Here is a 56725-nt window from a genome sequence, read left to right as displayed (position 1 = left end):
GACCTGCCGATCAAGGCCCGCAACCTGATCGCCGGCACCCGGCTGCCCGTCGCGGCGACCCTGACTGCGGCATTGGAAATACCCGCTGGCACGGTGCTGGCGGCCGCAGTACGGGATCCCTCGGGTAATGTGTTGTTTGCTGCCGGCACCTTGCTGAGCCAGAGTGTGACCCTGCCGACCAACAGCACCCTGGACGCCGGCAACCTGCTGGGCAGTCTCACGCGTGTGAAGGCCATGGTCTGGCCCAAGGGCGTGCCATTGCCCGGCAACCTGGGCACCACGGCCACCGTGATCCTCAACGGCATCAAGGTGCTGCCCCGTGGCGCACTGCTGCCGGCGGGCACCAACGTCAAGTTGCAGGGCGGTGCGACGTCGGTGAAGTTGCGCGTCGAGAACGCGGGCCGCCAGGGGCAGCTCTGGGCCGTGGCGCCCATGCTGGCAGAAGGCGCGCAGTCCTGGGCCATGCGCCTGGTGGCTGGCGCCGATACCGGAGCGGCCGACAGCCGCCTGCTGCAGCCTGATCCGCAGTCCGGTGACTTGCGTCTGGCCGACAGTCACTCCGCAGTGTCCGGCCCCAAAAAGGTGGTGGGTGGCAGCACGCGCTTCAGCGTGATCCGCACCGGTGCGGCCGACCTCGACCTTCTGGCCGCAGGCAATCTGGGCATGGACTCGCTGTTCGGCGTCTATACCGCCGGCAGTTCCTCCACCGGCACCTCTTCCGGCGATCGGTACAACCTTCCGCAAGCATTGCAAGCTTCAGGCAGCCTTGCCCGTGCCTGGTACCCGGACCAGGGCGGCAATCTGCTGCTGAAGGCCGGCGGCGACTTGACCGGCAACATTGTCAATGTGTCGCGAGGCTCGGCGGGACGCCCCGTCAGCAACGACCGTGGCCACGATTCGGCCAACGTCGGCAACTGGTTGTGGCGTCAGGGCAACGGACTGGGCGGCAGTGATGCGCAAGCCACCGCCTGGTGGATCAACTTCGGTTCCTATGCCGCAGCCCTGTCGGGTGGCGCCGACCAACTGGTCGGCTTCACCGGCTTCGGCACGCTGGGCGGGGGCAACCTGGATGTGGACGTCGGCGGCGACGCTGGCATCATCCGGCCTCTGGCGGAGAGCCACGCGGCCTCGGCGACCAATGCGCGCAGCCAGGCGCTGGTGCTGGCGGTTGGCGGCAGCGGGCGGGTGGCCGCCGATGGCAGCCTGCAACTGGGCGGTGGCGGAGATCTGAACCTGCGGGTTGGCGGCGCCGTGAACCCCGGCAGCGAGATCGGCCGCTTCCAGATCAACGGTGTGCTGGCCAATGTACGCGGGCATGTGCAGTTGACCGGCGGCGCCGTGGGTAGCCTGAGCTTGCGCTACGGCACCCGCAGCACAGAGATGAATCCAGGCGAAGTCCGCCCCGTCGATCCATTCACTGCCGCGACGGCGCGGGCGAACGGAGGGCTGAGCTTGCTTGCCGGGGACGCCACCTTCAGCCTGGTCACCCGCGGGGATCTGGTGGTGCAGGAGGTGGCCGATCCCGGACGCGCAGAGCAGAAGAATGGCTCGCCCTATGTGAGCGATGCTGGCGTCAGCGGTGTGGGACAAAGCTGGTTCAGCCTCTGGACCGGACGCACCGCGGTGGACCTGTTGTCACTGGGGGGCAACCTCACGCCGCTGAACGATGAGGCTGCGGCAACCGACATGGCGATGGTCTATCCCGCGACACTGCGCGCGGTCGCGGCCAGCGGCAACCTGTACTACGGCCGCGCTGCGGCCGTAGACCCCAGCACCTTGCCCATGCACGGCGCGCTGGTGCTGGCGCCGTCGGCCACCGGTCAACTGGAATTGCTGGCCGGGGGCTCGATCTACGGCGGCGAGCTGGCAGTCAGCCGTTCCAGTGCGGCGCCGGAGTCGCTGGCGAGCATTTTGAATCCTGCCTTCCAGGCTTTTGCCAGCGGTACTCTGATCGCGGGCAGCGGCAATGTTACCAGCGATGGCAGCACGGCCGGCCTGGAGGGCACGCCGCTGTTCGCCTTCGGACCCAATACCGCGAGCCTGTCGTGGGGCGATGTGCTGGAGCCCGCGCGCTTCTATGCGTTGGGCGGTGATCTGATGGGGGTCAACAGTGGACGCTCGATTACCTTCAACAGCATTTATGACCCGCGTTATGGAAAGACCTTCCATGAAGGCGCAGGGCCGGTCTGGATGCTGGCCGGGCGCGACATCGTCAGCAGCGGCACGCTGCTGAGCGGTGCCAGCGGCGGCAGCGGAGACGGGACGTACAACGTTGCCGGCAACCTGTTCGTGCACAACAATCCCACCGACATCTCTGTTGTCAGCGCGGGTCGCGATATCATCTACAGCAGCTTCAATGTCGCAGGACCCGGCACCCTGGAACTGACGGCGGGCCGCGACATCCGCATGGACGACAAGGCCGGCGTCACCAGCCTCGGTGCCGTGGCTTCCGGGGACAAGCGCCCGGGCGCCAGCATCGTGATGCAGGCGGGCGCAGGTGCCAACGGCACGGACTACTGGCGCTTCGTCGAGGGCTATCTCGACCCGGCCAAGCTGGTGCAGGCGGGCGAACCGCTGTCGATCCAGGGCGGCAAGGTCGCCAGAACCTATGAAAACGAACTGCTCACCTGGCTGGCCGAACGCTTCGGCTTCGTCGGCAACAGCGAACAAGCGCGGACCTACTACGCGGCGCTGCCGGCAGAGCAGCAGCGAGTATTCGCTCGTGACGTGTACTTCGCCGAACTCAAGGCCGCCGGCCGCGAGTACAACCAGGACGGCGGCGTGCGCCAGGGCAGTTACGTGCGTGGCCGCGCGGCCATCGCCGCGCTGTTCCCGGACAAGAACGTGGCAGGCAACCCCCTCGCTTACAAGGGCGACATCACCATGTTCGGTGGCGCCGGCGTGCATACCGATTTCGGTGGCGACATCCAGATGCTCTCACCGGGCGGCGGCCAGACCTACGGCATCGAAGGCAAGGCGCCACCGTCCACGGCCGGCGTGATCACCCAGGGTGCAGGCGACATCGCGATCTACTCGCGCGGCAGCATCCTGCTGGGTCAGAGCCGCATCATGACGACCTTCGGCGGCGGCATCATGGGCTGGTCGGCCGAGGGCGACATCAATGCGGGCCGCGGCTCCAAGACCACCGTGGTCTACACGCCGCCCAAGCGTGTCTACGACATGTGGGGCAACGTCACGCTGTCGTCCGACGTGCCAAGCACGGGTGCGGGCATTGCCACGCTGGCACCGATTCCGGAAGTGCCGGCCGGCGACATCGACCTGATCGCGCCACTCGGCACGATAGACGCGGGGGAGGCGGGTATCCGCGTGTCGGGCAATGTCAACCTGGCGGCCTTGCAAGTGGTGAACGCGGCCAATATCGCCGTCAAGGGTGAGGCTATGGGCATGCCGAGCATTGCGGCGGTGAATGTCGGCGCATTGAGCAATGCCAGTGCAGCGGCGTCGCAGGCGACGGCCGCCGCGCAGGATATCCTGCAACGCGAGCGCAATGCAGCGCGTCAGAACCTGCCGTCGATTTTCACGGTGCGCTTGATCGGGTTTGGCAATGAGCCGATGGAGAAAGAGACTGAAGCCCCGCCGCCACCTCGGGCCGGGCTGCAGTCATCTCACGGCGTTCCCTACGACGCTGCCAGTCCGGTGCAGTTCGTTGGCGTCGGCCGCGACTTTGACGCCAAGCAGCTGGCACGCTTGAGCCCCGAACAACGGCGTGCGTTGCAGCAGGAGCGCTAGGCGCGTGGCAGGCAACAGGATGGGAAGTTCCATGCATTCGCTGTGCATAGGTCGCCGTTCCCCCATTTTTTCTGCTGACGTTGCGCTGCCCCGAAGCTTGCGCGTCTGGCAGGCGAACACCGAGGTATAACCGTCATGAACCCGAGTACCTTGGATGGCTTGAAGGCGTCCAATGTTGCCGATGAGGTCGTCGGAGACTCATTTGGCGAGACCGGCCACGGCATCGCGCTGGGCGATTTTCTGGCGGCGAACTACGCTCGCCTGCACCGTCGATTGTTGCGCAATCTCGGTTGTCCCGAGCTGGCCAGCGACTGCCTGCACGATGCCTGGCTACGACTGGCGGGCATGAGCGTCCCTGTGTTCGTGCAAAACCCGAACGCCTATGTCTACCGGGTGGCATGCAACGTCGCGATGGACCAGCTGCGCGGCACGCGCTCTTCGCAGCACGACGATGAGGCTGCAATCGAGCATCTGACTGACCCGGCCCCCGGTCCGGACCTGATTGCCTTGGCCCGCTCCGATTTGGCCGCAGTCGAGCGCGCGATGCAGCGCATGCCACATCGGCACCGTTCTGTTCTGCTTGCCCTGAGGATCGAAGAAAAGACGCGCCAGGAGGTCGCGGACGAGTATCAGGTTTCCCTGACCAGCATCGATACGATGCTGCGCCAGGCCCTGGACCACTGTGCCCAGGAAACCGGGCAGAATGCGATCGGGGGCATCAGCCAGTCCCGGCGCGGTTTCTCGCGCCGCTGGCAGGCCAAGGTGCTCGCCGCAGAGTCCACTGCGATGGCGCGCGAACGAAGCTGTATCCGGCACTGACAAGCACGGCACGGCATGAATGGCGCCGAGGGCATATTCTGTGCGTCTGCCGTAGGGAAAACGGCGACACGTGCCTGCTTGGGCTTGACCTGCGTACAGGCACGAGCGAGGCCGGTGGCGTTAGCTAGTCGCGCCCGCGTCAGTGACTTGACGGACCTGCCAGCCCCCGTTTTCGCCATTCTATCCCCCGATTTGCGTCCCCTGTCGCTGTAATCAACCTGGCAATACCGCTTTGGCTTATGATTTGCTGGCACATGCACGTGTGATGTTTCCCTTCATTCATTAACCATGAGGTGTCCATGATTCGCTATGTCCTGCCTGTCCTGTTGTTCGCCAGCGCGCTGCCGGCGCACGCGCAAGCCCCTGTCAATGACACGCCGCTGATCGAGCGGGCCAAACTGTTCGGCAATCCCAGCAAGTCCGGTGGCAAGCTCAGTCCCGATGGACGGTGGCTGTCGTGGATCGCGCCGCGCGATGGCGTGCTCAATGTGTGGGTGGCGCCGGCCAGCGACCTGGCGCAGGCGCGCCCGCTGACGCAAGAGAAGGTGCGGCCCATCCGCAGCAGCTTCTGGTCGTCCGATTCCAAAACCCTGCTGTTCATCCAGGACAAGGGTGGCGACGAGAATTTCCTGCTGTATGGCGTGAACGTGGCAACGGGCAAGCAGATCAATTACACGCCGTTCGAGAAGACCCGCGTGCGGATCGTCCAGATCAGCAGCAAGGTCAAGGACCGCATCCTGGTGGGCATCAATAACCGCGATGCGCGCTGGCATGACGTGTACAGCCTGGACCTGGCCAGCGGCAAGCTGACCCTGGTGCAGCAGAATGATGGCTATGGCGGCTACCTGGCCGACGAGCAGCTCAAGCTGCGTATCGCCAGCAAGGCGCGCGCCGATGGTGGCATGCAGTATTTCCGCATGACCGATGGCAAGGTCGAGAGCGCACCACTGGCCGAGGTGGGCCTGGAAGACTCGCAGACCACGGCGCCGCTGGCGTTTACGGTCGATGGCAAGACCTTGTACTGGACCGACTCGCGCGGCCGCAATACCTCGGCGCTGCTGGCGCAGGATGTCGCCAGCGGCAAGGCCACGCTGGTGGCGCAAGACCCGCGTGCCGACATTTCTGACGCCCTGTACGATACGCGCACGGGCAAGGTGCAGGCCTATTCCGTCGACTATCTGCAGCAGGAATACCTGCCGCTGACGGACGACCTGAAGGCCGACCTGGCCTTCCTGAAGAAGCATGCCAAGGGCCAGTTCAACGTGACATCGCGCACGGAAGCCGACGACAAGTGGCTGGTGGGCGTCGATGCCGTCACGGCGCCGGCATCGACCTGGCTGTATGAGCGCAAGACCAAAAAGCTCACGCGGCTGTACGTCACGCGTCCGGAACTGGAAGGCGCGCCGCTGGTGCCCATGTATCCGCAGCAAATCAAGGCGCGCGACGGTCTGACTCTGGTGTCTTACCTCACTTTGCCGCAGGCGTCGAAGGCGAACGCCGGCGGTGTGCCATCGCAGGCGGTGCCGATGGTGCTGCTGGTGCACGGCGGGCCATGGGCGCGCGATACGTATGGCTACAACGGCTACCACCAGTGGCTGGCCAATCGGGGCTACGCGGTGCTGTCGGTGAATTACCGGGGATCGACGGGCTTCGGCAAGCAATTCATCTCGGCCGGTGACCTGCAGTGGGGCCGCAAGATGCATGACGACTTGCTCGACGCCGTGCAATGGGCCGTGAAGAGCGGCGTGACCAGCGCCGACAAGGTGGCCATCATGGGCGGCTCGTACGGCGGCTATGCCACTCTGGCCGGCATGGCGTTCACCCCGACCACGTTTGCCTGCGGCGTCGACATCGTCGGCCCGTCGAACCTGTTCACCCTGCTGCAAACCATTCCACCGTATTGGGAAGTGGGCAAGCAGCAGTTCTATAAACGCATGGGCGACCCGACCACGGAAGAAGGCAGGGCGCTGCTGAAGGAGCGTTCGCCGCTGAATTTTGCGCAGAACATCCAGCGGCCCCTGCTGATTGGCCAGGGGGCGAACGACCCGCGCGTCAACGTGGCTGAGTCGGACCAGATCGTGGCGGCCATGTCAGCGAAGAATATCCCCGTCACGTATGTGCTGTTTCCCGACGAAGGCCATGGCTTTGCCCGGCCCGTGAACAACATCGCCTTCAATGCGGTGACGGAAAACTTCCTGGGGCAATGCCTGGCTGGCCGCGCGGAACCGATCGGCGCCACGCTGAAGGCGTCCACCGCGCAGGTCAAGCACGGCGCCGAGTTTGCGCCGGGTTTGCTGGAAGCGATGCGCTAAGTCGGCGTCAGGTGCGCGGATGTCTCCAGCGCCGCCACTACCTGCAGCAAGGTATCGCCGAAGCCGCCCCGTGCCCTGGCATGGCGGCGGGCGCTGGTGGTGACACGCGGCGCGGCGCTCCAGGCGATGTGCGCACCGCACGCTTGCAGGGCGGCCACCATCGCCACGTCTTCGCTGCAGGCCAATGGCGCAAAGCCGCCGGCGCGCAGGTAGGCGCTGGCGTGTACGCCGAAGTTGGCGCCATGGATGTGGCGGTGGCCGTCGGCATCATTGTAGGTGCGGGCGTAGTGTTCGCGCAGCGCATCGGCGTTGTGTCCGTGCGGCGACCAGTCATCCACCGCCACCGTGCCACAGACGGCATCGGCGTCCAGGCCCAGCTGGGTGCTCAGCCAGGAGGGCGACACGCGCGTATCCGCATCCGTAAAGGCCAGCCAGCGTGCGCCCCGCTGCAGCAGCAGCTGCGCGCCGGCGGCGCGCGCGCTGCCCACGTTCTGCGCATTGATGGCGATGCAGTCGAGACGCCAGCGCAGGTCAGCCTGTATGGCATGCGCCAGCACGATGCGCTGCGACTGGTCGCTGCAGGCATCGAGCACGATGACGATGCACACCGCCTCGCCATGCAGCAAGGGACAGGTGGCGGCAAGGCGCAACGCTTCCAGGCAGGCGCCCAGGCACGCTTCCTCGTTATGCACGGGCACCACCACGCCGATCATGCGAAGCCCTCGCGCTGCGCCACCGAGCGCGCATCGTTCGACCAGATCCCCAGCAGGAAGTCGGTTTCTTCGTGCCGCAGCACGCGGTGCAGGCCGGGCGCGTCCTGGAAGGCTGCATGTACGCGCACGGTCGAGACGATGCGCTGCGCGAACGGCGCGCGCCAGTGGCACAGGACGATGCTGCCGCCCGGCGCCAGGCTGGCGATGCTGTGTTTGACCACGCGCGCCAGCTCTTCCGTCGCCAGGTAATAGGCGATCTCGCTCAGGACGATCAGGCCGAACTTTTCGGCGCCCGGCAGGATGCGCGGCCAGTCCTGCGGCAGTCGGTGCTGCGCCAGGCTGACGTTGCCGCTGCACCCCGCGTCCAGCAGGCGCTGCTGCGCCAGCCCCAGCGCTTCGGCCGAGAGGTCGGCCGCCAGTACGCGCTCGCAGCGTCGTGCCAGTTCCACCGTCAGCTCGCCGTTGCCGCAGCCCGGTTCATATGCGTGGCGGTAGTGCTGCTGTGGCAGGCTTGCCAGCAGCAGGGCGCGCTTGCGCTCCTCGTACCAGCGCTGGCGCACCAGCCACGGGTCGGCATCCTGGCGATACAGCTGTTCGAAATAGCTGCCGCGCTGGTCGTCTGGCTTGAAAGATGCGTTCATAGAAAATACACCTCCCACGCGTGCAGCAGTCGCTGCAAGGCGTCGCCGGCCACGATGGCGGGGCGGCCCGTCGAAGGATCGGCTTCCATCTGGCTGGCGAAGCAGCGCAGGGCTGCGCGCTTGCGCTGCAAGATGGGGGCCGGCAATGGCAGGCGATGCGCGCGGTGCCAGGGTAGGCGCGCATCGCCGGGCGTGGCCCAGTGCCAGCCCCAGACGGGCATTTCCACCAGAGTGGCGCCGCTGGCCGAGCATGCTGCAGCGCAGGCCCAGCCGCAAGCCTCATGGTCCGGGTGGCCATCCAGGCGCCAGGTGGTGAAGACCCTGTCGCCGGGACGCAGCTGCGCTGCCAATGTGGTGCTCAGGCGCGGTGTCATGCTGGCCACGCCGCCATCGGGCAGGTGCAGGCGCAGCCATGCGGGATGCGCCAGTCTCAGTGCCTGCAGCGCCTGCGCCGATTCCTGCGGGCGCACGCGGCGCAGGCGTTCCTGCGGCCAGAGTGGCGAGCCCGGATGGCTGGCGTCGCCATCGGTGACGGCGATGAGCAGCAGTTCGCTGCCTTGCGCCGCCAGCAGTTGCAGCAAGCCGCCGCAGGCGAGGATTTCATCGTCGGGATGAGGCGCGACGATGACGGCGCGCGCCCCCGGCGGCACCAGTGCGTGGGCGCCAATGGTGGGCAGGTCATTTAGCCCCGGCCAGGATAGCCAAACCTGGTCAGGCGTGCCACCGCCTTCGATGCGGCGCGCATGCTTGTCGGGATGGGCGAGCATGTCAGAGCGCCCACGGATGTTCTTCGGCGCCGGCGATGATACCGCCCAGCACGGCCTGATCGCGTTCGGCATGGCTTTGGCGCAGGAAGACGGGCAGGTCGGCCGCCAGGCGCGCGAAGCGGGCATCGCGGCACAGGGGGCCGGCGCCCAGCGCACGGGTGGCCAGGTGCATGACCAGGGTGGCGGCGTCTTCCACCGTCAGGCGCAGGCGCAGCGCCAGGCCCATGGCGTCGCGCTGCGGCTGTGCGTCGATTTCGGCGGCGCCTTCGCGCAGCAGCGCGCCGGCGGCGCGCAGTGCGCAGTCGATTTGCCCCAGTTGCGCCAGGCGGACGGGATCGGGGGCGGCGTGCTGCGCGCGCGCATGCAGGTGGCTGGCGACGGCGCAGGCCGCGCCATACCACGCGGCCGCGATGCCGGCGCCGCCATGCCAGAAACCGGGGCGCTCCAGGTAGGCGCCCGGAGCGCCCACGGGAAAGGCCCGTGCGCCGGAAAAAGTCACGTCGACGCTGGCGCAGGCGAGCATGCCGACGGCTTGCCAACCTTCGTCCGTGACGTGCACACCGGGCTGCGACAGGGCCACGCAGGCCAGGCATGCCTGGCCGTCCTCGTTCCAGCAGCTGATCAAGGCATGGCTGAGGCCATTCGCCCCGGAGCACCAGGCCTTGCGGCCATCGAGCACATGGCGGCCATCGGTCGCCTGTTGCAACTGCACGCGCGCGCCCGGCATTTCCGCGCACCAGACGCCCCAGCTGCTGCCGGCCGGCACGCCGGGACCGTCGATTTCCGCCAGGATGGCCAGCGCATCGGTATGGCCCTCATACAGCTTGAGCAGGGAGAGGTCGATGGCGGCAATGGCAGCCAGCATTTGCCAGCGCTGCAGGGTGGCGCCGTGCCCGGGCAGGGGTAATTGATCCAGCCCCGCGTCGCGCAAACGCCGCAAGCCTTCGATGGGGTGGAAAGCGCGGTCCTGCGGCTGCAACAGGGCGTCCAGTGCAGTGTGGGAGGGCAGGGGGAAGGTATGCTGCGACATGGCAAGCTCCTGTTTTTTCAACAGGATAGCTTTCTATTTTCGCAATGTCTGTTCGATTCTGCACATACTCCCGCGAACGGCCACGCGACCATGCAGCGACGGGCGAGAAGATGCGGCCGCGACAACTGCAAGGCCGGGCGGCCCCGCAGCAGAACATGCGCTTACTTTTTCACGTAGTGCATGTCCAGGACATACACGCCCTTGTCCAGCATCACCGTGTACAGGTCGTTGCCGCGCAAGGACAGGCCGCCGGGGACGCTTTGTGCAGCTTGCATGCCTTCGTCCCACATGCACGATTCACCATTGTCCACCTCGACGCACCACTGCTGCTGGTTTGCTCGCAGCACATATTTCACGGTGGCGCCGCTGCGCTGGAATGCATAGGCCGGGGCCGACGAGGTGACCTTATCGACGCGCAAGCTCGTTGCCGCGGCATTTTCCGCCAGCTTGATCAGCATGTCGGCTGTACCGTCCGGCTTGCCGGTGATCTTCGCGCTCATGCTGTCCGTCGCTACCACGGGGCCGGAGCAATCGGCCTTGAAGTAGGTTTCGCCGGTCGGCGTCATTTCCAGCGAACCGCTGCCGTCGCTCTTGAATGCGATGACGAGCGATTGACGGTCGTGATCGTCGCAGGCCGACTGCCAGGTGCCGATATACGCGGCCAGCGGCGAGGCACTGCCGGAATCGCCGGCAAGCTGCTGCGTCGTACCGCCGCCACCGCTACCTCCACCGCAGCCGGTCAAGAGTGCCGCGGCCGAGCCGGCCAATACTGCCAGTAGTTTTTTCATTCAGAGTCCTTTTATCCGGCAACGGTGCGTGCCGTCAACGCGGCCTGATTATAGGAGTATTGACAGGGGACAATTCTCACCGAATCTATCGGCGACTTGATTTGGATCAATATCTGGAATCAGGTGGACAGTTATGCCAGATGCGCCGCGCCGGCTGCATCTGGCGCAGTTCGCTTACTTGCGGGTCAATACAAAGTTTGTTTTGTAGACAGCCGCATCTGGCAAGAGCAGATACAGCTTGTCGCCTTGCAGGTACAAGCCACCCGTTTGCGTCATGGCGGGGACCGGTCCCGCGTCAGCGGCGCAGGAACGCGGCTTGTCCGGGTGAGTGATGCACCAGGCCGGCTCCCCCAGTTCGACGGAATAGATCAGGTCCTTGCCGGTGAAGACGCTCGTATAGGCGGGACTGCTGAGCGTGATTTTGTCAATGCGGGTGGCGTTCGTGGCGCCAGCGGGGTTGAGCTGGACCTGCACCTCGGCCGTGCTGCCATAGCTAACGGTGGATGTGACAGTGGGGCTTTGGGTGGCAAATGGCGTGCCGGAGCAGTTTGCGGTCTCGAAGTGCTCGATCTTGTCGGCGATCTCCAGGCTGCCATCGGCTTTGCTGGTGATGGTCATCGTCTCGAGCGCCTTGTCCTGGCAGGGAGTCTGCCAGCTGCCCGCATACACGGCCAGGGGAGCTGCGGCTTGTTCGGCAGGAGTGGAAGAACCACCGCCGCAAGCGGCCAGCAGTGTGGAAGAGGTAAGTACTGCGAGGGTTTTTTTCATGTATTTCCAATAATCGGCAAAGTGGCGTGCCGCAGGCGCGCCAGATTATACGAAATATTTCTCTATGGAAACTCACGAAAACTCACCATGGTGCTGCGCCGCCCGCAAAGAGGGAAACTTTGCGGGTTAGCGTCGCCTCACTCCGCTTAAAACTCTTCCCAGTCATCGCCGGCCGTTGCCTTGGCGGGCGCGCGCTGTGCCGCTTGCGGCTTGGCGATGCTCAGGCGCTTGGCTGGCACCGGTGTTTTTGGCGGCACGGCGCGCGGCGTTGCCACGCTTGCTGCTGGTGTCGTCTGGCGCACCTGCTCGCCCAGCTTGAACACGCTGACGACCTGGGCCAGGTGGCTGGCCTGGTCTTGCAGGCTTTCGGCGGCGGCCGCCGCTTCCTCGACCAGGGCCGCGTTCTGCTGCGTCACGCCATCCATTTGCGCCAGCGCCTGGTTGACCTGGGCGATGCCGTCGCTTTGCTCGGTGGTGGCGACGCTGATGTCGGCCATGATGGCGGTGACCTTGCGCACGCTGTCGACCACCTGCTCCATGGTGGCGCCCGCTTCATCGACTAGCTTGCTGCCGGCGGCCACCTTGCCCACGGAATCGTCGATCAGCAGCTTGATTTCCTTGGCCGCCGCAGCCGAGCGCTGTGCCAGGTTGCGCACTTCCGTGGCGACGACGGCGAAACCGCGGCCCTGTTCGCCCGCGCGCGCCGCTTCCACGGCCGCGTTCAGGGCCAGGATGTTGGTCTGGAAGGCGATGCCGTCAATCACGCTGATGATGTCGACGATCTTGTTCGACGAGTCATTGATCGACGTCATGGTTGCTATCACCTTGCCGACCACTTCACCGCTCTTTTGCGCCACGCTGGACGCAGAGGCCGCCAATTGATTCGCCTGGCGCGCATGGTCGGCGTTTTCCTTGACCGTGCCCGTCAGCTCTTCCACCGAAGCGGCCGTCTCTTCCAGCGAACTGGCTTGCTGTTCCGTGCGGGCCGACAGGTCGTTATTGCCTTGCGCAATTTCCGCGCTGGCGCGCGCCACATTGTCGGCGCTGGCCTGCACTTGCAGCAGCACGGCGTGGATCTTTTCCACGAAGGCGTTGAAACCCTTGCCGATGACGGCCAGCTCGTCGGTGCCCTTGACTTCCAGCTTGACGCGCAGGTCGGCGTCGCCGCTGGACAGGTCCGTCATGGTGCGGCCCAGGGTGCGCAGCGGGCGCGTCAGCTGGTTGACGACGAGGATCAGGATGCCGGCCGTGGCCGCCGCGCACAGCAGGGCGACGATCAGGGTGTAGATCATCAGCTCGCGCGCCGAGGCGATGGCCACGCTTTTCGGGAAGTTCAGTTCCACGCTCCATGGCGCGATATCGGGGTGGATCTGCAGCGGCTGCAGCAAGTGGATATAGCCCTGGCCATCCTCGTATTCGTACGGCTGGCCCTGGCGTACCTTTTCCAGGCCGGCAGCAGGCACGTCGTCGGCCTTCTTGCCCAGCCGTTCAGGCACGGGATGGCTGGCGTACAGGCCGCCGTTCGAGATCAGGGCCAGCTTGCCGCCCTCGATCACTTTCAGATCGGCCAGGATTTTCGCCAGGCGCGTGAGCATGAAGTCGGCGCTGGCCGTGCCCTTGAAGCTGCCATCGATCATGATGGGCGCGACCAGCGAGGCCATCAGTACATCCTTGCCGTTGACGGGGTAGATATACGGTTCCGTAAAGAAGGTTTTTCCCGTGCGCTTGGGTACGTCATACCAGTCGTTGGCGCCCGGTTTCGGGTCGAAGACGATGGGTTCGACTTGCAGCTTGCCGCCGGCGCCCCGCGTCCAGTAGGGCATGAAGCGGCCGCTGGCGTCGTAGTTCGGCTTCTGGTCGGCGAATTCCGCATCCTTGCCGTCGAGCGCGTTCGGCTCCCACGTCACGGCCGCGCCCAGCAAGTCTTCCGAACTGCTCAGCGTCGCCTTGGTCAGCTCATTGATCTGTTCACGCTGCAGGGGCAGGCTGGCGCTTTTGGTGCCGCGCATGGCGCCGGCCAGGCTGCTGACGCTGGCCAGGTTGCTGGCGATGCGTGCCTGCAAGGCGCCAGCCACTTCACGTGCCGACGTGCGCGCCAGTGCCAAAGCGGCCGCTTCGGCGCTGGCACTGCTCTTGTAGCCGATCACCGCCGCCGTGACGCCCAGGCTGAGGATGGCGAGCGCGGTGGCGGCGACGCAGATTTTGCTGTTCAGTGAGAGTTGCATGAGGCTGTTCCTTGATGGGGAGGATATCGGTGTCATGGGCGGCGCGCGTGGCGCACCTAGAACGTCTTGCTGATGGCCACGACCAGCGTGGCCGCGGCGGGGTTCGAGGTGTCGAACTGGCCGGCTGCATTCGGGATGCCCAGCGTGTAATGGTCGTAGGCGTCGGTGGCGCCCCAGGCACGCGTCACGGCAGCGCTGGCGCTCCAGCCGCCGTCGAAGGTCCTGGTGACGCCGACCTTGGCGTCGCGCCAGTTCCAGATGGCATTGCCTGCGCCCGCCACCCGGCCATTGCCGGCGTGCAGATTCAAGGTCCAGGCATTGCCCAGGTCGACATTCGCGCCCACGTCCAGGTAGCCCGTTCCGCGCGCATTGGTGATGCCGAAAAAGTCTCGCGTGACGGTATGGTTGTACTTGGCGTACAGCATCTTGTAGCTCAGGCCCAGCGACAGTTCGCCATAGTCGTACTTGACGCCTGTGGCGCGGTAGATGGCACCCGGATACTTGTAATAATACGCCAGCACGCTATAGCCCAGCTCGCCCGCCGTGCCGCTGTAGCCGCCATACAGGTCCCATTCGATGCTGGCGTCTTCGATATAGCGGTCGCTGACGGTGGAAGCCCACGTCCCCAGCGACCAGCCGCTGGGGTGCGCGTAGTCGGCACCGGCCTGCAGGGCCGGCTTGCCCCAGGTCTGGCGAAAGCCGCGCGAAATGTATTGCGAGGTGAGGCTGGCATTGGCGCTGAAGGTGGCGGCCGTGCTGTCCGAGGTCTGTGCCTGTACGGGCAGGGCGGCCAGCAGGAAGACGCAGCCCAGCAAGGATGTTGCAGGAAAATGGTGGTGCGATGGCATGGCAGTCAGCTCCGTATTTGCCGGCAGCGGCCGTCCAGGCACGTTGCCCTCATGGTTGCAATAAAAATGCGGAATGGACTTTGCGCAAGCAAGGCGACACCGTCTGCATGCTCACAGGAACATGCACACATTCTCACCAAACGTAACTGAAAGGATAGGGGCTAGGGCTAGTGGAAGTCAACAAAGTTGCGCTGCGGAAATCGTAAGTTGTTGTTTCCTGGCACTTTTTCATGCGCCTGTCATATTGCTGGTGCGCCGCGGCTGGCTGCCTCTTGCAAGCAGGCCAGCAAGCCGGGCAGGGCCGCATGCAAGGCAGGCAGGTCGCCATCCAGTAGCTCGGTCTGCATTTCCACCAGGCCCGATGGCTGGCCCCAGACAACCTTGGCGCTCAGCCGGGCGCTGGCGTCGAGGCGCGTGACGCTGACCAGCAGGGCGACTTCTTCCGGGGCATCCTCGGGGACCTCTCCGAGCAGGCAGGAAATGCCGAAGTGATAATCCTGGAAGGCGCTGACCGTACCGCTGGAAAAGGCGAAGACGGAGGCGAGTACCTGAGGCGCAGCGGCCGCAAGTGGCGGCAGGGCGGCGCGGAACCGGGGCAGCAAGTCGTTTTCCAGCTGGCGCACCAGCGGATGAGTGTGGCTAAGGACGGTCATGCGAGGATGCAGTAAGTGGCGGCGCGCGATAGTAGCAGTTTTTGCCGCCGCCGGGGCCGTCGTCAGGCGGCGTAGCGGCTGGCCATGCTGGCGATGGTGCTTTTCATCTGGTCGCGCAGCGCGGCGGGTGCCAGCACTTCCACGCCATCGCCCAGGCCCAGCAACCACCATTGCAGTTCGCGCGTGCTGGGCACGGTGGCGGTCAGGTGCAGCGAGCCATCCTCGCGTTCCTGCAATTGCTGGTCCGTGCTCAGCGGCGTCTCGTACAGGTGTTCGCCGCTGCGCCGGGCAAACACGGCTTCGAGCAGCAGCGGTTCGCCATCGCGGATGCCCGTGGCGCCGGAGGCAATATACGCGTCGATGTCGAAGCCTGGCTGCGTGCGCGCAGGCAGGTAGAGCCTTTCCGCCTGCTGCACACGGTGCAGGACCAGGGTGCGCACATCGTTGTAGTCGGCGAACAGGCATACCAGATAGAGCAACTGGCCCCGCTGCACGATGGCCAGCGGATGGACGGCGTCATAGCTGACGAGATTGTCATTGTCACGTTTCTTGTAGCTCAGCTTGAGCTGGCAGTTCTGCATCAGCGCTTCATACACAGTGCGCTGGCAAGTTTCGTCGATCTCGGGCGCCAGCAGCCGCTGCATGGGAGCGATAACGCGTATTTTGCCCAGCCAGGCGGACGAGTTGGCACGCTCGCTGGCGGCGTTCAGGGTCTGGCGCGCCGCGCTGAAATACGGTTGCATGCTGTCCAGGGTGGATGGCGGCAGCGCATGGCGCAGGTGCTGCTCCATCAGCGCCAGGGTCAGTGCGGCAGGCGTCGACAGGCCAGGCATGTCCATGCGCGCCGCATTTTCCATCCAGCACCAGCCAAACGGCTTGCTGTCGATTGGATTGATCAGTGGGAAAATCTCGGCCAGGTCCAGTAAATCGCGCTGGATCGTGCGGATGCCGATGGCAAAGTCGATGGCCTTGAGCTTGTCGTGTAGTTCGGCGACGGTGATGGTGCGGGGCGCCTGCGGTATCAGGCGCAGCATTTGCCATTGGCGCATGATGGTGGAAGGGCGGGGCGCGTGTTCAGGCATGGTGGTTCCGTTCTATTCAGTGGCAGGATGTGTACTGATAAGTACACAAGTTAACGAATGGTAACATTGATTCGATGACAATTACAGGGCGTCCAGCATGGCCGCCCTGACGCAATTGCGCCCCGCGTGCTTGGCCTGGTACAGCAGGCTGTCCGCAGCAGCGACCAGGGCGGCAGGGCCGGATGTCTGGCTGCCAGGCGCACAAGCGATGCAGGCCACGCCGAAACTGGCCGTCGTTCCGATGTGCGACATCAGGCTGGCGCGCAAGCGTTCGGCCAGGCGCACGCCGCCAGCCAGGTCCGTTTCCGGCAGGATCAGCAGGAACTCCTCGCCGCCGTGGCGTACCACGCTGTCGATGCCACGGCGCGTGGCGTTGCCGAGCAGGGCGGCAAAGGTGCGCAGCACGTCGTCGCCTGCGGCATGGCCGTGGGCGTCGTTGATGCGCTTGAAGTGATCGAGATCGCACAGGATGGCCGTCAGGCACAGGCCATGGCGTTTTGAGCGCGCAAGTTCGGCGCCCAGCAAGTGCTCATCGAGGTAGCGGCGGTTGTAGCAGCCCGTCAGGTGGTCGCGCACGGCCTGCTCGGCGAGAACCGCGTGTTGCAGCAAGTGCTCGCGGTGCTGGCGCTGCTGGCTATGGCAGGCACAGATGCCGGCCAGGTTGAGCAGCAGCAAGGTGGCGGCGCTGCCAGCCTGGAACTCATCCTGCAGGCCGAGCCAGGCCAGGCTCGCCAGGATGGCCAGGCCGGCGCCGCCCAGCATGTGCCGCGTGATGCCGGCATAGGGCGCAGCGAGCAGGATGCAAAAGGCGGTCGCGTGCCAGTCGGCATCGGTTTCGCGCAGTGCGTAGCAGAGCAGGAAGACGACCAGGTCCAGCGCCAGCAATGCGCTGCCGCAGGCGCTGCGGCCAGACTGTGTTGCTGATGCGCGCAGGGCCCGCAGCAGCATGGCCAGGATGACCAGGCAGCAGGCCAGGGCCAGCGGCCAGCCGGCGGGCGGCAACAGCGCGACGGCAAAGACGGCGCTGGCGCCGGCATGCAGGGACAGCAAGGGATGCAGCTCCGGCCTGCGGATAGCCTCAGTGGCATGGTGCAAATGCATGGAAACCTGTCGGATGGCGAATCGGGACCCTATTCTTGCCCGCCCCTGCGACAAGGCACGACGCATTGCCTACCATGTTCGTCGTCTAGATTGGTCCTACCAGTGACCCTTATTCATCGCTGATAACGCGTGTGCGCACGAAATCGATGTGGCCTTGCATGGCCGTGCGCGCTTCCTCGGGCTGGCTGGCGCAGATGGCCTGGCACAGGGTGCGGTGCTGCGACAGCAGTTGCAGCGAGGTGGCGTCGTCCTGCTGGCGCAAGCCCGTGCCATTGATGGTGATATGTTCGCGCAGCATGCCGATGATGCTGGTGTGCAAGTGCAGGAACATGGTGTTGTGCGACGCTTGCGCGATGACTTCATGCAGCCGCGCATCGGCCTGCGCCTCGCCGTGCTTGTCGTCGCTGGCGCGCGCCTGTTCCAGCTCGGCCAGCAGCGCCATGATCTGTGCGCGCTCGCCGCTGCTGGCCCGCTGCGCCGCAAAGTAGGCCGTCGCCCCTTCCAGCACGCGGCGGAATTCCAGGATGTCGTCGCGCAGGGCGGGGTGGTCGGCCACCAGCTGGCTCCACGGCGAAGCCATGCCGGTGCGCAATTGATCCGTCACGAACACGCCGGCGCCGCGCCGGCTGCGCACCAGTCCCCGCGCCGCCAGCCGCTGCACCGCTTCGCGCACGGTATTGCGCGAGACCCCATATTGCAGTGCCAGCAGGCGCTCGGCCGGCAACTGTGCGCCCGCCGGCAAGCTGCCGTCCAGCAGGGCGGTCTCCAGTCTGCGCATCACCGTTTCGACCCTGCCCCGCGTTTGCATGCCTGTCGCCATCGCTGTCTTTCGGTGTTGTTTTAAAGTGGTCCGAGCAATTTGAAGTGGCTCGCGGAAGCTGGAATTATGCGTGAACCGGTCATTCTTAACAACACACAGCGGCGCCGCAGCAACACACAGAGCGCCGGGGAGACACAGTCATGCAGCCAGACCCGCGCCAGCCACGCCACTACCCGCCCGCACCGCTCCAGGTGTACCTGTTCGCCACCTGCCTGGTGGATATCTTCGTACCGCAGGCGGGACTCGACGCGGTGCGCCTGCTGGAGCGGGAAGGCTTGCTGGTGCATTATCCGCGTGGCCAGAGCTGCTGCGGCCAGCCCGCCTACAGCAGCGGCAACCCGGAACAGGCGCGTGCCGTGGCGCGCGCCCAGCTGGACTTGTTTGCGCAACCCTGGCCCGTGATCGTGCCGTCCGGCTCCTGCGCCGGCATGATGCGCCATCACTGGCCGCAGCTGTTCCAGGACGACCCCGTGGCCGGCCCCAAGGCGTTGGAGCTGGCCGAACGCGTGTATGAACTGAGTGAATTTCTCGTCTGCGTGCTGAAACTCGACCTGGCCGGCCTGGCCCTGGCCGTCGCCGGGCAGGCGGATGAAAACGTGGTGCTGCACACCTCGTGCGGCGCGCGCCGCGAAATGGGCACCCGGCTCCACGGTGTGGCGCTGGTTGACGCCTTGCCCGGCGTGACGCGCATCGAACATCAGCGCGAATCGGAATGCTGCGGCTTCGGCGGCACGTTTTCATTGAAACACCCGGACATTTCCGGCGCCATGGTCAGCGACAAGATCGCCTCGGCCTGCGCCACGGGTTGCGACCGGCTCGTTTCGGCCGACTGCGGCTGTCTGCTCAATATCGGCCACGCCGCGCAGCACCAGGGCGCGCCGTTGCCCGTCGAGCACCTGGCCAGCTTCTTGTGGCGCCGCACGGGAGGCGCGGCATGAGCGCAGCCCTGACTGCCCGTGAACGCATGCTGGGGCGTCTGCGCGCAGCTAAGCCCGCCGCGCCCGATGCGGTGGAGGCCATCGACGTGGCCATCGATCAGCATTACCTGGTGCGACTAACAGCGGCGCCGCTGTCGCCACGGGGCAGGATAGCCGCCATGCAGGCAGCCCTGCGCGCCGCGCATGCCGATGTCGATTGCGTGAGCAGCGATGCCTGGCCCGCCCTGCTGGCGCAGCGCCTGGACGCGCACGGCGCGCGCCGTTTGCTGTTCGATACCGGCAGCACCGAAGGCCAGGCCTTGCGCGCCGCCTTGCCGCCCAAGGTGGAAGCACTGTCTTTTGAGCGTCCGCTGGCGCAGTGGAAGGGTGAACTGTTCGATACCGTCGATGCCGGTTTTACCGTCGCCCGTTCGGGCATCGCCGCCACGGGCACCCTGGTCATTGCGCCCGATGCGGCCACGCCGCGCACGGTGTCGCTGGCGCCGCCCTTGCACATTTGCCTGGTGTATGCGAGCACCCTGCATGCGCACTTGCATGCGGCGGCGCGCGCCGAGCGCTGGGCGGACGGCATGCCGGCCAACCTGGTGCTGGTGTCGGGCCCCTCGAAAACGTCGGACATCCAGCAAACCCTGGCCTATGGCGCGCACGGTCCGCGCTGGCTGTGGGTGCTGATCGTCGATGACTTGTCAGCCCATGAAGGAGGCCAGGCATGAACGCCAAGCCCATGCAATTCGTCAAACCGGCCGACTTCCATGCGCGTGCGCGCGCCGCGCTGGACGACCCGAAGCTGCGCCAGAGTTTTCGCGGCGCCATGGATTTCTTGCAGGACAAGCGCAGCGCCCAGTTCCCCGACGGCGACGAACTGGAACGCCTGCGCGACATCGGCGAAGCCGTGCGCCAGCACGCGCTGGCGCGCTTGCCCGATTTGCTGGTGCAGCTGGAAGACAGGCTGACGGCGGCCGGCGTGCAGGTGCACTGGGCCGAGGATGGCGAGCAGGCCAACGCCATCATCCATGCCATCGCCGAAAGGAAGCAGGCGACGCGCTTCATCAAGGGCAAGTCGATGGCCAGCGAGGAAATCGAGCTCAATCACTACCTGGAGGCGCGCGGCATGACGTGCCTGGAGTCGGACATGGGCGAGTACATCGTCCAGCTGGCCGGCGAAAAGCCGTCGCATATCGTCATGCCGGCGATTCACAAGACGAAGGCCGATATCGCCGGCCTGTTCGCCGAGCATATTCCCGATGCGCCCTACACGGAAGACGTCGACAGCCTGATCCAGACGGGGCGGCGCGCCCTGCGCCAGGCCTTCGTCGAGGCGGACATCGGCCTGTCGGGGGTGAACTTCGCGGCGGCCGACACGGGCACCCTGTGGCTGGTGGAGAACGAAGGCAATGGCCGTCTGACGACGTCCGTGCCCGAGGTGCATATCGCCATCATGGGCATGGAAAAAGTGGTGGCCAAGCTGGAGCACATCGTGCCGCTGGCCAGTTTGCTGACGCGCTCGGCGACGGGGCAGGCCATCACCACGTATTTCAACCTGATTTCGGGGCCGCGCCGCGAAGGTGAAAAGGATGGGCCGCGCGAAGTGCACCTGGTGCTGCTCGACAACGGCCGCAGCCAGGCCTACGCGGACGAGCAGCTGCGCGCCACCCTGCAATGCATCCGCTGCGGCGCCTGCATGAACCACTGCCCCGTCTATACGCGCATCGGCGGCCACGCCTACGGCACCACGTATCCGGGGCCGATCGGCAAGATCATTTCGCCCCACTTGCTGGGGCTGGATGCGACGGCCGACCTGGCCACCGCGTCCAGCCTGTGCGGCGCCTGCGGCGAAGTGTGCCCCGTGCGCATCCCGATTCCGCAACTGCTGGTGCGCCTGCGCACGGAAGCGAACCGCAATCCGGCAGAGCAGGTTGCGCATCCGCTGCGCGGGCAGGGCGCCAAGTTCAGCCGCGGCGAAAGCCTGATCTGGCGCTTCTGGAGCGGCGCCTTTGCGCGCCCGGCCAGCTACCGCCTGTTCCGCTGGGCCGCCACGCGCCTGCGGATGCTGACGCCGCGCGCGCAACTGGGCTGGACGCAGCACCGCAAGCCTTTGCTGCCGGCGCCGCGCAGCCTGGCCGACCTGCTCAATGCACGGGGGCAGGAGGAATAGCCCGGCCCAGGAGCACCGAAGCACCGCAAAAAACACGCTACACGCACTGACATCAAAAGCTGTTTTTTCACTCAACCCGCAACCACCGGAGCAGACCCGACATACAAACCTGGACCCAACTTCATACATCGCTTGGCAGCCGGCTATGGTTTTGCTTACGGCTTGTGGCCTATCGCGTGGGTCATCGTCACGGCCGTCTTCCTGTACAAGATCGTCGTCAAGACGGGCAGATCGAGATCATCCGCGCCTCCGTGCTGTCGGTCACGGACGACCAGTGCCTGCAGGTGCTGCTGATCGGCTTTGCCTTCGGTGCCTTCCTGGAGCGGGCCGCCGCCGGCGGTGCGTTATCGGGTCTGGTCATCAAGATCCACGGGCCCTACCTGGACCAGCCGGGCGTCTCCCTGACGGGGGCCGACACGTCTTCGAACGCCTTGTTCCGCTCCCTGCAAAACACCACGGCGCACCAGATCGGCGACCCCGACACCTTGCTGGTGGCGGCCAATACGACGGGCGGCGTGACGGCGAAGATGATCTCGCCCCAATCGATCGCCGTCGCCTGCGCCGCAGCTGGCCTGGCGGGCAAGGAATCGGACCTGTTCCGCTTTACCTTGAGGCACAGCCTGTTGTTTGCCGTCATCATCGGCATCATCACCATGCTGCAGGCGTACGTGTTCACCGGCATGATTGCGCATTGACCGGCCCGTAGAAGTACGTAGTAAAACTAGATAAATTGATAGTGAAACGTGCAGAGGGTCATGAAAATGACCTGATGCACTGCAGCATATCGAGGCTGGCCCGGCGCAATGCCGGGTCCTCAGCGATGCCGTCCGCATCCAGACCCGATCCCAGCAGAGGCAGGCTGATGCAGGCGTCCTCGATCAGGCGCGCCGACATGGTGCGCACCGTTTCGCGCAAGGCCGCCTGCGCGTGCGTGGCGCGCGGCGAGGTGTTCAGCAGCACCAGCGGCTTGTCGATGAACGATTCGTTTCCCACCATCCAGTCCAACGCGTTTTTCATGGGGCCGCTCACACCGTGCGCGTACTCGGGGCTGGCCAGCATCAGCACGTCAGCCGCCAGGATGGCGTCGCGCAGGCCCGCCACAACCGGCAGGCTGTCGGCGTCGAGGTCGGGATTGAACAGGGGTAATTCGCCGAGTCCCTGATAGATGCGAATTGCATATTCCGCTGGGGCAAGCCGGGCGATGGCGTGCAGCAGGGCGGTGTTCAGCGAGGCGGCGCGCAGGCTGCCGGCGATGGCGAGAATGGTAATGGGCGTTTGCATCCCGCCTGTATAGCCCATCCTGTGCTCAAGCGCAAGGCGAGCAGGATGGCGCTATCGATGTTGCAACAGTCCATGATGGGCTGCGATGAGTGCCTTGGTATTGCGGCACTTAACGGCTCAGGCCGCTCATCCAGCTGGGCTGCGGGTTGGCACGGGCCAGTTCGCGCATGCGGTATTCCAGGTCGTAACGGTCGGTCGATTCGGCCAGGTAGGCTTCTTCGTAAGCGCGTTCGCGGCGGTCGCTGCTGTGGTTCAGCCAGGCGCCAAGACGTTTGGCGGCATGGACCAGGGTGGCGACGATATTGCTGTTTTGCGTGGTGTGATAGCTAAATGCGGTAGACATGGCAGACTCCTAGTGTGGCGTGCCGCGTTGTGCTGCACTGCAATATAAGTATAGCGATTTCAAGTTATAAGGCTACTTTTGTTTTCGAATGTCAGCTATTCAATTATCGAATAATTGATGGGAAACCTGCGCAATCCGGGGCCTTTCGGGCATAATGCGGCCGCAGCAAGGTAGTTTTACTACGCACTCGGCCTTGCGAAGATGTTGCTTTCAAACACGAGCGCTGCCGCTGCCTGGCGGTGTCCATGCAAGCGGTGGGCCAGGGCAGGGCACGATAATCTTGGATAGAACAATGGAGAAAGTATGGAACACGTAAAGCAGGGGCTGGGTGCATCGCACGCACAGGCCGGCACGCAAAACAATACAGGCGCCCTGATCATTGTCACGGTGCTGTTTTTCATGTGGGGACTGCTGACATCGCTCAATGATGTGCTGATCCCCCATCTGCGCTCGATCTACACCTTGACTTATGTCCAGGCGATGCTGGTGCAGTTCTGCTTCTTTGGCGCCTACGCCATCGTCTCGCTGCCGGCCGGCATGCTGATCAAGAAAATCGGTTACCAGCGCGGCGTTGTCGCGGGCTTGCTGATCGCCGCTGCCGGCTGCGCCATGTTTTACCCGGCGTCGACCGGCAGCTATGCGCTGTTCCTCTTGTCCTTCTTCATCCTGGCGGCCGGCATCACCGTGCTGCAGGTGGCGGCCAATCCGTACGTGACGGAACTGGGCGACCCGCAGACGGCGTCGAGCCGTTTGACCCTGACGCAAGCCTTCAACGCCCTGGGCACCACGGTGGCGCCGGCGCTGGGCGGCATGCTGATTTTGTCGGGCACCGTGCTGACGGTGCAGCAGTTCGACTTGCTGCCGGCAGTCGAGCAACTGGCCTACCGCGCCAAGGAAGCGGCCTCCGTGCAAGGGCCTTATCTGGTGCTGGCCGCTACCCTGGTGATACTGGCCGTGCTGTTCGCACTGGCAAAACTGCCGAAGATTTCGCATGCCGACGATGCCGCTGCCCTGGCGCAGGCAGGCAACAAGGTCTCGATCTGGTCGCACCGCCACCTGGTGCTGGGCGCGCTGGCCATCTTCCTGTATGTGGGCGGTGAAGTCAGCATCGGCAGCTTCCTGATCAACTTCCTGGGCGAGAGCCATATCGCTGGCCTCAGCCACGCCGACGCCGCGTATTTCGTCAGCTATTACTGGGGTGGCGCCATGCTGGGCCGCTTCGTCGGCTTTGCCGTGATGCGCTATGTCAGCCCGGGCAAGACCCTGGCCTTCAACGCCGCCGTCGTCATCGCGCTGATCCTCGTCGCCGTGTTCTCCAGCGGTCACACGGCCATGTGGGCATTGATCGCCGTCGGCCTGTTCAATTCCATCATGTTCCCGACCATCTTCAGCATGGCCCTGAACAAGCTGGGCGCGCAAACGGGCCAAGGCTCGGGCATTCTGTGCATGGCCATCGTCGGCGGCGCCATCGTGCCGTTCATCCAGGGCTTCCTGGCCGACCATATCAACCTGCAGCTGTCCTTCCTCGTGCCGGCCGTGTGCTACACCTTCATTTTGTACTTCGGCTGGAAGTACGCCAGCATGTACAACGACGACGCCGCCAAATAAGCTGCGCTGTCGTGATCAATCAAAAGGGGTGGCCTCGGCCACCCTTTTTACGTCAGTGCGCGAACTGCGTGCCCAGCACGTCCTGGCAGACCTCGAGCCAGGCGCGCGCCGCGTGCGACAGATAACGCCCGCTCCAGACGTGCGCTACCTGCCACGCCACCTCCGGCTCGACGAGGCGCACCGCCTCCAAAGGTTCGCCGGCCAGGCGGTGGATGAACGGCTCGGGCAGCAGGGCCACGCCCAGGCCCGCCGAGGCCATCGCCACCAGCCAGTCCCACTGGCCGCTCTGCGCCGCGATGGTCGGCGTGAAGCCCGCTTGCGCGAAATGCTGGCGCAGGCTGCGCGTGAGGGCGAAATCATCTTTTAACAGCACCAGCGGCAGCTCGGCCAGCGCCTTGAAGGGCAGTGTCGTGCGCTGCTTCTGGAACGTGCCCGGTTCGGCCAGGGCCCAGATCGGGTAGCTGGCGATGGTGACCGCCACGAGGTCGAGCTCCGGGTCGGCCGGCAGCACCGTCATGCCGATTTCCAGCTCGCCGGCCGCCACCTTGCGCTCGATCTGCTGGCCCGTGTCTTCCTGCAGGGTCAGGCTGATGTTCGGGTGGCGCGCGCGAAAGGCCTTCAATACTGGCGTGAACAGCACATTAATCATGGGCGGGATGCCGACCGTCAGGCTGCCGCGCTGCAAGGCCTGGGTGTCGCGCACTTCCAGGGTCAGCTGGCGCATATTGGCCAGCATTTCCTGGCCGTGCTGGTAGACGATGCGCCCCGTGTCCGTCAGGGTCAGCTTGCGCCCGTCGCGCACCAGCAGCTGGGCGCCCACTTCTGCTTCCAGCTGGCGCACCATCTTGCTGATGGTGGACTGGGTCAGGTGCAGCGATTCTGCCGCCTGCGTAAAGCTCGACAGGCGCACGGTTTCGACAAAATAGCGCAGGGAACGGATATCCAAGATGGGGCTCGCCTCGGCGAAGCATGAAAATATCGACTGGGTTTGGCGAAATTAATTCATGCCATGCATGTAGCCGGGATTTTATACTGAATCCACTTATGGGGTTGGTGTATGACAGCCATCCAGTTTGAGAATATTAAGAATATCAGGAGCATCACGATGTACGAGGACCGTATCCGCCACCCAGGCTTGCTCAGCAAAATCATGAGCGCCGATGAGGCAGCCAAATTATTCCGCAACGGCATGCGTGTCGGCATGAGCGGCTTTACCCGTGCTGGCGACGCCAAGGCCCTGCCGCGCGCGCTGGCCGAGCGCGCCCTGCAAGACCCCTTGAGCCTGACCCTGATCACGGGCGCTTCGTTGGGCAATGGCAGCGACGGCCTGATGGCCGAGGCGGGCGTGCTGGCGCGCCGCATGCCGTTCCAGGTTGACCCTGTGCTGCGCGGCAAGATCAACAACGGTGAAGTCATGTTCATCGACCAGCATCTGTCGGAAACGGCCGAGCAGCTACGCTCTGGCAACTTGGCCGCCGTCGATATCGCAGTCATCGAAGCGACGGCCATCACGGCGGCCGGCGCCATCATCCCGACCATGTCGGTGGGCAATTCCGCCGCCTTCGCCCAGCAGGCAACGCAAGTCATCATCGAAATCAATCTGTCCACGCCGCTGGCGCTGGAAGGCTTACACGACATTTATATTCCGCAAGCCCTGCCGGGGCGTGAACCGATTCCCCTCACGCGCGTCGACCAGCGGCTGGGCAGCACGGCCATTGCCATCGACCCGGCACGCATCGCCGCCATCGTCATCACGGACAGCCCGGACAGCCCGTCGAACACCTTGCCGCCCGACGCGGAAACGCAGGCCATTGCCGGCCACGTGATCGCCTTCCTGCAAGGCGAAGTGGCGGCCGGGCGCATGGGTCCGGAATTGCTGCCCCTGCAGGCGGGCATCGGCACCATTGCCAATGCCGTGCTGCATGGCCTGATCGGTTCGCCCTTCCGGAACATGACGATGTATTCGGAAGTGCTGCAGGACAGCGCCATCGAGCTGCTCGATTCTGGCCAGCTGGCGTTTGCCTCGGCCTCGTCGATCACCCTCTCGGCCGCCGTGCATCAAAAGCTGACGGACAATATCGACCATTACCGCTCGAAGATCGTGCTGCGCCCGCAAGAGATCAGCAACCATCCGGAAATCGTGCGCCGCCTGGGCATCATCGCCCTGAACACGGCGCTCGAATTTGATATTTATGGCAACGTCAATTCCACGCACGTGTGCGGCACGCATATGATGAACGGTATCGGCGGCTCGGGCGACTTTGCGCGCAACGGGCAAGTATCGATGTTCGTGTCGAAATCGGCGGCCAAGGGCGGGCGCATTTCCAGCGTCGTGCCGATGGTCTCGCATGTGGACCATACGGAGCATGACGTCGACGTGCTGGTCACGGAGTGGGGTTTTGCGGACTTGCGTGGCCTGGCGCCGCGCGAACGGGCGCCATTGATCATCGAGCGCTGCACGCATCCTGATTACCGCGATCAATTGCGCGCGTACTACGACGCGGCATGCCAGCGCGGCGGCCACACGCCGCACATCCTGGAGCAGGCGCTGTCGTGGCATACGCGCTACCAGGAAACGCAGAGCATGCTGGCAGCGCAATAAATCAGGTCAGCGCAGATAAAGGCAGGACAGGGCAGGGCGGTACATCACCGCGCCTGCCCATTTTTTTCGCCTGGCGCACCTTGCGCCAGATCAAAGGTCAGACCGCGGGCGCAAAGCGCAGGCGGATGCCTGCCGTGACGACAGCCAGCAAGTCGTCGATATGCGCATTCATTTCCGGGTGCGGCGTCCATGGGTCGCCCGCATCCATGACGATGCGCAGCGACACGAGGCCGTGCAGCGATTGCCAGAAGATTTGCGTCATCGTGTGCAGCGCCGGCTCGTTCTGGCGCACCTTGCCCGCCTGCGCCAGCTCGCCGAACAGGTGCAGCGCGTAGGCGTACGGATCCTGCTCGATATTGCCGTGTTGCACTTCGACGGCGTCGATTTCCGCATGCGGGCGCAATTCCATGAAGATCAGCGAATATTCGTCGGGATGCTGGAAACCGTACTCGATGTAGGCGCGGCCGACCAGGCGGATGCGTTCCCACGGGTCAATGCTGGTGGCGCAGGCCGTGCGCATGGCACGCACCAGTTCCAGCAAGTCCTTGTCCATGGCCTGGGCGATCAAGGTGGCCTTGTCGCGGAACAGGGCGTACACGACCGTGGTGGAAAAACCGGCCGCTTCGGCCACTTTGCGGATGGAGACGGCGCGCGCCCCCCCCTTCTTGATGAGATCTTTGACGACGTCGATGATGTGCTCGCGCCGCGCCTGGGCCTCGCGTAACTTTCTTTCCTGAATATTGGTCAACTTCTTGTCCACGACTCTTTCCTGGCGACTCTATGAAAGCGAGAATTATAGGGTGGCGATGGGCTGCCAATGTGTCTGGCATTGTTACAATTCAGTTTTTTGTCCGGTCGATGCGACAGTGCACCGATTTTTCGCCCTTTTGCCCGGCACTTTTCCATCGATGCCACGAATTGGTGCATAAATCGCCGGGCCGGGCTTTGCGAACGGAGCCAAAGGGCGGAAAATAGAGGGATAGCTTACACTGCGTTTTTAGCGCGACGGCAGTAGCCCACGAGGCAGCGCCGGAACACTTACATTGGACGGTATCATTATATGACCATTAAAATCAGCCAGAACTTCGACTCGGGTGCCATCGACGTGGTGAGCGCCACCAGCGTCGGCGCCATCGACCTGAACTTGCGCAAGGATAGCCACGCCGATATCCACCAGTGGTTCCATTTCCGCCTGCAGGGCGCGCGTGACCAGGCATGCACGCTGCGCATCCTGAACGCGGGCCAGGCCACCTATCCGGCCGGCTATGAAGGCTACCAGGCCGTGGCCAGCTACGATAGCGAAAACTGGTTCCGCGTGCCGACCTCGTTCGATGGCCAGGTCATGACGATTTCGCATACGCCGGAACTCGACAGCGTGTACTACGCCTATTTCGAACCGTATTCGTGGGAGCGCCATTTGCGCCTGCTGGGCGAAGTAGCCGAGCATCCGCTGGCGCGCGTGTCCGACCTGGGCAGCACGGTTGACGGCCGCGACATGAACATGGTCACCATCGGCAACCCGCAGGCGGAAAAGAAGATCTGGGTCATCGCGCGCCAGCATCCGGGCGAATCGATGGCCGAATGGTTCGTCGAAGGCCTGATTGACTCGCTGCTGGATGACGCCAACCCGATCGCGCGCAAGCTGCTGCAGCGCGCCGTGTTCCACATCGTGCCGAACATGAATCCGGACGGCTCCATCCGCGGCAACTTGCGCACGAATGCGGCTGGCGCCAACCTGAACCGCGAATGGATGACGCCATCGCTGGAGTCCAGCCCGGAAGTGCTGTGCGTGAAAAACAAGATCCACGAAACGGGCGTCGACATGTTCTTCGACATCCACGGCGATGAAGCGTTGCCATATAACTTCGTGGCCGGCAACGAAATGCTGGAAAACTTCACGCCGGCGCAAGCGGCGCAGCAGAAGGCCTTCATCGAGCGCTACAAGCAGGCCAGTCCCGATTTCCAGGACAAGTTCGGCTATGCGGCCAGCAAGTACAAGTCGGACATGCTGACCCTGGCGTCGAAATACATCGGCCACCACTTCGGCTGCCTGGCGCTGACCCTGGAAATGCCGTTCAAGGAAAACGCCGACTTGCCGGATCCAGCCGTGGGCTGGAATGGCGCGCGCAGCGCGGCACTGGGTGCGGCCATGCTGCAGCCTATCCTGCTGTCGCTGGATTGAACGGCGTTGATCATGGGCGTCGAGATCGAGCGTAAATTCCTGTTGCAAGGCGATGCCTGGCGCGGTCTGGGGCAGGCGGTGCTGCTGCGCCAGGGCTATTTGTCGTCCGCGCGCGAGCGCGTGGCGCGCGTGCGCATCGAGGGGCAACAGGCGATGCTGACCATCAAGGGCGCGAACGTGGGCGCGACGCGCGGCGAGTGGGAGTATCCGATTCCGCTGGCCGACGCCGTTGAACTGCTCGACGGTCTGTGCGAACAGCCGTTGATCGAAAAGTACCGCCATCGCATCGAGCACGCGGGCATGGTGTGGGAAGTCGATGAGTTCCTGGGCGCGAATGCGGGTTTGATCGTGGCCGAGATCGAACTGGCTTCGGAAGACCAACCCTTCGAGAAACCCGATTGGATAGGCGCGGAAGTGTCGGGCGATGCGCGCTACTACAACGCGAATTTGATTCGCCACCCGTTTTCACAGTGGTGATGGCGCGATAAGCGCGACTTGAAATGCAAAAAGGCGGAACCGAGGTTCCGCCTTTTTGTTTTTAAACGTCTTTTAATCAAGGTATCGACACCTCTTCAAACCGTAGCGAGCAAGCCCGATATCGGGTTGAGTAACGCAGCTGTACTAAAGGTACAGCGAGTAACGCCGACCCGAGAGCGGGCTGCGCAGTAGGTTTGAAGAGTGTGTCATCAGATCAATGGAAGTGTTCGGTGCCTTGTGGCGTATCTTCCGGCATTTCCGCATGCGCCAGCTCACCGACAGGATCGGCAAACAACGGCGCGCCGCAATCGTCGCAGTATTCACCGACAAAACGTTCCGCGTGGCGCTTGATCTGCGTCACGCCGGCCGCGTTCAGGTGCTCGATGATTTCATCGACGGGCGTCTTTTGCTTGTCCAGCGCGGCGATGCCGACCTGGATCAGGCCTTCGATCGGCGTGCCATCCTCGTCTTCCTGGCCATACAGGGGCCAGACGATGCCGTAGATGACGTCCGGCGTCTGGCGCAGGGTGAAGGCGATGCGGTACTCGTCGACCTGGCCATCGGCCGCTTCTTCGCCGAAACCGGCGATGACGGCGCGCAGTTCCGACGGCTCGATGGCCAGCGTATGCGTCAGGTAATGCACGGCGGCGCGCACGGAGACGGGGCGTATCAGCTTGTCCGCTTCGCGGCAGGCCACGTAGTACGCTTCCGGCAGCAGCAACTCCAGGCCGCAACCGGGCAACAGGCGGGCGATGGTCGGCGTCGCCTGCGCGCGCCATTGTTCCAGGGCGGCACTGCGCTCGGCGATAAAGTCCAGCTGGCTGGCCGGCGTCTGCCAGCGGAACAGCGGTGCGCCAGCAGGCGCCACCACGGCCACCAGCAGGTAGCGCGTGTCGGCCAGGAAGGGCGCCGTTTCCGCTTCTTTGCTTGAGGGCTTGACGGCCGTGCCTTTCAGGGCGGCCAGTGCCAGCTTCTGCGTCTTGGCATAGGTCTCGACGTGGCTGCGCGGCAGCTGGTCAATCGAATACAGGGTCGGCGCCATGGCCATCTTCGTGCCATCGGCCAGCAGGTGGGCGGCGAAATGCGCGGATAGCACGCCGTGCGCATCGCCGGCCATGGGGCCGGAGGCGATGGAAAAGCGCGTCCACGCCAGGATGGGCACGGCGACGAGCAGGGCGTCATAGCGCACGTCTTCATGCGTGATGACGGTCGATTCGCTAACGGCTTCAACGCAGTCCATCAGCACGTCGTAGGCGTTCAAGTCTTCTTTGAACAGGCTGCCCAGGGTGTTGTCGATGGTGTCCTGGTGGCCGGTTTTGAGTAATTTCTGGAGCTGCGTATCCAGGCTGTGTTCCCAGGACCGCTCTTCGAGACGGCTGGCTGCCTGTACGATCGCCTGGGCAAAGGTGACCAGGCGCTGGCTGTCGGCAGTCAGTTTATGGGATGAATCTTTGGAAGGACGACGCATAGCGGGATAAGAGTCTCGGAAAGTGAAAAAAATGGATCAGTCAAACAATGATAAACCCTTATAACCGTATTGTAGAGGATTCGGCCGCACGCAATACGTAAGCTATCCTCAGATCATGCCAATAGTCGAAATTTCAAGGAAAAACGGGGTGGAGGGACGAAAAAAAGCGCCGGTCGAAACCGGCGCTCTTATCTTGCCTCACAGCTGGGCTGATTACTCGGCCAGCAGTTGACGCAATACGAATGGCAGGATACCGCCATGCTTGTAGTAATCAACTTCGATCGGCGTATCGATGCGCAGCAGTACTTTCACGTCGACGCTGGTGCCGTCGGCGCGGTGGATCACCAGGGTGGCCAGTTGCTGTGGCTTGATTTCGCCTTCGAGGCCTTTCAGGTCGAAGGTTTCATTGCCGGTGATGCCCAGCGTTTGTACGCTGTCGTCGCCGATGAATTGCAGCGGCAGCACGCCCATGCCCACCAGGTTCGAACGGTGGATGCGCTCGAACGAACGGGTGATCACGGCTTTTACGCCCAGCAGCTGGGTGCCCTTGGCTGCCCAGTCGCGCGACGAGCCCGTACCGTACTCTTCGCCGCCGAAGACCATGGTTGGCGTGCCTTCAGCAACATATTTCATCGCTGCGTCGTAGATCGACATCTGTTCGCCGGAAGGCTGGTGTATCGTGATGCCGCCTTCGACCGCCGAACCGTCTGCCTTGGCAGGGATCATGCGGTTCTTGATACGCACGTTGGCGAACGTGCCGCGCATCATGATTTCATGGTTGCCGCGACGCGAGCCGTAGGAGTTGAAGTCCGCTTTCAGGACGCCGTTTTCCTTCAGCCATTTGCCTGCAGGACCGTTTTCCTGGATCGAGCCGGCTGGTGAGATGTGGTCGGTGGTGATGGAATCGCCGAACACGCCCAGTGCGCGCGCGCCTTCGATGCCGGTGGCGACAGCTGCTGGCGTCATCGAGAAGTTGTCGAAGAACGGCGGTTCCGCGATGTAGGTCGATTTTGGCCAGTTGTAGACTTGACCGGACACGGTGGTGACTTTCTCCCACAGCTTGCCTGGGGCGCCCTTGACGTCCGCGTAGTTGTCCTTGAACACCTTGGCGTTCATGGCGAACTTCATCATGGCCGACACTTCAGCCGAGGTCGGCCAGATGTCGCCCAGGTAGACGTCCTTGCCGCCCTTGCCCTTGCCGACAGGTTCCGTCATCAGGTCGCGCGTCATGTTGCCGGCGATGGCGTAGGCGACGACCAGCGGTGGCGAAGCGAGGAAGTTCGAGCGGATGTTCGGGTGAATACGCGCTTCGAAGTTGCGGTTGCCCGACAGCACGGCCGACGCGACGATGTCGTGCGTGGCAATCGCTGCGTTCAGCTCAGGCGTCAGGTCGCCCGCATTGCCGATACAGGTGGTGCAGCCGTAGGCGGTCACGCCGAAGCCCAGTTTTTCCAGGTAGGGCAGCAGGCCGGCAGCGGTCAGGTACTCGGTGACGACGCGCGAGCCGGGAGCCAGCGAAGTCTTGATGTGCGGAGCGACTTTCAGGCCGGCTTCCACGGCTTTCTTGGCCAGCAGGCCGGCAGCCAGCATCACGCTCGGGTTCGAGGTGTTGGTGCACGAGGTGATCGCGGCGATCAGCACGTCGCCGTTCGATACTTTCACGCCATTCGTCGTTTCGTACACGGCGGCCAGGTCGGCCGGATTCTTGTTGAAGCCGTTCTCCGTGGTCGGCTTGGCGAACAGTTCCGCGAAGTTGGCCTTGACGTTGCCGATTTCGATACGGTCTTGCGGGCGTTTCGGGCCGGCCAGCGACGGAGCGACCGTGGCCAGGTTCAGTTCCACCACGCGGGTGTAGTCGATCTCGCCCGCTTTTGGAATGCCGTACAGGTTTTGCGCCTTGAAGTAGCCTTCGAACGCGGCGATTTCAGCCTTGCTGCGGCCGGTGCCCTTGAAGTAATCGATGGTCGCGTCGTCGACCGGGAAGAAGCCCATGGTCGCGCCGTATTCCGGTGCCATGTTGGCGATCGTCGCGCGGTCCGTCAGGGTCAAGGACTCCGTACCTTCGCCGAAGAATTCGACGAACTTGCCGACGACTTTCTCTTTGCGCAGCAGTTCGGTGATGGTCAGCACCAGATCGGTGGCGGTGCAGCCTTCGCGCAGCGCGCCCGACAGGTTCACGCCGATCACGTCAGGCGTCAGGAAGTAGACTGGTTGGCCCAGCATGCCGGCTTCCGCCTCGATGCCGCCCACGCCCCAGCCGACCACGCCGATGCCGTTGATCATGGTGGTGTGCGAGTCGGTGCCGACCAGGGTGTCAGGGTAGTACACGTCGCCAGCTTTCTTGCCTGCGTGATGCACGCCGCGTGCCAGGTATTCCAGGTTGACCTGGTGGACGATGCCGAAGCCTGGTGGCACGACGCCGAAGGTGTCGAATGCCTGCATGCCCCATTTCATGAACTGGTAACGCTCGTTGTTACGCGAGAATTCCAGTTTCATGTTCAGGTCCAACGCTTTCTTTTCGCGGTAGTGATCGATGGTCACCGAGTGGTCGACCACCAGGTCGACCGGCACCAGCGGTTCGATCTTCTTGGCGTCGATACCCATCTTGGCGGCCACGTTGCGCATCGCTGCCAGGTCGGCCAGCAGGGGAACGCCGGTGAAGTCTTGCAGCACGACGCGCGCCACTACGAACGGGATCTCGTCGGTGCGCTCGGCGGTCGGGCCCCAGCTCGCCAATTGCTTGACGTGTTCTTCGGTGACTTTTTTGCCGTCGCAGTTGCGCAATACCGATTCGAGCACGATGCGAATCGACACTGGCAGGCGGGAGACATTGATGCCCAGGCTTTTTTCCAGCGCAGGCAGGGAGTACAGCTTGCCCTTCTTGCTATCCGAAATATTAAAGTCCTTGAGCGTGTTCAGAGTGTTGCGGGACATGACCTCTCCTTGTTGGGTATCGTCTATTTATTGATTATTCAAATTACAAAACATGACTGAGCCCCCGAAGAGGCCCTTGCTGCTCACATCAGCCGCCGGTCGCCGGCAGCACGCCCAGCGATGGTGGGGCTTCCACCAAGGCTGCCGGCTTGGCTTGCTCCGAATCCTTGCATTCATTGGCCAGTTGGCGGCCCTGCTTGGAATCGAGCAGCATGCCCTTGGCCGGGATGCCGATCCAGACGAGACCATACAAACGGTTCTCGAAGCGGTTGGCGCCGGTGGTGGTGCCAACGCGGCTCAGGCGGTGCAGGCGCTTCTTCCAGCGCAGGGCGATGTGTTTGTCGTCAGTCGCATTGGTGTAGATGGTAATTTTATTACCAAGTTCACAATTGAAATCGGTGGAGGCCGAGCCTGCGGTGTCCGGCTCATCGGATTCTTCCTTGTCGACGACCGACATGGCGAGCGGATGCGCTTCCTTGGCGGAAGCCTTGGCCTTGACGGCCTTGGCTTTCGGCTTGGCCTTGACTGCCTTGGCTTTTGCCGGCTCCTTGGTATCCGTGGCGGCGAAGCTGGCTGGCGCCAGCGTGAGGGTCATGGCGCCCAGCGCGACGCTGCAGGCAATTGCTAATTTGGAGAGGGACATCGTGTAATTCCTGTCAGTTTTCAGTGGTGCTGGTGGGCAGCGCGTTGAGTAATGCAGCAGCCGCCTCGGGCAGGCCCAGGCCTGCCAGTTTGGCGCGTTGCAAAACGGTCCAATAATATCGGTAGCTGGCGCGGTCATGCAAGCGGCCATTTTGCGCAATCGGTCCCCAGTTGGCGCGCAGCGCTTCATTCAGGATGTTGCTGGCCTCGTTGACTTCGGACAGGCGCGGCGTGAAGGCCTTGATGATGGGCTTGATCTGGTCCGGGTGGATGCTCCACATGCGCGTGTAGCCGAACTCGGCCGTCGCGCGCTGGGCGTCATTCGCCACCACGGCCGAATCGCGCACGTCGGTCGTCACATTATGCGACGGTACCTTGCCGTGCGCGTGGCAGGCGGCCGCCACTTCCAGCTTGGCGCGCACCACCAGCGGGTGCGTGAACTGGCCCGGCGTGCGCATGGCGGCGGCGGGAATGGCGCCGTAGTGGGCCGAGACGAAATCCATGATGCCGAAGGACAGGCATTCGACCTGGGGCAGGGCGGCGATCGCGTAGGCGTCGCGCAGCGCGCCATGTGTTTCGATCAGGATATGCACGGGCAGGTTGTCGCGGCCGGCGCGGCGCGCGTGCAGGTTGATCAGGTCGATGGCCAGCATGGCATCCTGCACGCCGCCCACCTTGGGCACGGCGATGTAGGCCAGGCGGGCCGCGGCGGAGCAGATGATTTCCACGTCGCGCGCGAAAAACGGGCTGTCGACGTCGTGCACGCGTACGCCGATGCGGTTGAACTGGTTTTCGTCGCTGGCCAGCAGGCCGGCGATCATGTGGGCGTGGGTTTCTTCATTGCCGGCGCTGGCGCCGTCTTCGCAGTCGAACGTAATGTCGAACAGGGGCCCAAGCTCTTGTTGCAAAGCAATCGATTTACGCATCAGCTTTTCAGAGCCGGCGTAGTGGTCGCAAGCGGCGAGCAACAGCGGCTGGCGTTTGCCTTGGAATAAAACCTCGGAAGGGTGCATGCTTAAGGCATTTCTGCAGGTAAAAACTACTTGATAAAACAGCCGCGCCGCGAATCTCGCGGGGCGGCCTTCTTGGCGGGCGGCGCTCAGGCCGCGCCGCCAATACTGGATTTATGCCAGCAGGTGTTTCACGCCTTCGCGCTCTTCGGTCAGTTCTTTCAGGGTCAGGTTGATGCGCTCTTGCGAGAATGCATCGATTTCCAGACCTTGAACGATGGTGTACTCACCGTTGTCGGTGGTGACCGGGAAGCCGAAGACGGTGCCTTCAGGGATGCCATACGAGCCATCCGAAGGAACGCCCATGGTGGTCCACTTGCCAGCCGTGCCCAGCATCCAGTCATGGATGTGGTCGATGGCGGCGTTCGCTGCCGACGCTGCCGACGACAGGCCGCGCGCTTCGATGATGGCCGCGCCGCGCTTGCCGACGGTCGGCAGGAAGGTGTTGGCGTTCCATTCCTGGTCGTTGATCAGGTCCTTGACGGCCTTGCCGTTGACTGTGGCAAAACGGTAGTCGGCGTACATGGTTGGCGAGTGGTTGCCCCAGACGGTCAGCTTCTCGATGTCCTTGACGGCGGTGCCGGTCTTGGCAGCGACTTGCGACAGCGCGCGGTTGTGGTCCAGGCGCAGCATGGCGGTAAAGTTTTTCGCCGGCAGCGATGGCGCCGATTTCATGGCGATGTAGGCGTTGGTGTTGGCAGGGTTGCCGACCACCAGTACTTTGACATTGCGCGAAGCGACGGCGTCGAGCGCCTTGCCTTGTACCGTGAAGATCTGCGCGTTCGCTTCCAGCAGGTCCTTGCGTTCCATGCCCGGGCCGCGTGGACGCGCGCCAACCAGTACGGCCACGTCGACATCCTTGAATGCGGTCAGCGGATCGGAGTGGGCGGTCATTTCCGTCAGCAGCGGGAAGGCGCAGTCGTCGATTTCCATCATCACGCCCTTGAGCGCCTTCTGGGCTTTTTCGTCCGGGATTTCAAGCAGTTGCAAGATGACAGGCTGGTCTTTGCCGAGCATGTCGCCATTGGCGATGCGGAACAACAGGGCGTAGCCGATCTGGCCGGCGGCGCCGGTCACTGCAACACGCATTGGGGTTTTAGCCATGATGAATCTCCAAAAGTGGGAAAGAAAACGGGCTTGAAGCTGGGCTTACGCTTATCCGGAAAAACTATAATGATACCAAAACCGGCCCGCGTCACCGAATTGCTGGTGTACGCTGCCGTCACGCTCGTGCTGCACGAGGCCAGAGTGGCTGGCCGACAACATAAAACGATGGCTCACAAGTTTTATCGAAGGCAGTTTAGGCCTCTGATCTGTATCTGTCAATCATATCTTATGTCTTATATAAGACAGATAACTGCGAGTGTTTTACTGGACGCGGGCAGTGATTTGTGTTGAAATGTCGGACTATGAATTCCGCCTCGTCCAATCTGACCAATAATGCCACTGCTGCAAGCGGGGCGGTCAGTCCGACCGCGAGCACCCCCGCCACGCCCGTTGCCGCAGCGGCCGGCGCGCCTGTCACCGTGGTGGTCAGCAGCAATACCACTGCAGCGATGCCCGTCGCCAGCGCTTCGCCCACCTTCAGTCCCCTGTACCAGCAAATCAAGGCGCTCATTACGCAGAGCCTGCAATCGGGCGAGTGGAAGCCGGGTGAGCTAATCCCCAGCGAAGTCGAGCTGGCAGGCCGTTTCAAGGTCAGCCAGGGCACGGTGCGCAAGGCGATCGATGAGCTGGCCGCCGAGAATCTCGTCATGCGCCGCCAGGGCAAGGGCACTTTTGTTTCCACTCACCATGAGGCGCGCGCGCATTTCCGCTTCCTGCGCCTGGTGCCGGACGAAGGTGTGCCGCATTACCCAGAAAGCAAGTTCATCGAGGTCAAGCGCGTGCGCGCGCCCGCCGATGTGGCGCGCCTGATGGACCTGAAGTCCGGTGACGCCGTCATCTTCATCAAGCGCGTACAGTATTTCGACGGCGTGCCGACCATCGTCGAGGAGCTGTGGCTGCCTGGCCTGATCTTCAAGGGCCTGACGGCCGAGCGTCTGGTGGAGTACAAGGGCCCCATGTACGGCCTGTTCGAAACGGAATTTGGCACGCGCATGATACGCGCGTCCGAGCAGATCCGCGCCGTGTGCGCCGATGCGGGCGCCGCGCAATTGTTAAATATCGACCTCGGCACGCCCTTGCTCAGTTCCGAGCGCGTGTCGTTTACCTACGGCGACAAGCCGGTCGAACTGCGCCGGGGCTTGTACCTGACCAGTCGTCATCATTATCAGAATGAACTCAGCTGAAGCGGCGGGGCGCCCGCGGGCGTCCGGACAAGCGGCAAGGTTGGCGTGCATCGCTTGAAAGTGTCGGTCGCAAGGCGGGCATGGGAGACAACAGAATGCGCAGGCAAAGCGTGGCGCACCCGGAGTGGACTGTGTTTTGCCGGCGATTCTGTAATTAAATTACGTGAACTACGGAAAGTAGCGCGATATTTTGTAGTAAAAAACCATTTTGGTTATATGCAACAATAGATATTGGTGTGGGTTGCGAAAATAGGCGAAAATCGCGGCTTCGCTTCAATATTTAGTTATCAAGGGGAGGTTTTTGTTATGTCTGAAGCCGTAAGAGAAGTACCAAAAAAAGAACGGCCGGAATTCCGTAACATTCATGTTACCGAATTGTCGAATTACCGCATGGCCGTCGGCGCCATCGTCTCGATCCTGCATCGTATCAGCGGCTTTATCATTTTCGCCCTGCTGCCCTGCATCCTGTACATGCTGGAACAGAGCTTGCGTTCCGAAATGTCCTACGCTTACTTCCAGGGCATCGCATCGCACTGGTTCGTCAAGCTGATCACCCTGGCTCTGGTCTGGGCCTTCCTGCACCACTTCTGCGCCGGTATTCGCCACCTGTTCATGGATGTACACGTCGCCATCGAAAAAGATTCGGCACGCAAGACCGCTACCTCCGTGCTGGTCGTGAGCGTGGTGTTGACGGCCTTGGTCGCTTTGAAACTGTTTGGAGTATTTTAAACATGGCAGACAATAATATCGGACCGAAACGCCTCGTCGTCGGTGCCCATTACGGCTTGCGCGATTGGCTGGCGCAACGCGTCACCGCCATCGTCATGGTGGCCTACGTCGCCATCCTGCTGATTTCCTTCCTGACCGGCAATAATTTCAGCTATGAAGGCTGGGCCGGTTTGTTCGCACAGCAGTGGTTTAAATTGTTCAGCCTGGTGACTTTCGTCGCCCTGTTTTACCACGCATGGGTTGGCGTACGCGATATCTGGATGGACTACGTGAAAAGCGCTGGCCTCCGTTTGACGCTGCAAATTGCCACCATGCTGTGGTTGATCGCTTGTGCCGCTTGGACGGTGCAGATACTCTGGAGTGTGTAATCGTGGCAGCATATAAATCTGCAATTCCTACCCGCCGCTTTGATGCGGTTATCGTTGGCGCCGGCGGTTCCGGCATGCGCGCGTCGTTGCAACTGGCTGAAGCCGGCTTGAATGTCGCTGTCCTGTCGAAAGTTTTCCCGACCCGCTCGCACACTGTTGCGGCGCAGGGCGGTATTGGCGCGTCGCTCGGCAACATGGCCGAAGACAACTGGTTCTGGCACATGTTCGACACCGTCAAGGGTGGCGACTATCTGGGCGACCAGGATGCCATCGAATTCATGTGCCGCGAAGCACCGAAAGTCGTGTACGAACTGGAACACTTCGGCATGCCATTCGACCGCAACCCTGACGGCACCATCTATCAGCGTCCCTTCGGCGGCCACACGGCCCACTTCGGCGAAAAGCCGGTGCAGCGCGCTTGCGCGGCAGCCGACCGTACCGGTCACGCTTTGTTGCACACGCTGTACCAGCGCAACGTGCGTGCGCGTACGCACTTCTTCGTCGAATGGATGGCAATCGACCTGATCCGTGACGCCGAAGGCGACGTGATCGGTGTTGTCGCGCTGGAAATGGAAACCGGCGAATGCATGATTCTGGAAGCAAAGACGACGGTCATGGCAACGGGCGGCGCAGGCCGCATCTTCGCCGCATCGACTAACGCCTTCATCAATACGGGCGACGGCATGGGCATGGCGGCACGCGCCGGCCTGCCGCTGCAGGACATGGAATTCTGGCAGTTCCACCCGACCGGCGTGGCCGGCGCGGGCGTCTTGATCACCGAAGGCGTGCGCGGCGAAGGCGGCATCCTGATCAATAGCGAAGGCGAACGCTTCATGGAGCGCTATGCACCGACCCTGAAAGATCTGGCGCCGCGCGACTTCGTCTCGCGTTCGATGGACCAGGAAATCAAGGAAGGCCGCGGCTGCGGTCCGAACAAGGACCACGTGATGCTGGACCTGCGCCATATCGGCGCCGACACCATCGCCAAGCGCCTGCCGTCGATCCTGGAAATCGGCCACAAGTTCGCCAACGTCGACGCCACCAAGGAACCGATTCCTGTCGTGCCGACGATTCACTACCAGATGGGTGGCATTCCAACGAACATCCACGGCCAGGTCGTCACCCCGACCGGTCCGGATAATTCGGCGAAAGTCGTCAACGGCCTGTACGCGATCGGCGAATGCGCCTGCGTTTCCGTGCACGGCGCCAACCGCCTGGGCACGAACTCGCTGCTGGACCTGGTGGTCTTCGGCCGCGCGGCCGGCAACCACATTGTCAACAGCGGCCTGAAAGCCAAGGAAAACAAGCCTTTGCCGGCCGATGCTGCCGAATTTGCCATGGGTCGCCTGGCGCGCCTGGAAAATTCGACCGGCTCGGAAACCGTGCAGGGCGTGGCGAACGACATCCGCGCAACGATGCAGAAGTACTGCGGCGTGTTCCGTACCGACGAGATGCTGAACAAGGGCGTCGAAGAAATCATGAAGCTCGACGAGCGCCGCAAGCACGTCTCCTTCAAGGATAAATCGATGGTCTTCAACACGGCCCGCGTGGAAGCGCTGGAACTGGACAACCTGATCGAAACGGCCAAAGCGACCATCGTTTCGGCGGCAGCCCGCAAGGAATCGCGCGGCGCGCACGCCCAGGACGACTATCCGCAACGTGATGACGACAACTGGATGAAGCACACTCTGTGGTATTCGGAAGGCAACCGACTGGCATACAAGCCAGTCGTGACCAAGCCGCTGACGGTTGATACCTTCAAACCGAAACCACGTACTTTCTAAGGCTATACCATGGCACGCACTCTTAAATTCAAAATCTACCGCTACGATCCTGACCAGGATGCCAAGCCGTACATGCAAGACCTGACGGTCGAACTGAAAGACACCGACAAGATGCTGCTCGACGCACTGCAGCGCATCAAGGCGGACGTCGATGACTCGCTGGCCCTGCGCCGCTCGTGCCGCGAAGGCGTGTGCGGTTCGGACGCGATGAACATCAACGGCAAGAACGGCCTGGCATGCACCACCAACCTGAATGAACTGTCCGAGCCTATCGTGCTGCGTCCGTTGCCAGGTTTGCCGGTCATCCGCGACCTGATCGTCGACATGACGCAATTTTTCAAGCAGTACGATTCGATCAAGCCGTTCCTGATCAACGATTCGATCCCGCCTGAAAAAGAACGCCTGCAGTCGCCGGAACAGCGCGAAGAACTCGATGGCCTGTACGAGTGCATCTTGTGCGCATGCTGCTCCACGTCGTGCCCGTCGTTCTGGTGGAATCCGGACAAATTCGTCGGCCCGGCTGGCCTGCTGCAAGCCTACCGCTTCATCGCCGATTCGCGCGACGAAGCCACGGGCGCGCGTCTGGACAACCTGGAAGACCCGTACCGCCTGTTCCGTTGCCATTCGATCATGAACTGCGTTGACGTCTGCCCGAAAGGCTTGAACCCGAACAAGGCGATCGGCAAGATCAAGGAATTGATGGTCCGCCGCGCGATCTGATTCGTCTGATCGCGTCCGTCGGGCGCCGTTTGCGGGAAGAGGGTATCCTCTCTTGCCTGCAGGCGGCGCCTGCAAAGCAGCAGCGTGCCGCGAGGCACGCGTAAAGTGGTAAACCAAATGACAGAATCAATTTTGTCCTCGCATCAGGCCGACCCGGCCAATCGCGCCCGCCTGCGCTGGCGTTCACGCCGTGGCCTGCTGGAAAACGACATTATCCTGACCCGTTTTCTCGATGCGTATGAAACCGAATTGACCGATGAAGAAGTTGACGCGCTGACGCGTTTGCTGGATTTATCGGACAATGCGTTAATGGATCTGGTACTGGCCCGTAAAGAGCCGGAAGGCGAAGTCGATCTGCCGCATGTGTGCGCACTGCTGCAACGACTGCGCATTGCCTAGACGCCTGGGCGATATATTGCAAACGGTGCGAGTGGCGCGCTGTAGCACTGCCGAATTGCGGTGCGAATTGCAGCCAGAATTTTTGATTTTAATTTCGACTCACTCCCGAGAAGGAAGAGCCCATGAATATCTCTGACACAAAAGCTACCCTGTCGTTCTCCGATGGCAGCCCATCGCTTGAATTTCCAATCTACAAAGGCACGGTTGGCCCGGACGTCATCGACATCCGCAAACTGTACGCCGGTAGCGGCAAGTTCACCTACGACCCAGGCTTTATGTCGACGGCCGCCTGCAACTCGTCGATCACCTACATCGACGGCGACAAGGGCGAGCTGCTGTACCGTGGTTACCCGATCGAACAGTTGGCCGTCAACGCCGACTTCATGGAATCGTGCTACCTGCTGCTGAACGGCGAACTGCCGAACGCGGCGCAGAAAGCCAAGTTCGTCGACACCGTCACCAAGCACACGATGGTGCACGAACAGATGCAATTCTTCTTCCGTGGCTTCCGCCGCGACGCGCATCCGATGTCGGTCCTGGTGGGCACCGTCGGCGCGCTGGCATCGTTCTACCATGACTCGCTGGACATCAACGACCCGCGTCACCGCGAAGTGTCGGCCATCCGCCTGATCGCCAAGATGCCAACCCTGGTCGCCATGACCTACAAGTACTCGGTCGGCCAGCCGTTCGTGTACCCACGCAACGACCTGTCGTACAGCGCCAACTTCATGCACATGATGTTCGCCAACCCGTGCGAAGAGTACAAGGTCAACGACGTGCTGGTGCGCGCCCTGGACCGCATCCTGATCCTGCACGCAGACCACGAGCAAAACGCATCGACCTCGACCGTCCGTCTGGCCGGTTCGTCGGGCGCCAACCCGTTCGCCTGTATCGCTGCCGGTATCGCCTGCCTGTGGGGCCCTGCCCACGGCGGCGCCAACGAAGCGGCACTCAACATGCTGAAAGAAATCGGCACCGTCGAGAACATCCCTGCCTTCATCGAGCAAGTCAAGGACAAGAACTCCGGCGTCAAGCTGATGGGCTTTGGTCACCGCGTGTACAAGAACTTCGATCCACGCGCCAAGCTGATGCGTGAAACCTGCTACGAAGTGCTGCAAGAACTGGGTCTGCAAGACGACCCGCTGTTCAAGCTGGCGATGGAACTGGAAAAGATTGCACTGAACGACGACTACTTCGTGTCGCGCAAACTGTACCCGAACGTCGACTTCTACTCGGGCATCGTGCAATCGGCGCTGGGCATCCCTGTGTCGCTGTTCACCGGTATCTTCGCTATGGCCCGTACGATCGGCTGGATCGCCCAGTGGAACGAAATGATCGCCGACCCAGAGCAGAAAATCGGCCGTCCGCGCCAGCTGTTCGTCGGTTCGACCACGCGCGAAGTACTGCCACTGGACAAGCGTTAATCCACGGCGGTATCGAGCAAACAAAAAACGGGCTTCGGCCCGTTTTTTTATGGGCATCTTGCGCTCGATGCAAACCAGGGCTGTCAGGCTGTTATGCTCGGACCCTGGTTCAACAGGAAGCACACGCGATGAATGAAGAAACATGCGCCCCCAGCGGCGTGGCCCTGGGCGATACGGCATTTGGCTACACCTTGTCGCTGATCGGCGGCAAATACAAGATGCTGATCCTGTACGCACTCGCTGAAAGCAAGGTGCTGCGTCACAATGAACTCAAGCGGCACCTCGGTGGCATCGCCTTCAAGACCCTCAGCGTCGTCCTGAAGGAGTTGGAGGCCGACGCGCTGATCATTCGCAAGGAATATGCGCAAGTGCCGCCCAAGGTCGAATATTCCCTCTCAAGCAAGGGCGCCTCGCTGATCCCTGTGCTGCATACCTTGTGCGAGTGGGGCGAACGGCACCAGCCAGTCTGATCCGAAAGTGCATGGCAAGGGGATTTCTGCGCTCGGGTAGCTTACTTTTAATATGGTATGAGCAGTCAATGTGCGTACTTGTGAAAAGTACCCGCGATGGCTATGCTGTTTCTGCCTCTGGGAGTGCGGCCACGCGCCACGGGGCAGGGTATCGGCTTGCCTGCTTTTCTGTGCATGCGGGCCGGTGCATCCATCCCATACTCAGGAAAGCAGCATGAAGAAAACCCTCGTTATCGTCTTCCATCCCTCCATCGCCACCTCGGTGGCCAACAAGCGCTGGCTGCAGGAGCTGGCGCGGTATCCCGACCGCTACACCATCCACGACGTGCAGCAGGCTTATCCTGATGGCAACATTGACGTGGCGCGGGAACAGGCGCTGGTGGAGGTGCACGCCAATGTGGTCTTGCAGTTCCCCGTGTACTGGTTCAACTGTCCGCCCTTGCTGAAGCGGTGGCTCGACGAGGTGCTGGCGCATGGCTGGGCTTACGGCACGGGCGGCGATGCTTTCAGGGGGAGAAAAGTGGCGCTGGCCGTCACGGCTGGCATCCGCCAGGAAGACTTCACGCCGCAAGGCAAGTGGAATGTCACCCTGGCGCAGCTGCTGGCGCCGTTCGATGTCACTCTGGCGTATATCGGCGCCGACAACCGCCGCTTCTTTGCTTTCTATGGCGCGGAAGACGGGCCGAAGGAAGCGGGCTATGCCGAGCGGCTGGCGCGTAGCGCGCAAGAGTATGAGCGCTTCCTGGGCGCCTTGTAAGACCGCTGGTCCAGCCTCAGTTCAACGCCGCGTACAGGTGGCGCAGGGCAACGTGCCAGCCCTCCAGTTGCAGGCTGGCACCCTCATAGGGCTGCTGCAGGACGATGCGGCGCGGCGCATTGTGCTTGAGGATGCCGCCCCAGTGGGCGACCCTGGCGCCGGCCTGGCGGCGGATCGCTTCGACCGTGGCGCCGCTGGCCAGGATGTCGGCTTGCGGAAAGGCTTGCTGCAGCACGCCCAGGCCGAAATGGGCTTGCGGTTCGGCTGCGCTGATATAGATGGTGGTCAGGCGCTTGCCGCTGGCGGTGATGGTGTGCGCTAACTGCGCCGCATCGTCGCGCAGGAACTGGGCGTTGACGAGGATGGCGTCTTCCGCACCGCTCAGCAGCAGTGAAGTGGACGGTGCGCATCCCAGCACATCCAGTTGGAAGGTTTCCAGTGTGCGGAAGGAGTGGACGGCGCGTGCAAGCATATTGTTCTTTCTGCATTGGATACTCTCCCGCATATTATTCTTTCGACCAGGCGTGAGAAATAGGGTAGATTGCAATACGTAATTGCACGGATCGAACGAATCAATGGAGAGTCGCAGATGGACCGCATCACCGCCGCACAAGTGTTTGTCGCCATCGCCGAGCGCGGCAGCATGGTGGCCGCCAGCGAGGCGCTCGATATGTCGCGCGCCATGGTGACGCGTTACCTGGCCGAGATGGAGCAGTGGGCCGGGGCGCGCCTGTTGCATCGCACCACGCGCCGTCTGAGCTTGACGGATGCGGGCGAGGTCACGCTGGCGCGCTGCCGCCAGATGCTGGAAGTGGCTGGCGCCATGGCTGTCGCCTCGCCCGAAGGCCTCGATACGCCGCACGGCTTGCTGCGCATTAGCTGCTCGCAATCGCTGGCGCAGACGGCGCTCGCTGGCGCAGTGACCGCTTACCTGCGGCGCTACCCGCGCGCCGCCGTCGACCTGCAGATGGAGAACCGCGCCGTCAACCTGGTGGAGCAGCGCATCGACCTGGCGATCCGCATCACGAACGCGCTCGAGCCGAACCTGATCGCGCGCCAGCTGGCCAGTTGCGCCTCGGTGGTGTGCGCCGCACCATTGTACCTGGCAGCGCATGGCACGCCGCGCCGGGCGGAGGACCTGGCCCTGCATAACTGCCTGACCTATACGTATTTCGGCAAGAGCCTGTGGCAGTTCATGCACGATGGGGAAGCGCTTACTGTCCCCGTCAGCGGTCGCCTGTCGGCGAATGAATCGCTGGTGCTGCTGGTGGCCACGGTAGCGGGGGCGGGCATCGCCATGCAGCCGCGCTATTCAGCCGCGCCGCTGATCGCCAGCGGGCAACTGGTGGAACTCCTGCCCGCGTATCAACCGCAGGACATGGGTATCTACGGCATCTATACGTCGCGCCAGCACATGTCGCCGCTGCTGCGCACCATGCTCGACTTCCTGGTCGAGTGGTTTGCCGGCGATGCCGATTGGCTGGCGGCCATCGGGGCGCCGCCGTTATCAGTCAGACCACTTGCGCGCCAGCGCCGCGCTGATGCTGGCGGCGGAATCGCATAAGCGCAACAGTAACGGGCTGCAAGCCCGGGAAAATCAACAACACAGCTTACATTTGCTTGCCAAATAAAATTCAACTAGTGGTTGTTGCGTTACAATACCGCGTGCTATTCTAAATGACGGTATGCAGAATGCTGGTGCAATAAAAAAGCCCTTCCCCACAACTTGATGTGCAATCCGCTAACCGGTCAGGCCGTGTCGCGGAAGGTTAGATTAACCCGCTAATCTCGCGAAGCGCGAAGAAAGGTGAGCAATATATGCAGCAATTAACGACCAACTCCTACCTGTTCGGTGGGAATGCTCCGTACGTGGAAGACCTGTACGAAGCGTATCTGAACAATCCAGGCTCGGTACCCGATAACTGGCGTTCCTACTTCGACGCGATGCAGCACGTGCCTGCCGTCGACGGCACCAACAAGCCTGACGTGGCGCACGCCTCCGTCGTCGCTTCGTTCGCCGAGCGCGCAAAAGCTGGTCCGATCCGCACAGTGACCGCTTCCTTCGATGCTGAAATGGGCCGCAAGCGCGTCGCCGCCACGCAACTGATCGCCGCTTACCGCTACCTCGGTTCGCACTGGGCCAATCTGGATCCGCTGCAACGCCAGGAACGTCCGATGATCCCTGAGCTCGAGCCGAGCTTCTACGGTTTCACCGACGCGGACATGGACACCGTGTTCAACATCAGCAATACCTATTTTGGCCCCGAGACCGCCACCCTGCGCGATCTGCTGAACTATCTGCGCGACACCTACACGCGTTCGATCGGTGCCGAATTCATGTACATCTCCGATCCGGCCGAAAAGCGCTGGTTGCAAGAGAAACTGGAATCGATCCGCTCCACCCCGAATTTCACCCCAGAGAAAAAAATCCACATCCTCGACCGCCTGACCGCGGCTGAAGGCCTGGAACGCTATCTGCACACCCGTTACGTGGGCCAGAAGCGCTTCTCCCTGGAAGGCGGCGAAACCTTTATCGCCTCGATGGATGAAACCATCCAGCGCGCCGGCGAAAAAGGCGTGCAGGAAATCGTTATCGGCATGGCCCACCGCGGCCGCCTGAACGTGCTGGTCAACACCCTGGGCAAGGCGCCGCAGGAACTGTTCGAAGAATTCGAAGGCAAGCATGGCGACGACCTGCCTGCCGGCGACGTGAAGTACCATCAAGGCTTCTCGTCGGACATCTCCACCGCAGGCGGCCCGGTCCACTTGTCGCTGGCGTTCAACCCGTCGCATCTGGAAATCGTCAACCCTGTGGTCGAAGGTTCCGTCAAGGCCCGCATGGATCGCCGCGGCGACGCGCAGGGCGCGCAAGTGCTGCCTATCCTGGTGCACGGCGATGCCGCTTTCGCCGGCCAGGGCGTGGTCATGGAGACGTTGAATCTGGCGCAAACCCGTGGCTACCATACGGGTGGCACGGTGCATATCGTGATCAACAACCAGATCGGGTTCACCACTTCGGACCCGCGCGATGCACGCTCGACCCTGTACTGCTCGGACGTCGTCAAGATGATCGAAGCACCGGTCCTGCACATCAATGCCGATGATCCGGAAGCCGTGGTACTGGCGACGCAAATCGCGCTCGACTACCGCATGGAATTCAAGAAGGACATCGTCCTCGACATTATCTGCTACCGCAAGCTTGGCCACAACGAGCAAGATACGCCGGCACTGACGCAGCCACTGATGTACAAGAAGATCGCCCAGCATCCAGGCACCCGCAAGCTGTACGCGGACAAACTGGTAGCGCAAGGCGTGATTCCTGCCGATGGCGGCGACAAGATGGTGGCCGCTTTCCGCGACGCCATGGACGCCGGCAAGCATACCGTCGATCCGGTCATCTCGAACTTCAAGAACAAGTACGCCGTCGACTGGCTGCCGTTCCTGAACAAGAAATGGACCGATTCGGCCGACACCGCCGTACCGATGACGGAACTGAAACGCCTGGCCACCCGCATCACCACCGTGCCGGAAGACTTCAAGGTCCACTCGCTGGTTGAAAAAGTACTGGGCGACCGTGGCACCATGGGCCGTGGCGAAATGAACCTGGACTGGGGCATGGGCGAACACCTGGCCTACGCCTCGCTGGTATCGTCCGGCTACGCCATCCGCCTGACGGGCCAGGACGCCGGCCGCGGCACCTTCGTGCACCGCCACGCCGTCTTGCATGATCAAAACCGCGAGCGTTGGGATGCAGGTACCTACATTCCGCTGCAAAACGTCTCGGATAATCAGGCGCCGTTCACCGTCATCGACTCGGTGCTGTCCGAAGAAGCCGTACTGGCCTTCGAATACGGCTACTCGACCGCTGAACCGAACACGCTGACGATCTGGGAAGCCCAGTTCGGCGACTTCGCCAACGGCGCGCAAGTGGTAATCGACCAATTCATCAGCTCCGGCGAAGTGAAGTGGGGTCGCGCTTCGGGCCTGGTCATGATGCTGCCGCACGGTTATGAAGGCCAGGGTCCTGAGCACTCGTCCGCGCGTCCTGAACGTTTCCTGCAGCTGTGCGCAGACAACAACATGCAAGTGGTGCAGCCGACGACGGCTTCGCAGATCTTCCATTTGCTGCGCCGCCAGATGGTGCGCCAGTTCCGCAAGCCGCTGGTCATCCTGACGCCGAAGTCGCTGTTGCGCAACAAGGATGCCGGTTCGCCGCTGACCGACCTGGCCAAGGGCGGTTTCCAGACCGTCATCGGCGAAGTCGACGACAAAATCGATGCCAAGAAAGTCAAGCGCGTGGTCGCCTGCTCGGGCAAGGTCTACTACGACCTGGTCAACGCACGCAAGACACGCGGCCAGACCGACACGGCCATCGTGCGCCTGGAACAGCTGTATCCGTTCCCGCACAAGTCGTTCGCTGCTGAACTGAAGAAGTTCCCGAACCTGGTCGAAGTCGTATGGGCCCAGGACGAGCCGCAAAACCAGGGCGCCTGGTTCCAGATCCAGCACAATATCTTCGAAGGCCTGGAATCGGGTCAGCGTCTGGCCTACGCCGGCCGTCCTGCTTCGGCGTCGCCTGCTGTTGGTTACTATGACAAGCACTACGCCCAGCAAAAAGATCTGCTGGAAACGGCATTCTCTAAGCTGAAGGGTTTTATCCTGACCAAGTAAGTGGCAGGATAAGGGGCGCCATGTCTATGCATGGCGCCTGCTCGCATACATCATGACGGAGCGCCGCCCTTGCTACGCAGGGGCGGCGCCGCAATAACAAAATAAACGGAGTTTTACATGGCACAAATCGAAGTCAAAGTTCCCCAGTTGTCGGAATCGGTTGCAGAAGCGACCCTGCTGGCATGGCACAAGAAAGTCGGCGAGCCAGTCGCGCGCGATGAAAACATGATCGATATCGAAACCGATAAAGTGGTGCTGGAACTGCCGGCGCCAGCCGCTGGCGTGATCGTGCAAATCATCAAGGCCGACGGCGCCATCGTCGTCGCCGGCGAAGTCATCGCCATCATCGATACCGACGGCTCGGCCAAGGTCAGCCCGATGGAAGTATCTGCTGTTCCTGCGCCTGCCCTGGCTGCCGCTGCGCAAGACGCCGCTACCGCATCCGCCCCAGCTGCTGCGACCAAAGGCGATGTCGCCATGCCTGCCGCCGCCAAGATCCTGTCCGAAAAAGGCCTGTCCGCTGGCGACGTCGCCGGTTCCGGCAAAGATGGCCGCGTGACCAAGGGCGACGCCCTGGCCGCTTCCGCCAAGCCAGCTGTCGCGCCATTGGCGCCAGCCGCTGCCAAGCCTGCGCTGCAGCAAGTTGCCACACCGAGCATCGCCAGCCTGGGCGACCGTCCTGAAGAGCGCGTGCCGATGAGCCGCCTGCGCGCGCGTATCGCCGAGCGCCTGCTGCAATCGCAATCGACGAACGCCATCCTGACCACGTTCAATGAAGTGAACATGCAGCCGGTCATCGACCTGCGCAACAAATACAAGGACAAGTTCGAGAAAGAGCACGGCGTCAAGCTGGGCTTCATGTCCTTCTTCGTCAAGGCCGCCGTCGCTGCCCTGAAAAAGTACCCGATCATCAATGCCTCCGTTGACGGCAACGATATCGTTTACCACGGTTACTTCGACATCGGCATCGCTGTCGGTTCGCCACGCGGCCTGGTCGTGCCTATCATCCGCAACGCGGACCAGCTGTCGATCGCCGACATCGAGAAAAAAATCGGTGAATTCGGCGCGAAAGCCAAGGAAGGCAAACTGACCCTGGACGACCTGACGGGCGGCACGTTCTCGATTTCGAACGGCGGCACCTTCGGTTCCATGCTGTCGACCCCGATCATCAATCCGCCACAATCGGCCATCTTGGGCGTGCATGCGACCAAGGACCGCGCCGTTGTCGAAAACGGCCAGATCGTGGTGCGTCCGATGAACTACCTGGCCATGTCCTACGACCACCGCATCATCGACGGCCGCGAAGCCGTCCTGGGCCTGGTGGCGATGAAAGAAGCGCTGGAAGATCCTGCACGCCTGCTGCTGGACCTGTAAGCACTGTAGACCCCCGGCGTCGCCGCCGGGGCAATGTAGTTGATACCCATTGCCAGAAGACGCAGCTGGTTGATCTCAATGAAAGAGGATTCCCATGAACGTCTCTGAAGAAATCAAGCGTCTGCACGAGTTGCACCTGGCGGGCGCCCTGAGCGACGCGGAATTCGCGCAAGCGAAAGCCAAGCTCCTGAGCAATATCAACCTGGACAAATCGGACAGTCCGTCCGACTCCGGCCCGTCGAACGACCTTGTGCAGGAATTCAGCCGCCTGCGCCGCTCGCGCAACGACCGCTGGCTCGGTGGCGTCTGCGGTGGCCTGGGCCGCGCTTCCGGCATGGAAGCGTGGATCTGGCGCCTCGTCTTCGTCCTGTTTACATTGACCTTCGGCTTCGGCGTGGTGATTTACCTTTTATTGTGGATTTTCGTACCAGACGAAGAGATTGGAATAACAAAACATGAGTACTAAACAATTTGACGTAGTTGTCATCGGTGCGGGCCCTGGCGGCTATATCGCCGCCATCCGCGCAGCCCAGCTGGGCTTTTCCGTCGCCTGCGTCGACGAGTGGTCGAACGCCAAGGGCGGCGCCGCTCCTGGCGGTACCTGCACCAACGTCGGCTGCATCCCGTCGAAAGCGCTGCTGCAATCGTCCGAGCATTTTGAACACGCGGGCCACAGCTTCGCCGAACACGGCATCGATGTCGCCGGCCTGAAGCTGAACCTGGGCCAGATGCTCAAGCGCAAAGACACGGTCGTCAAGCAAAACAACGACGGCATCCTGTACCTGTTCAAGAAGAACAAGATCGCCTTCTTCCACGGCCGCGCCGCTTTCGCTGCCGCCGCCGCTGGCGCGTATGAGATCAGCGTGACGGGCGCAGCCAACGAAACATTGAGCGCCAAGCACGTGGTCATCGCCACGGGTTCGAACGCACGCGAACTGCCGGGCGCACCATTCGACGAGAAACTGATCTTGTCGAACACGGGCGCACTGACCATCGACGCCGTTCCAGCCAAGCTGGGCGTCATCGGTGCCGGCGTGATCGGTCTGGAAATGGGCAGCGTCTGGCGCCGCCTGGGTTCCGACGTCACGGTGCTGGAAGGCCTGCCGGTCTTCCTGGGCGCCGTCGACGAGCAGATCGCCAAGGAAGCGTCGAAGCTGTTCACCAAGCAAGGCTTGAAGATCAACCTCGGTTGCAAGATCGGTGCGATCACGCCAGGCAAGAAAGACGTCACCTTGGAATTCGTGGACGCCAAGGGCGAAGCGCAAAAAGCCGTGTTCGACAAACTGATCATCTCGATCGGCCGTACGCCGAACACGAATGGCCTGGGCGCGGATAAAGTCGGCCTGCAGCTCGACGAGCGCGGCTTCATCGCCGTCGACGGCGACTGCAAGACCAACCTGCCGAACGTGTGGGCAGTGGGCGACGTCGTGCGCGGCCCGATGCTGGCCCACAAGGCGGAAGAAGAAGGCGTTGCCGTGGCCGAGCGTATCGCTGGCCAGCATGGCCACACCAACTTCAACACGATTCCGTGGGTGATCTACACCTCGCCGGAAATCGCGTGGGTCGGCAAGACCGAGCAAACCCTGAAGGCCGAAGGCATTGCCTACAAGGCAGGCACCTTCCCGTTCATGGCCAACGGCCGTGCGCGCGCGCTGGGTGACACTTCGGGCATGGTGAAATTCCTCGCCGATGCGACCACCGATGAAATCCTCGGCGTGCACATCGTCGGCCCGATGGCCTCCGAACTGATTTCCGAAGCCGTCGTGGCGATGGAATTCAAGGCGTCGGCCGAAGACATTGCGCGCATCTGCCATGCGCACCCATCCCTGTCGGAAGCGACCAAGGAAGCGGCACTGGCCGTCGATAAGCGTACGCTGAACTTCTAAGCGGTACGGTACTTCGCAGCGGGCCGGCAAAGCAGTTTCTGCCTTGCCGGCCCGTTTGCGCTATGTCAAGAATCCCTGTTGAATCGAATCCCATGAACGTTGAAGAGTTTTACCAGCACGCGTTGCAGAAGCGCGATTTCAAGGCCGATGCCGCTCAACGGCGCGCGGTCGACCGTCTGCAGCTGTGCTATGACGAGTGGGTGGCTTACAAGGGCCAGCGCTCGAGTACCTTCAAGCGCCTGCTCAACCGACCTGCTGTGCCGAAAGGCGTGTATATGTGGGGTGGGGTGGGGCGCGGCAAATCGTTCCTGATGGACAGTTTTTATTCGGTCGTGCCCCTGGTGCGCAAGACGCGCCTGCACTTCCACGAATTCATGCGCGGCGTGCACCAGCAGCTCGATGAATTGAAAGGCGTGGCCGACCCGTTAGATGAGGTTGCCAAGCGCATCGCCAAGAAATACCGCCTGATCTGTTTCGATGAATTCCACGTCTCCGACATCGCCGACGCGATGATCCTGTACAACCTGCTGTCGGCCCTGTTCGCCAATGGCGTGTCCTTCATCATGACCTCGAATTACGACCCGGACCTGCTGTATCCGGACGGCTTGCATCGCGACCGCATGCTGCCGACCATCGCCCTGCTGAAGGACAAGCTCGACGTGATGAACGTCGATGCCGGCGTCGATTACCGCGGCCGCGCGCTGGAACAGGTGGAAAGTTACTATACGCCACTGGGCGCAGCGACCGACAAGGCCCTGCGTGACGCCTACACGCGCATCGCCGAGACGGCCGACGAAGATGCGCGCATCCGCATCGAAAGCCGCGAAATCCACTGCCTGCGCCGCGCGGGCGGCATCATCTGGTTCGATTTCGCCACCCTGTGCGGCGGCCCCCGTTCGCAAAATGATTACCTGGAAATCGCCAGCCGCTTCCATACGGTGATATTGTCCGGCATACCCGCCATGTCGGCGGCGCAGTCGTCCGAAGCGCGCCGCTTTACCTGGCTGATCGACGTGTTTTATGATCAAAAGGTCAAGCTGATCATGTCGGCCGAGGTGGCGCCCGAGCAGCTGTACACGAACGGCATGCTGGCCAACGAGTTTCACCGTACCGTTTCGCGTATCATCGAGATGCAATCGCGCGAATACATGGAAAAAGAACAGCGCGGCGCGGCCGACGCGATCGTTTGAGGCAGGGATAATGAATATGATGGCAAATACACTATACAAGCTGGGTGCGGCGCTGGGCCTGGCCCTGGCGTTGTCCGCCTGCGCGCACCAGGGTGTCGCGGCATTGGATGAGGTCGGAGCGCCGCAGGTGCCCGCCACCTTGTCGGTGGAAGAGGCGGACGCCAAGCTGAAGCAGTCAGCCAGCGAGCGCGAGGCCGCTGAAAATGAGTTTTCCGCGCGCGAACTGGAGTGCTACAACAAGTTTTTCGTGAATAACTGCCTGGACACTGCCAAGGAAAAGCGCCGTCTGATTCTGGTGCGCCTGCGCGCCGTCGACGCGGAAGCGAACTACTTCAAACGGGCCGAGTCCGTGCGCCTGCGCGATATCGACCTGGCCAGGACGCAGGAGAGTGCGCGTCTCGACGCCGAGCAGCGCGCTGCGGCCATGCCCAAGCCCGTGAAGGTCGTCGCGCCCGAGCCGGCACCGCCCAAGCCGGCAGGCAAGAGCGTTGCCGAGCGCGAGGCTGAGCAAGCGGCGAAGGTGGCGAGACAGGCTGCCGCCGACGTTGCCGACGCGCCGCGCCGCGCGGCCCGCGAGGCAGACTATGCGCGCAAGCAGGCTGACGCCGTGGCGCGCCAGAAACGCGTGGCGCAACGCCTGGCCCAGCGCCAGGCCGAAGCGCAGGCCAAGGCGGCCGCCGCCGCTGTCAGCACGCCGGCCGTTGCTGTACCTGTGCCGCCTGCCAAATAAGGCCGCCGTGCAGGGGGCATGCCGGAAATGGCGTGCCCTAACGCGCGCGGCAGGTTAAACTACGCACTTGCCGGTGATGCCGGCGCCGATGGCTGCCTGCGCACGCTGCGCGCGCCGGTTTAACAACACTGTTACCAACACTGCCTGGAACGCAACACATGAGCGATGCACAGCATATAGAGCGGCGCCTGATTGAACTCAACGTGGAACACCGTGACCTCGATGCCGTCATCGAGTTGTTGATACTCGATGGTCACCATGACGAGCTGCAACTGCGCCGCCTGAAAAAGCGCAAATTGCAATTGAAGGATCACATCACCTTGCTGAAAATGCAGTTGGTGCCCGACGTTCCCGCCTGAGGGGCGCCAGTAGCGTCCAGTCCAGCCTTCACCTAAGTATATTTTGACCGATCACAATTTATTGCCCGCAAGCCCAGATGGCCAGCCTGCCGATCTGCAAGCCAGTCTGCCAGCCGAACCTCAGGCCGCGCCTGGCAAGCACGATGCCGACATCGAGCGCCTGTTTGGCGCTGGCGGCCCGCTCGGTCCCGCCGTGGGCAGCTACAAGCCGCGCCGTTCGCAAACGGAAATGGCCAAGGCCATCGCCCATGCCATCGACAGCCAGACAACCCTGATCGCCGAGGCGGGCACGGGCACGGGTAAAACCTTCGCCTACCTGGTGCCGGCCCTGATGTGGGGTGGCAAGACCATTGTTTCCACCGGCACGAAGAACTTGCAGGACCAGCTATTCCTGCGCGATATCCCCACCGTGCGCGCCGCGTTGCAGGCGCCCGTTTCCGTCGCCTTGCTGAAGGGCCGCTCGAACTACGTCTGTCACTATCACCTGGAACGCACCCTGCAGAACGGGCGCATGACCTCGCGCGACGACGTGGGGCATTTGCGCGAAATTTCGCGCTTCATCAAGATGACCAGCTCCGGCGACAAGGCGGAGCTGGCCAAGGTGCCGGAAAACGCCATGATCTGGAACCTGGTGACGTCCACGCGCGACACCTGCATGGGCGCCGAGTGCCAGTATTACCAGGATTGTTTCGTCATGAAGGCCCGCAAGGAAGCCCAGCAGGCCGACGTGGTGGTGGTCAATCACCATTTGTTCTTTGCCGACGTGGCCCTGAAGGACACGGGCGTGGCGGAATTACTGCCTTCGGCCAACACCATCATCTTCGATGAGGCGCACCAGCTGCCCGACACGGCCACTTTATTTTTTGGCAATACGGTGTCCACCTCGCAAATCCTGGAGCTGTGCCGCGACGTGCTGGCCGAGGGCCTGGCGCATGCGCGCGGCATCGACTGGGCCAAGACCGTGACAGTCGTGGAAAAGGCGGCGCGCGACCTGCGTTTGACCTTCCCGCAGGATATCGTGCGCCTGTCGCTGCCGCAGATCGCCCCGTCGAGCGACTTCTTTCCCGCGCTGGACACTCTCAAAGATGAGCTCGACGGCATGGTGGCGGTGCTGGAAACCCAGGCGGAACGGGCGGAAACGCTGGAACAGTGCCGCGTGCGCGGCGTCGAGCTGGCGCAGCAGCTGAGCGGCTGGAAGTTCGATCCGAAGGCGAAAGTGGCGGCCGGTGAAGAAGCCGTGTTCTGGGTGGAAGCGTTTTCCAGTTCCTTGCAGTTGCATAAAACGCCATTGTCGATCGCGCCGATTTTCAACAACCAGCGCGAAGGCACGCCGCGCAGCTGGATTTTTACTTCCGCCACCCTGGCCGTGAAGAACGATTTCAAGCATTTTTCCGAACAGATGGGCTTGACGGGCGAACCCTCGCACACCTGGCCGAGTCCCTTCGACTACGGCCAGCAGGGCTTGCTGTTCGTGCCGCCAAACCTGCCGCAACCGAACTCGCTGGGCTACACGGATGCCGTCATCGACTGCGCCTTGCCCATCATCGAGGCGGCGGGCGGGCGCACCTTCTTCCTGTGCACCACCTTGCGCGCCGTCAAGCGCGCGGCCGAGCGCC

General features: G+C 62.7%; 51 protein-coding genes and 1 pseudogene (2 of these 52 running past the window's edge). 30 read left to right on the top strand and 22 right to left on the bottom strand.

All coding sequences use genetic code 11. The features are described from left to right. The 3 genes from ACQ4WP_RS06055 to ACQ4WP_RS06045 all read left to right on the top strand — a co-directional run. Positions 1-3750: the 3' portion of a filamentous hemagglutinin family protein gene (locus ACQ4WP_RS06055; protein ID WP_436519127.1), read on the top strand. It extends 8520 nt beyond the left edge of the window; the window shows 3750 of its 12270 coding nt (coding positions 8521-12270); its start codon lies off the left edge, out of view; it ends in the stop codon at positions 3748-3750. 135 nt (positions 3751-3885) lie between these two features. Then, positions 3886-4569: an RNA polymerase sigma factor gene (locus tag ACQ4WP_RS06050; RefSeq protein ID WP_436519126.1), complete on the top strand. Its 684-nt coding sequence runs from the start codon at positions 3886-3888 to the stop codon at positions 4567-4569. A gap of 299 nt (positions 4570-4868) precedes the next feature. After that, positions 4869-6881, top strand: a complete 2013-nt coding sequence (locus ACQ4WP_RS06045; protein ID WP_436519125.1) for a S9 family peptidase — start codon at positions 4869-4871, stop codon at positions 6879-6881. On the opposite strand, the gene ACQ4WP_RS06040 is transcribed toward ACQ4WP_RS06045, so the two are convergent. The 12 genes from ACQ4WP_RS06040 to ACQ4WP_RS05985 form a co-directional block, all read right to left on the bottom strand. Next, on the bottom strand, positions 6878-7594 hold the full coding sequence (locus tag ACQ4WP_RS06040; protein WP_436519124.1) for a glycosyltransferase family 2 protein: 717 nt from the start codon (positions 7592-7594) through the stop codon (positions 6878-6880). The genes ACQ4WP_RS06045 and ACQ4WP_RS06040 overlap by 4 nt on opposite strands. Further along, positions 7591-8235 (bottom strand): class I SAM-dependent DNA methyltransferase, encoded by a 645-nt coding sequence (locus ACQ4WP_RS06035; protein ID WP_436519123.1) that lies wholly within the window; start codon positions 8233-8235, stop codon positions 7591-7593. The genes ACQ4WP_RS06040 and ACQ4WP_RS06035 overlap by 4 nt, the downstream gene beginning before the upstream one ends. Further along, positions 8232-9002 carry a PIG-L deacetylase family protein gene (locus ACQ4WP_RS06030; RefSeq protein WP_436519122.1) on the bottom strand — a complete coding sequence of 257 codons (771 nt, stop codon included), beginning with the start codon at positions 9000-9002 and terminating at the stop codon, positions 8232-8234. Before ACQ4WP_RS06030 ends, ACQ4WP_RS06035 begins: the two co-directional genes overlap by 4 nt. A gap of 1 nt (position 9003) precedes the next feature. Continuing rightward, complete coding sequence (locus ACQ4WP_RS06025) at positions 9004-10032, bottom strand: acyl-CoA dehydrogenase family protein (RefSeq protein ID WP_436519121.1); 1029 nt, start codon at positions 10030-10032, stop codon at positions 9004-9006. Between the two features lie 161 nt (positions 10033-10193). After that, the gene (locus ACQ4WP_RS06020; protein WP_436519120.1) at positions 10194-10820 is read right to left on the bottom strand and encodes a hypothetical protein; all 627 of its coding nucleotides are present in this window, start codon (positions 10818-10820) and stop codon (positions 10194-10196) included. A 174-nt stretch (positions 10821-10994) separates the two neighbouring features. Next, a complete protein-coding gene (locus ACQ4WP_RS06015) occupies positions 10995-11588 on the bottom strand; it encodes a hypothetical protein (protein ID WP_436519119.1) in 594 nt (197 codons plus the stop codon). Between the two features lie 146 nt (positions 11589-11734). After that, positions 11735-13813, bottom strand: coding sequence for a methyl-accepting chemotaxis protein (locus tag ACQ4WP_RS06010; RefSeq protein WP_436519118.1), 2079 nt, complete (start codon positions 13811-13813; stop codon positions 11735-11737). Positions 13814-13869: 56 nt separating this feature from the next. Beyond that, positions 13870-14661, bottom strand: coding sequence for a TorF family putative porin (locus ACQ4WP_RS06005; RefSeq protein WP_436519117.1), 792 nt, complete (start codon positions 14659-14661; stop codon positions 13870-13872). 239 nt (positions 14662-14900) lie between these two features. Beyond that, positions 14901-15314, bottom strand: coding sequence for a hypothetical protein (locus tag ACQ4WP_RS06000; protein ID WP_436519116.1), 414 nt, complete (start codon positions 15312-15314; stop codon positions 14901-14903). Positions 15315-15376: 62 nt separating this feature from the next. After that, positions 15377-16396 carry a helix-turn-helix transcriptional regulator gene (locus tag ACQ4WP_RS05995; RefSeq protein WP_436519115.1) on the bottom strand — a complete coding sequence of 340 codons (1020 nt, stop codon included), beginning with the start codon at positions 16394-16396 and terminating at the stop codon, positions 15377-15379. 81 nt (positions 16397-16477) lie between these two features. Then, a complete protein-coding gene (locus ACQ4WP_RS05990) occupies positions 16478-17446 on the bottom strand; it encodes a GGDEF domain-containing protein (protein WP_436519114.1) in 969 nt (322 codons plus the stop codon). 160 nt (positions 17447-17606) lie between these two features. Further along, positions 17607-18305, bottom strand: a complete 699-nt coding sequence (locus ACQ4WP_RS05985; RefSeq protein ID WP_436519113.1) for a FadR/GntR family transcriptional regulator — start codon at positions 18303-18305, stop codon at positions 17607-17609. 152 nt (positions 18306-18457) lie between these two features. Between ACQ4WP_RS05985 and ACQ4WP_RS05980 the strand changes: the two genes are divergently transcribed. The 5 genes and pseudogenes from ACQ4WP_RS05980 to ACQ4WP_RS05960 all read left to right on the top strand — a co-directional run bounded on the left by ACQ4WP_RS05980 (position 18458) and on the right by ACQ4WP_RS05960 (position 22105). Then, entirely contained in the window at positions 18458-19255 is a 798-nt protein-coding gene (locus ACQ4WP_RS05980) for a (Fe-S)-binding protein (protein ID WP_436519112.1), read from the top strand. Further along, a complete protein-coding gene (locus tag ACQ4WP_RS05975) occupies positions 19252-19968 on the top strand; it encodes a LutC/YkgG family protein (RefSeq protein ID WP_436519111.1) in 717 nt (238 codons plus the stop codon). Before ACQ4WP_RS05980 ends, ACQ4WP_RS05975 begins: the two co-directional genes overlap by 4 nt. Beyond that, positions 19965-21410 carry a LutB/LldF family L-lactate oxidation iron-sulfur protein gene (locus ACQ4WP_RS05970; RefSeq protein ID WP_436519110.1) on the top strand — a complete coding sequence of 482 codons (1446 nt, stop codon included), beginning with the start codon at positions 19965-19967 and terminating at the stop codon, positions 21408-21410. Before ACQ4WP_RS05975 ends, ACQ4WP_RS05970 begins: the two co-directional genes overlap by 4 nt. A gap of 132 nt (positions 21411-21542) precedes the next feature. After that, positions 21543-21691, top strand: a pseudogene (locus ACQ4WP_RS05965) (L-lactate permease); the annotation flags it as partial. Positions 21692-21694: 3 nt separating this feature from the next. After that, the gene (locus ACQ4WP_RS05960; RefSeq protein WP_436519141.1) at positions 21695-22105 is read left to right on the top strand and encodes an L-lactate permease; all 411 of its coding nucleotides are present in this window, start codon (positions 21695-21697) and stop codon (positions 22103-22105) included. Positions 22106-22163: 58 nt separating this feature from the next. On the opposite strand, the gene ACQ4WP_RS05955 is transcribed toward ACQ4WP_RS05960, so the two are convergent. Both ACQ4WP_RS05955 and ACQ4WP_RS05950 read right to left on the bottom strand, forming a co-directional pair. Further along, the gene (locus ACQ4WP_RS05955) at positions 22164-22691 is read right to left on the bottom strand and encodes an NADPH-dependent FMN reductase (protein ID WP_436519109.1); all 528 of its coding nucleotides are present in this window, start codon (positions 22689-22691) and stop codon (positions 22164-22166) included. A 109-nt stretch (positions 22692-22800) separates the two neighbouring features. Then, entirely contained in the window at positions 22801-23034 is a 234-nt protein-coding gene (locus tag ACQ4WP_RS05950) for a DUF3563 family protein (protein ID WP_436519108.1), read from the bottom strand. 303 nt (positions 23035-23337) lie between these two features. On the opposite strand from ACQ4WP_RS05950, the gene fucP reads away from it, so the two are divergent. Continuing rightward, positions 23338-24642: an L-fucose:H+ symporter permease gene (gene fucP, locus ACQ4WP_RS05945; RefSeq protein WP_436519107.1), complete on the top strand. Its 1305-nt coding sequence runs from the start codon at positions 23338-23340 to the stop codon at positions 24640-24642. 52 nt (positions 24643-24694) lie between these two features. Here the strand turns inward: fucP and ACQ4WP_RS05940 are convergent, their stop codons facing one another. Continuing rightward, entirely contained in the window at positions 24695-25588 is an 894-nt protein-coding gene (locus tag ACQ4WP_RS05940; protein WP_436519106.1) for a LysR substrate-binding domain-containing protein, read from the bottom strand. A 159-nt stretch (positions 25589-25747) separates the two neighbouring features. Between ACQ4WP_RS05940 and scpC the strand changes: the two genes are divergently transcribed. After that, positions 25748-27244, top strand: coding sequence for a succinyl-CoA:acetate CoA-transferase ScpC (gene scpC / locus ACQ4WP_RS05935; protein ID WP_436519105.1), 1497 nt, complete (start codon positions 25748-25750; stop codon positions 27242-27244). Positions 27245-27341: 97 nt separating this feature from the next. Here the strand turns inward: scpC and ACQ4WP_RS05930 are convergent, their stop codons facing one another. Continuing rightward, positions 27342-28004, bottom strand: a complete 663-nt coding sequence (locus ACQ4WP_RS05930; RefSeq protein ID WP_436519104.1) for a TetR/AcrR family transcriptional regulator — start codon at positions 28002-28004, stop codon at positions 27342-27344. A 300-nt stretch (positions 28005-28304) separates the two neighbouring features. Here ACQ4WP_RS05930 and ACQ4WP_RS05925 point away from each other — a divergent pair, with 300 nt between their 5' ends. Together ACQ4WP_RS05925 and ACQ4WP_RS05920 are read left to right on the top strand one after the other, a co-directional pair. Then, positions 28305-29426, top strand: a complete 1122-nt coding sequence (locus ACQ4WP_RS05925) for a M14 family metallopeptidase (RefSeq protein ID WP_436519103.1) — start codon at positions 28305-28307, stop codon at positions 29424-29426. A 12-nt stretch (positions 29427-29438) separates the two neighbouring features. After that, positions 29439-29903 (top strand): CYTH domain-containing protein, encoded by a 465-nt coding sequence (locus ACQ4WP_RS05920; protein ID WP_436519102.1) that lies wholly within the window; start codon positions 29439-29441, stop codon positions 29901-29903. 214 nt (positions 29904-30117) lie between these two features. Here the strand turns inward: ACQ4WP_RS05920 and ACQ4WP_RS05915 are convergent, their stop codons facing one another. From ACQ4WP_RS05915 to ACQ4WP_RS05895, 5 genes are all read right to left on the bottom strand, one after another. Continuing rightward, positions 30118-31371, bottom strand: coding sequence for a DUF2863 family protein (locus ACQ4WP_RS05915; protein WP_436519101.1), 1254 nt, complete (start codon positions 31369-31371; stop codon positions 30118-30120). A 213-nt stretch (positions 31372-31584) separates the two neighbouring features. Next, positions 31585-34305, bottom strand: coding sequence for an aconitate hydratase AcnA (acnA, locus tag ACQ4WP_RS05910; RefSeq protein ID WP_436519100.1), 2721 nt, complete (start codon positions 34303-34305; stop codon positions 31585-31587). Between the two features lie 88 nt (positions 34306-34393). Further along, complete coding sequence (locus ACQ4WP_RS05905; protein ID WP_436519099.1) at positions 34394-34948, bottom strand: hypothetical protein; 555 nt, start codon at positions 34946-34948, stop codon at positions 34394-34396. A 13-nt stretch (positions 34949-34961) separates the two neighbouring features. Next, the gene (locus ACQ4WP_RS05900) at positions 34962-35960 is read right to left on the bottom strand and encodes an HpcH/HpaI aldolase/citrate lyase family protein (protein WP_436519098.1); all 999 of its coding nucleotides are present in this window, start codon (positions 35958-35960) and stop codon (positions 34962-34964) included. Positions 35961-36071: 111 nt separating this feature from the next. Continuing rightward, positions 36072-37061: a malate dehydrogenase gene (locus ACQ4WP_RS05895; RefSeq protein ID WP_034789110.1), complete on the bottom strand. Its 990-nt coding sequence runs from the start codon at positions 37059-37061 to the stop codon at positions 36072-36074. 305 nt (positions 37062-37366) lie between these two features. On the opposite strand from ACQ4WP_RS05895, the gene ACQ4WP_RS05890 reads away from it, so the two are divergent. From ACQ4WP_RS05890 to ACQ4WP_RS05850, 9 genes are all read left to right on the top strand, one after another. Beyond that, positions 37367-38248, top strand: a complete 882-nt coding sequence (locus ACQ4WP_RS05890) for a GntR family transcriptional regulator (RefSeq protein ID WP_436519097.1) — start codon at positions 37367-37369, stop codon at positions 38246-38248. Between the two features lie 306 nt (positions 38249-38554). After that, positions 38555-38977, top strand: a complete 423-nt coding sequence (gene sdhC, locus ACQ4WP_RS05885) for a succinate dehydrogenase, cytochrome b556 subunit (RefSeq protein WP_436519096.1) — start codon at positions 38555-38557, stop codon at positions 38975-38977. Between the two features lie 2 nt (positions 38978-38979). Further along, a complete protein-coding gene (sdhD, locus tag ACQ4WP_RS05880) occupies positions 38980-39345 on the top strand; it encodes a succinate dehydrogenase, hydrophobic membrane anchor protein (RefSeq protein ID WP_426070720.1) in 366 nt (121 codons plus the stop codon). Between the two features lie 2 nt (positions 39346-39347). Further along, positions 39348-41129: a succinate dehydrogenase flavoprotein subunit gene (gene sdhA / locus ACQ4WP_RS05875; protein ID WP_436519095.1), complete on the top strand. Its 1782-nt coding sequence runs from the start codon at positions 39348-39350 to the stop codon at positions 41127-41129. Positions 41130-41138: 9 nt separating this feature from the next. Beyond that, positions 41139-41849: a succinate dehydrogenase iron-sulfur subunit gene (locus ACQ4WP_RS05870; protein WP_034752075.1), complete on the top strand. Its 711-nt coding sequence runs from the start codon at positions 41139-41141 to the stop codon at positions 41847-41849. 117 nt (positions 41850-41966) lie between these two features. Beyond that, positions 41967-42248 (top strand): FAD assembly factor SdhE, encoded by a 282-nt coding sequence (locus ACQ4WP_RS05865; RefSeq protein ID WP_436519140.1) that lies wholly within the window; start codon positions 41967-41969, stop codon positions 42246-42248. Positions 42249-42370: 122 nt separating this feature from the next. Continuing rightward, positions 42371-43672 (top strand): citrate synthase, encoded by a 1302-nt coding sequence (gene gltA, locus ACQ4WP_RS05860; protein WP_099400296.1) that lies wholly within the window; start codon positions 42371-42373, stop codon positions 43670-43672. Between the two features lie 128 nt (positions 43673-43800). Further along, positions 43801-44142 carry a winged helix-turn-helix transcriptional regulator gene (locus ACQ4WP_RS05855; protein ID WP_436519094.1) on the top strand — a complete coding sequence of 114 codons (342 nt, stop codon included), beginning with the start codon at positions 43801-43803 and terminating at the stop codon, positions 44140-44142. A gap of 214 nt (positions 44143-44356) precedes the next feature. Continuing rightward, on the top strand, positions 44357-44899 hold the full coding sequence (locus tag ACQ4WP_RS05850; protein ID WP_436519093.1) for an NAD(P)H-dependent oxidoreductase: 543 nt from the start codon (positions 44357-44359) through the stop codon (positions 44897-44899). A 16-nt stretch (positions 44900-44915) separates the two neighbouring features. Here ACQ4WP_RS05850 and ACQ4WP_RS05845 read toward each other — a convergent pair whose 3' ends face one another. Beyond that, complete coding sequence (locus ACQ4WP_RS05845) at positions 44916-45371, bottom strand: MBL fold metallo-hydrolase (protein WP_436519092.1); 456 nt, start codon at positions 45369-45371, stop codon at positions 44916-44918. 117 nt (positions 45372-45488) lie between these two features. On the opposite strand from ACQ4WP_RS05845, the gene ACQ4WP_RS05840 reads away from it, so the two are divergent. From ACQ4WP_RS05840 to yoaA, 9 genes are all read left to right on the top strand, one after another. Then, a complete protein-coding gene (locus ACQ4WP_RS05840; RefSeq protein ID WP_436519091.1) occupies positions 45489-46463 on the top strand; it encodes a LysR family transcriptional regulator in 975 nt (324 codons plus the stop codon). Positions 46464-46717: 254 nt separating this feature from the next. Continuing rightward, positions 46718-49570, top strand: coding sequence for a 2-oxoglutarate dehydrogenase E1 component (locus ACQ4WP_RS05835; protein ID WP_436519090.1), 2853 nt, complete (start codon positions 46718-46720; stop codon positions 49568-49570). 117 nt (positions 49571-49687) lie between these two features. After that, positions 49688-50944 carry a 2-oxoglutarate dehydrogenase complex dihydrolipoyllysine-residue succinyltransferase gene (gene odhB / locus ACQ4WP_RS05830; protein ID WP_436519089.1) on the top strand — a complete coding sequence of 419 codons (1257 nt, stop codon included), beginning with the start codon at positions 49688-49690 and terminating at the stop codon, positions 50942-50944. A gap of 94 nt (positions 50945-51038) precedes the next feature. Then, positions 51039-51410, top strand: a complete 372-nt coding sequence (locus tag ACQ4WP_RS05825) for a PspC domain-containing protein (RefSeq protein WP_436519088.1) — start codon at positions 51039-51041, stop codon at positions 51408-51410. After that, complete coding sequence (gene lpdA / locus ACQ4WP_RS05820) at positions 51400-52830, top strand: dihydrolipoyl dehydrogenase (RefSeq protein ID WP_436519087.1); 1431 nt, start codon at positions 51400-51402, stop codon at positions 52828-52830. Before ACQ4WP_RS05825 ends, lpdA begins: the two co-directional genes overlap by 11 nt. 92 nt (positions 52831-52922) lie before the next feature. Then, entirely contained in the window at positions 52923-54020 is a 1098-nt protein-coding gene (gene zapE, locus ACQ4WP_RS05815) for a cell division protein ZapE (protein ID WP_071076265.1), read from the top strand. A 19-nt stretch (positions 54021-54039) separates the two neighbouring features. Then, a complete protein-coding gene (locus ACQ4WP_RS05810; protein WP_436519086.1) occupies positions 54040-54750 on the top strand; it encodes a hypothetical protein in 711 nt (236 codons plus the stop codon). A 158-nt stretch (positions 54751-54908) separates the two neighbouring features. Next, positions 54909-55109 carry a YdcH family protein gene (locus ACQ4WP_RS05805; protein WP_010399897.1) on the top strand — a complete coding sequence of 67 codons (201 nt, stop codon included), beginning with the start codon at positions 54909-54911 and terminating at the stop codon, positions 55107-55109. A 43-nt stretch (positions 55110-55152) separates the two neighbouring features. Then, positions 55153-56725 carry the 5' portion of a DNA repair helicase YoaA gene (gene yoaA / locus ACQ4WP_RS05800; protein ID WP_436519085.1) on the top strand. It continues 482 nt past the right edge of the window, so only the first 1573 of its 2055 coding nucleotides appear in the window; its start codon is at positions 55153-55155; the stop codon falls past the right edge of the window.

The organism is Janthinobacterium lyxosi (genome assembly GCF_051380665.1).
Taxonomy (GTDB): domain Bacteria; phylum Pseudomonadota; class Gammaproteobacteria; order Burkholderiales; family Burkholderiaceae_D; genus Janthinobacterium.
This window is presented reverse-complemented; position numbering and strand designations above follow the sequence as displayed.

What these genes read in the sequence shown, in the direction of transcription:
- ACQ4WP_RS06050 (WP_436519126.1), top strand. Translation starts at nt 3,886, where the DNA reads ATGAACCCGAGTACCTTGGATGGCTTGAAGGCGTCCAATGTTGCCGAT.
- ACQ4WP_RS06045 (WP_436519125.1), top strand. Translation starts at nt 4,869, where the DNA reads ATGATTCGCTATGTCCTGCCTGTCCTGTTGTTCGCCAGCGCGCTGCCG.
- ACQ4WP_RS06040 (WP_436519124.1), bottom strand. Translation starts at nt 7,594, where the DNA reads ATGATCGGCGTGGTGGTGCCCGTGCATAACGAGGAAGCGTGCCTGGGC.
- ACQ4WP_RS06035 (WP_436519123.1), bottom strand. Translation starts at nt 8,235, where the DNA reads ATGAACGCATCTTTCAAGCCAGACGACCAGCGCGGCAGCTATTTCGAA.
- ACQ4WP_RS06030 (WP_436519122.1), bottom strand. Translation starts at nt 9,002, where the DNA reads ATGCTCGCCCATCCCGACAAGCATGCGCGCCGCATCGAAGGCGGTGGC.
- ACQ4WP_RS06025 (WP_436519121.1), bottom strand. Translation starts at nt 10,032, where the DNA reads ATGTCGCAGCATACCTTCCCCCTGCCCTCCCACACTGCACTGGACGCC.
- ACQ4WP_RS06020 (WP_436519120.1), bottom strand. Translation starts at nt 10,820, where the DNA reads ATGAAAAAACTACTGGCAGTATTGGCCGGCTCGGCCGCGGCACTCTTG.
- ACQ4WP_RS06015 (WP_436519119.1), bottom strand. Translation starts at nt 11,588, where the DNA reads ATGAAAAAAACCCTCGCAGTACTTACCTCTTCCACACTGCTGGCCGCT.
- ACQ4WP_RS06010 (WP_436519118.1), bottom strand. Translation starts at nt 13,813, where the DNA reads ATGCAACTCTCACTGAACAGCAAAATCTGCGTCGCCGCCACCGCGCTC.
- ACQ4WP_RS06005 (WP_436519117.1), bottom strand. Translation starts at nt 14,661, where the DNA reads ATGCCATCGCACCACCATTTTCCTGCAACATCCTTGCTGGGCTGCGTC.
- ACQ4WP_RS06000 (WP_436519116.1), bottom strand. Translation starts at nt 15,314, where the DNA reads ATGACCGTCCTTAGCCACACTCATCCGCTGGTGCGCCAGCTGGAAAAC.
- ACQ4WP_RS05995 (WP_436519115.1), bottom strand. Translation starts at nt 16,396, where the DNA reads ATGCCTGAACACGCGCCCCGCCCTTCCACCATCATGCGCCAATGGCAA.
- ACQ4WP_RS05985 (WP_436519113.1), bottom strand. Translation starts at nt 18,305, where the DNA reads ATGCAAACGCGGGGCAGGGTCGAAACGGTGATGCGCAGACTGGAGACC.
- ACQ4WP_RS05980 (WP_436519112.1), top strand. Translation starts at nt 18,458, where the DNA reads ATGCAGCCAGACCCGCGCCAGCCACGCCACTACCCGCCCGCACCGCTC.
- ACQ4WP_RS05975 (WP_436519111.1), top strand. Translation starts at nt 19,252, where the DNA reads ATGAGCGCAGCCCTGACTGCCCGTGAACGCATGCTGGGGCGTCTGCGC.
- ACQ4WP_RS05970 (WP_436519110.1), top strand. Translation starts at nt 19,965, where the DNA reads ATGAACGCCAAGCCCATGCAATTCGTCAAACCGGCCGACTTCCATGCG.
- ACQ4WP_RS05955 (WP_436519109.1), bottom strand. Translation starts at nt 22,691, where the DNA reads ATGCAAACGCCCATTACCATTCTCGCCATCGCCGGCAGCCTGCGCGCC.
- ACQ4WP_RS05950 (WP_436519108.1), bottom strand. Translation starts at nt 23,034, where the DNA reads ATGTCTACCGCATTTAGCTATCACACCACGCAAAACAGCAATATCGTC.
- fucP (WP_436519107.1), top strand. Translation starts at nt 23,338, where the DNA reads ATGGAACACGTAAAGCAGGGGCTGGGTGCATCGCACGCACAGGCCGGC.
- scpC (WP_436519105.1), top strand. Translation starts at nt 25,748, where the DNA reads ATGTACGAGGACCGTATCCGCCACCCAGGCTTGCTCAGCAAAATCATG.
- ACQ4WP_RS05925 (WP_436519103.1), top strand. Translation starts at nt 28,305, where the DNA reads ATGACCATTAAAATCAGCCAGAACTTCGACTCGGGTGCCATCGACGTG.
- ACQ4WP_RS05920 (WP_436519102.1), top strand. Translation starts at nt 29,439, where the DNA reads ATGGGCGTCGAGATCGAGCGTAAATTCCTGTTGCAAGGCGATGCCTGG.
- ACQ4WP_RS05915 (WP_436519101.1), bottom strand. Translation starts at nt 31,371, where the DNA reads ATGCGTCGTCCTTCCAAAGATTCATCCCATAAACTGACTGCCGACAGC.
- acnA (WP_436519100.1), bottom strand. Translation starts at nt 34,305, where the DNA reads ATGTCCCGCAACACTCTGAACACGCTCAAGGACTTTAATATTTCGGAT.
- ACQ4WP_RS05905 (WP_436519099.1), bottom strand. Translation starts at nt 34,948, where the DNA reads ATGTCCCTCTCCAAATTAGCAATTGCCTGCAGCGTCGCGCTGGGCGCC.
- ACQ4WP_RS05900 (WP_436519098.1), bottom strand. Translation starts at nt 35,960, where the DNA reads ATGCACCCTTCCGAGGTTTTATTCCAAGGCAAACGCCAGCCGCTGTTG.
- ACQ4WP_RS05895 (WP_034789110.1), bottom strand. Translation starts at nt 37,061, where the DNA reads ATGGCTAAAACCCCAATGCGTGTTGCAGTGACCGGCGCCGCCGGCCAG.
- ACQ4WP_RS05890 (WP_436519097.1), top strand. Translation starts at nt 37,367, where the DNA reads ATGAATTCCGCCTCGTCCAATCTGACCAATAATGCCACTGCTGCAAGC.
- sdhC (WP_436519096.1), top strand. Translation starts at nt 38,555, where the DNA reads ATGTCTGAAGCCGTAAGAGAAGTACCAAAAAAAGAACGGCCGGAATTC.
- sdhD (WP_426070720.1), top strand. Translation starts at nt 38,980, where the DNA reads ATGGCAGACAATAATATCGGACCGAAACGCCTCGTCGTCGGTGCCCAT.
- ACQ4WP_RS05870 (WP_034752075.1), top strand. Translation starts at nt 41,139, where the DNA reads ATGGCACGCACTCTTAAATTCAAAATCTACCGCTACGATCCTGACCAG.
- ACQ4WP_RS05865 (WP_436519140.1), top strand. Translation starts at nt 41,967, where the DNA reads ATGACAGAATCAATTTTGTCCTCGCATCAGGCCGACCCGGCCAATCGC.
- gltA (WP_099400296.1), top strand. Translation starts at nt 42,371, where the DNA reads ATGAATATCTCTGACACAAAAGCTACCCTGTCGTTCTCCGATGGCAGC.
- ACQ4WP_RS05855 (WP_436519094.1), top strand. Translation starts at nt 43,801, where the DNA reads ATGAATGAAGAAACATGCGCCCCCAGCGGCGTGGCCCTGGGCGATACG.
- ACQ4WP_RS05850 (WP_436519093.1), top strand. Translation starts at nt 44,357, where the DNA reads ATGAAGAAAACCCTCGTTATCGTCTTCCATCCCTCCATCGCCACCTCG.
- ACQ4WP_RS05845 (WP_436519092.1), bottom strand. Translation starts at nt 45,371, where the DNA reads ATGCTTGCACGCGCCGTCCACTCCTTCCGCACACTGGAAACCTTCCAA.
- ACQ4WP_RS05840 (WP_436519091.1), top strand. Translation starts at nt 45,489, where the DNA reads ATGGACCGCATCACCGCCGCACAAGTGTTTGTCGCCATCGCCGAGCGC.
- ACQ4WP_RS05835 (WP_436519090.1), top strand. Translation starts at nt 46,718, where the DNA reads ATGCAGCAATTAACGACCAACTCCTACCTGTTCGGTGGGAATGCTCCG.
- odhB (WP_436519089.1), top strand. Translation starts at nt 49,688, where the DNA reads ATGGCACAAATCGAAGTCAAAGTTCCCCAGTTGTCGGAATCGGTTGCA.
- ACQ4WP_RS05825 (WP_436519088.1), top strand. Translation starts at nt 51,039, where the DNA reads ATGAACGTCTCTGAAGAAATCAAGCGTCTGCACGAGTTGCACCTGGCG.
- lpdA (WP_436519087.1), top strand. Translation starts at nt 51,400, where the DNA reads ATGAGTACTAAACAATTTGACGTAGTTGTCATCGGTGCGGGCCCTGGC.
- zapE (WP_071076265.1), top strand. Translation starts at nt 52,923, where the DNA reads ATGAACGTTGAAGAGTTTTACCAGCACGCGTTGCAGAAGCGCGATTTC.
- ACQ4WP_RS05810 (WP_436519086.1), top strand. Translation starts at nt 54,040, where the DNA reads ATGGCAAATACACTATACAAGCTGGGTGCGGCGCTGGGCCTGGCCCTG.
- ACQ4WP_RS05805 (WP_010399897.1), top strand. Translation starts at nt 54,909, where the DNA reads ATGAGCGATGCACAGCATATAGAGCGGCGCCTGATTGAACTCAACGTG.